Origin of the sequence: Allocatelliglobosispora scoriae (assembly GCF_014204945.1) — a bacterium.
GTDB classification, from domain to species: Bacteria; Actinomycetota; Actinomycetes; order Mycobacteriales; family Micromonosporaceae; genus Allocatelliglobosispora; species Allocatelliglobosispora scoriae.
Genome location: NZ_JACHMN010000003.1, coordinates 2123795 through 2180684 on the forward strand (window position 1 = coordinate 2123795; position 56890 = coordinate 2180684).

Sequence of the window (56890 nt, forward strand, 5' to 3'; positions counted from 1 at the left end):
GTGCGCCCTCAGCGAAGCTGCGCAACGCTGAACCACCGGTCCTACTGATGGGCCCGATTGAGGAGATAGGGTTTCGGTATGACACATCAGGTGTTCGCCTTCGAGCCGCCCGAACGGTTCGTCGCCGGCACCGTCGGCCCGCCGGGAGAGCGGGCGTTCTTCCTCCAGGCGCGCGGCGGCGGCAGGCTCGTCACGGTCGCCCTGGAGAAAGTGCAGGTCGCGCTCCTCGCCGAGAAGCTGGAGGAGCTGCTGACCGAGGCTCACCGGCGCTTCGACATGCCGATGCCCGGCACCGAGGTGAGCGACCCCGACAACGAGCCGCTGGACGCACCCGTGGACGAGGAGTTCCGGGTCGGCACGCTCGGGCTGGCATACGACGTCGACAGTGAAACCGTGATCATCGAGGCGATCGCCGTCAACGAGGCGGAGCCCGACACCGAGCCCGACGACAGCCTCGACGAAGAGGTCGACGAGGACCTCGACCGGCTCCGGGTCCGGCTCACCCCGGGCGAGGTGCGGGCCTTCATCGCCCGGGCCCGTCGCCTGCTCTCGGCCGGTCGCCCGCCGTGCCCGCTCTGCGGGCAGCCCCTGGACCCGGCCGGACACCTGTGTCCGCGTCACAACGGTTACCACCGCAGGTGAACCCGCTGCAGGCCACCGCCGCCATCGAGCTCCTGCGCCGGGGCGAGATGGAGATCGAGGGTCGCCTCGTCGACGCCTCCAACGCGACCCTGCGGGTCGAGCTCACCCTCGACGGCGAGACCGCCCGCGCGGTCTACAAGCCGATCCGGGGCGAGCGCCCGCTGTGGGACTTCCCGCCGGGGCCCGGCCCCGGCGGCAACCTCGCCGGTCGCGAGGTCGCGGCCTACGAGGTGAGCGCCGCCGCCGGTTGGGGGCTGGTGCCGCCGACGATCCTGCGCGACGGCCCGCTCGGCCCCGGCTCGGTGCAGCTGTGGCTCGACGACCTCGCCGAGGAGCAGCTCGTCGACTGGGTCCCGGCCGGATCGATGCCGTCGGACTGGTGCACCATCGCCGCGGCGCAGGACGAGGACGGCGCCTCCTACCTGCTGGCTCACGCCGACGATCCCCGCCTCGCCACGCTCGCCCTCTTCGACGCGCTGATCAACAATGCCGACCGCAAGGGCGCCCACGTGCTGCTCGCGGCCGACGGGCACCTCGCCGGGATCGACCACGGCGTCTGCTTCCACGCCGAGCCGAAGCTGCGGACGGTGCTGTGGGGGTTCGCGGGCCGACCCATCCCCGCCGAGCTCGCCGAGCGCCTCGACACGCTCGACCCGGGCTCGCTCGCCGAGCACCTCACCCCGGCCGAGCTGACCGCGCTGATCCGTCGGCGGGACCGGCTGCGCGAGATCGGCCGCTACCCGCAGCCGCCGAGCGATCGCCACATCATCCCGTGGCCACCGATCTGACGTTCGATCACGCCGCCGGATACTCTCGGAGGCATGGAAACGTGGTCCGGACATGACATCCCCCGCCTACCCGGTGCTGGCCAGCAGCTCTACCTCTACGACTCGGCGCGGCAGAGCACGCATCCGAGCGCGCCACGGGGACCGGCCGGGATGTACGTGTGCGGCATCACCCCTTACGATGCGACCCACCTCGGCCACGCCGCCACCATGATCACGTTTGACCTCATCAACCGGATGTGGCGCGACGCCGGGCAGGAGGTCCTCTACGTGCAGAACGTCACCGACATCGACGACCCGCTGCTGGAGCGCGCCGCTCGCGACAACGAGGACTGGATCGTGCTCGCGATGCGCGAGACCGCGCTGTTCCGCGAGGACATGGAGGCGCTGCGGATCATCCCGCCGGCCCACTACGTCGGCGCGGTGGAATCGATCCCGCAGATCGTCGAGAAGATCGCCGAGCTGCTCGAACGCGGCGCCGCCTACCGGCTGGAGGACGGCACCGGCGATGTCTACTTCGACATCGCGTCGGCGCCCGCCTTCGGCTACGAGTCCAACCTCTCCCGCGAGCAGATGCTGGTCTACTTCGCGGAGCGCGGCGGCGACCCGACCCGGGCCGGCAAGCGCGACCGCCTCGACCCGCTGCTCTGGCGCGGCATCCGACCCGACGAGCCGAGCTGGGACGGCGGTGCCCTCGGCCCCGGCCGCCCCGGCTGGCACATCGAGTGCTCCGTCATCGCCCAGCTCCTCATCGGCGACACGATCGACGTCCAGGGCGGCGGCAACGACCTGCTCTTCCCGCACCACGAGTGCTCCGCCGCGCACGCCGAGGTCCTCACCGGCCGCTCGCCGTTCGCCGCGCACTACGTCCACGCGGGCATGATCGGGCTGCACGGCGAGAAGATGAGCAAGTCCAAGGGCAACCTCGTCTTCGTCTCCCGGCTGCGCGCCGACCACACCGACCCCGGTGCGATGCGCCTGGGCCTGATGGGCGACCACTACCGCGCCGACCGCCAGTGGACCGACGAGGTGCTCAAGGCCGCGGAGCAGCGCCTGGCCAAGTGGCGCCTCGCCGCCGCGTGCGCCACCGGGCCGTCGGGCGCCGATCTCCTCGCGGGGGTACGCGCCGCGCTCGCCAACGACCTCGACACCCCCCGGGCGATCTCCCTCGTCGACACCTGGGCGGAGGACGCACTCGCGGGCAGCGGCACGGACCCGGCGTCCCCGGCCCTGATGGCGACCACGGTCGACGCACTGCTCGGCATCAAGCTCTAGCCGTCTGCGCAGCCCCACGATCGCCGCAACTCTTCAAGAGTTGCGGCGATCTCGGGTGCGGTCACGTTCGCGCCCCGTCACGCTCGCGCCCCGTCCCGCTTGCGCCCCGTCACGTTTTGCAGCAAAGCGTGGCCATGTCGCGCCACGAGGCCACGCTTTGCTGCAAAACGTGACGGGCGATAGGACCAACTCTTCAAGAGTTGCGGCGATCTTGGGGTCAGTCGTCGCCTGCGCGGCGGTGGCGCTTGATGTCGCTGCGGCGCTTCTTCGCCGAGATGCGGCGCTCGACCGAGCCGCGGGACGGCCGGGTGGGGCGGCGCGGTGCCGCCGGTGGTGCGATCGCGTCGGCGACCAGGGCGATCAGCCGCGCCTCGGCGGCCTCGCGGTTGCGCAGCTGGGCGCGGTGCTCGGAGGCCGCGATGGTGATCGTGCCGTCGACGAGGCGACCGGCCAGCCGCTCCATCGCCCGGGCGTGCAGGGCCGGGGTGAGCGCGGCGGACGCGGCGAGGTTCCAGGAGAGCTCGACCCGGGAGTCGGCGGTGTTGACCCCCTGGCCGCCCGGTCCGCCCGACCGGGAGAAGCGCAGGCTCAGCTCGGCCTCGGGGATCCCCACACCGGGCCGGATCGTCAGCGGTCCCGGCACGCCGCACCTGCGCTCGTCACGCGCTCAGGCTACGCCAGAGCGATCTTGCCCGCCCAGGTCGGTGGTTCGCCCAAGATCGCCGCAACTCTTCAAGAGTTGGTCCGATGAGAGGCGGCGCGGCACCGCCACCGGCTCACCGGGGGCGGGGCGACGGGCGGCGGGACGGAACGCGGGGAGCGGCCACCCGGGGCGCGGGTTGGCGCGGTGCGGGCGATTCGGCCATTGCACGGGCACGGCGGCGGTAGAGCAGCGTCGTCGCACCGGCGAGGAAGACGCAGAGTGCACCGACGACGACGAGACCGGCGCCGCCGGTGCCCTGGACGATCGCGGTCACGAAGACCGCCAGCGTCAGGGTCAGCAGTCCCAGGCAGATCACGGCGCCGACGGTGGTCGCGACAGTGGAGGGGCGAGGGCTCATCAGCCCATCTTCACCCGGAAAGGGGCGCATCGGGCGCAACCCAGCGTGTCGCGGACCCGACAGATCACTTTCGGCGGCCGAATGCGCCCAGCTCACGGGGTGTGGATCAGGTCGACGGACCGGGGTCGATGTCGATGAGCGGGTCCACGTCCGGGCGTGGCTCGGGGATCTTGTACTCCTCGGTGAGCGCCGTCATCGGCCCAGGCCAGGTGGCCTCCGCGACCTCGATCGGGCGGTGCTCGGCGTCGAACGCCACGTGCAGCAGGTGCAGCACCGGCGTGTCGGCGCGGATCTGCAGCACCTCCGCCTCGTCGCGGGTGGGCAGCCGGGCGGTCACCTGGTCGGTCGCCGAGACGTAGCGTCGGCCGGTCACCTCCTCCACCTCCTGGTAGAGCGGCCGGCCGAACGCCTCGAACCGCTCCACCGACGAACCGCGGATGTCGGCCGGGCGGAACCAGGACGCGCCGACCTCCACGGGCGACTCCTGCGTACGCACGATGTGCCGACGGCACAGCAGGGGAGTGCCGTCGACGACGCCGAACGCATCGGTGATCTCCGACGGCGCGGGTTCCGTGCTGACCGAGACGAGGTGCTGGCGGTAGCGGGCGGCGAGATCCGCGTGGTAGCCCCGGTGCGTGCCGTAGCGGCCCCGGGAGAGCCGGTTGAGGCGCCGCCGGGTGCCCCGGACATAGGTGCCCGAGCCCGGCTTCGTGATCAGCAGGCCCTCGAGCCGGAGCTGGTCCACGGTGCGCTGGATCGTCTGCTTGGCGACACCGAACATCGTCGCCATCGCCGGGATGCTGGGCAGCCGCTCGCCCGCCGCCCAGTCGCCGCGCCGGATCCTGGCTCGCAGGTTGGTCGCGATCTGGCGGTGGGGGGACTCCGCCGCGCCCGGGTTCACCCCGGTCGAGGTCTCCGCGTCACGTAGAGGCATGAACATGAGTATGCGTGCCCCGATGTCCGAAACCTAGCTTCCTAGGCCGACCTACGCGGTGTGTCGCGCCCGAGCCCTACCGCGCCACCCGCCCGACGTGTCCTTTTCCGCACCGGTCAGCGGCCGTCTCGTTTCGCGGCAAAGCATGGCCTCGCCCCGCGAAATGGCACGCTTCGCCGCAGACGCAACCAGGGCCCGCTGCCGAAGCAACGAGCCCTGTGTTGGAAATCCGACTAGAAGATGGAGGCGCTGCCGCCGCCACCCCGGCGGCGCAGGTACTTCTCGAACTCGCTGGCGATCTCGTCGCCGCTCAACGGCTGAATCCCCGAGTCGCCGGCCCGCTCCTCCAGCTCGCGGAGGTATTCGCCCAGCTCGGCGTCCTGCTCGCCGGCCGCGCGGACCTTCTCCTCCCACTCGGCCGACTCCTCGGCCAGGTCACCCACGGGTACGGCGAGGTCGAGGACCTCCTCCACCCGGTGCAGCAGGGCGAGCGTCGCCTTCGGGCAGGGCGGGTTGTTGGCGTAGTGCGGCACGTGCACCCAGAAGGAGAGTGAGTCGAAGTCGGCCCGCTGGGCGGCGTCGTGCAGCACCCCCACGATGCCCGTGGGCCCGTCGTAGCGGGTCGGGGTGAGCCGGAACCGCTCGATCACCTCGGAGCCGTTGGCGCTCCCGCTGATCGGCAGCGGCCTGCTGTAGGGGACGTCGGCGAGCAGGGCGCCCAGCAGCACGACCCGGCTCACCTCCAGGCTGTGGCAGAGCTCCAGGATGTCGGAGCAGAAGCCCCGCCAGCGCATATTCGGCTCGATGCCCCGGATGAGCACGACATCGCGCTCGGCGCCGGGCGGCGAGGCGACCAGAAAACGTGTCGTCGGCCACTCGATGCGGCGGGTGTCGCCGTCGACGAGGCTGATCATGGGTCGGGTCACCTGGAAGTCGTAGTAGTCCTCCGGGTCGATGGCGGCCACCTGCTTGGCATCCCAGACCTGCTCGAGGTGGTCGAGGGTCGAGGACGCGGCGTCAGCGGCGTCGTTCCAGCCCTCAAAGGCCGCGATCGCCACGGGGGAACGGAGAACGGGCAGTCCGTCGAACTCACTCACACCGACAGCCTACGTTGGTCCGCGTAAGACGCCCGGCGCTCGGCGACCGTGGCGCGTCGCCGCCGTCCGTTCCGACCCCGGTGGCCCGAACGGTTATCGGCACTCATCATCCGGGACGTGCCCCTACCGCAGTAAGCGAGCTCGGAGCTCAGTCAATTAGGCTGGGAGGGTGACGAACGCTTTTCTTGCCGCCCTGCGTGACCGCATTCTCATCGCCGACGGTGCCATGGGCACGATGCTTCAGGCCGCCGACCCCACGATGGACGACTTCGCGGGCTACGAGGGCTGCAACGAGGTCCTCAACGTCACCCGCCCCGACATCGTCAGTTCGGTCCACGACGCGTACTTCGCGGCGGGTTCGGACTGCGTCGAGACCAACACGTTCGGCGCCAATCTCGCCGCGCTCGGCGAGTACGAGATCGCCGACAAGATCTATGAATACTCCAAGGCGGGTGCGGCGATCGCCAAGGAGGTCGCGCACGGCTACTCGACCGCCGACCGGCGGCGGTTCGTGATCGGCTCGGTCGGCCCGGGAACGAAGCTGCCGACGCTGGGGCACATGCCGTACGCGAAGCTGCGCGACGCGTACCAGATCAACTCGGCGGGTCTGATCGACGGCGGTGCCGACGCGATCCTCGTCGAGACCTGCCAGGACCTGCTGCAGACCAAGGCCGCCGTCATCGGTGCCAAGCGGGCCATCGCGGCGAGCGGGCTGGAGATCGCCCTCGTCTGCCAGGTGACCGTCGAGACGACCGGCACGATGCTGCTGGGCAGTGAGATCGGTGCGGCGCTGACGGCACTGGAGCCGCTCGGCATCGACCTGCTCGGCATGAACTGCGCCACGGGACCGGCGGAGATGTCGGAGCACCTGCGCTACCTGTCCAAGCACGGCCGCGTACCCATCAGCGTCATGCCCAACGCCGGCCTGCCGCAGCTGACCGCGGACGGCGCCCACTATCCGCTGACCCCCGCGGAGCTGGCGGAGGCGCTGGACCGGTTCGTCAAGGAGTACGGCGCGCAGCTGATCGGCGGCTGCTGCGGCACCACCCCGGAGCACATCCGCCAGGTCGTCGAGAAGCTGCACGGCGCCACCCCGACGGTGCGGCAGCCGGAGCGCGAGCCCGGCATCGCGTCGCTCTACCACCACGTGCCGTTCCAGCAGGACGCCAGCGTGCTGATGGTGGGGGAGCGGACCAACGCCAACGGTTCCAAGGCGTTCCGGGAGGCGATGCTCGGCGGTGACTACAACGCGTGCATCGAGATCGCCCGCGACCAGGCCCGCGACGGCTCCCACCTGCTCGACCTCTGCATCGACTACGTCGGCCGCGACGGCGCCGACGACATGCGCGAACTCGCCGGGCGCTTCGCCACCGCCTCGACGCTGCCGATCATGCTGGACTCGACCGAGCCCAACGTCATCGAGGCCGGCCTGGAGATGCTCGGCGGCCGGTCGATCGTCAACTCGGTGAACTACGAGGACGGCGACGGCCCCACCTCGCGCTTCGCCCGGATGATGCCCCTGGTCAAGGAGCACGGCGCGGCCGTGGTCGCGCTCACCATCGACGAGGAGGGCCAGGCCCGCACCGCCGAGTGGAAGGTGCGGGTCGCGACCCGGCTCATCGAGGACCTGACCGGCAACTGGGGCATGCGGATCGAGGACATCCTCGTCGACTGCCTGACCTTCCCGATCGCCACCGGCCAGGAGGAGACCCGCCGCGACGGCATCGAGACGATCGAGGCGATCAAGGAGATCACCCGGCTGCACCCCGGCATCAACTTCACGCTGGGCGTCTCCAACATCTCCTTCGGCCTCAACCCGGCCGCACGGCAGGTGCTCAACTCGGTCTTCCTCAACGAGTGCGTCGAGGCCGGTCTGACCAGCGCCATCGTGCACGCGAGCAAGATCCTGCCGATGGCCCGGATCCCCGAGGAGCAGCGCACCGTCGCCCTCGACATGGTCTACGACCGCCGCGAATACGATGCGGACGGCCAGGTCACCTACGACCCGCTGACCCGCTTCCTCGACCTCTTCGAGGGCGTCGACGTCGCGTCGGCGCGGGCCTCCCGGGCCGAGGAGCTGATGCAGCTCCCGCTCGACGAGCGGCTGGCCCGGCGCATCGTCGACGGCGAGCGCAACGGCCTCGAGGCCGACCTCGACACCGCGCTCACCCAGCGCAGCGCCCTGTCGATCATCAACGACATCCTGCTGGAGGGCATGAAGACGGTCGGCGACCTCTTCGGCTCCGGCCAGATGCAGCTCCCGTTCGTGCTCCAGTCGGCCGAGGTGATGAAGACCGCGGTCGCCTACCTGGAGCCGCACATGGAGCGGGCCGAGGGCGAGGGCAAGGGCACGATCGTGCTCGCCACGGTCAAGGGCGACGTGCACGACATCGGCAAGAACCTCGTCGACATCATCCTGAGCAACAACGGCTACACGGTCGTCAACATCGGCATCAAGCAGCCGATCAACGCGATCCTCGACGCCGCCGAGGAGCACCGCGCCGACGCGATCGGCATGTCCGGCCTGCTGGTGAAGAGCACCGTCATCATGAAGGAGAATCTGGCCGAGATGCTGGCCCGCGGCCTGCACAGCCGGTTCCCGGTGATGCTCGGCGGCGCCGCGCTGACCCGCTCCTTCGTCGAGGACGACCTGCGCGACCTCTTCGAGGGCGGCGAGGTGCACTACGCCCGCGACGCCTTCGAGGGCCTCGCTCTGATGGACAAGGTGATGACCGCCAAGCGCGGCGGGGTCGCGGTCGTCGACGAGGAGCGCGAGGCGAAGCTCGCCGAGCGCCGGGCCCGTCGGGAGAAGCACCGCGCGCAGGTCACGGCCGATCTCCCCGATCTCTATGACGCGACGGTACGCAGTGATGTCGCCCTCGATGTCGAGGTCCCGACGCCGTCCTTCCTCGGCAGCCGGGTCGTCAAGGGCCTGGTCCTCAGCGACTACGCGTCGATGCTGGACGAGCGGGCTCTCTTCCTCGGCCAGTGGGGCCTCAAGGGGGCCAGGGCAGGCCAGGGCCCGTCCTATGAGGAGCTGGTGGAGACCGAGGGCCGTCCCCGGCTGCGTTACTGGCTCGACCGGCTCGCCTCCGAGCAGGTGCTGGAGTCGGCGGTGGTCTACGGGTTCTTCCAGGCGTACTCGGAGGGCAATGACCTGGTCGTGCTGCACGACGGCGGCCAGGAGACCCGGTTCACCTTCCCGCGGCAGCGGCAGGAGCGGCGGCTGTGCCTGGCCGACTTCTTCAAGCCGAAGGAGTCCGGCGAGCTCGACGTCGTGGGGATGCAGCTGGTGACGGTCGGGCACCCGGTCAGCGAATATGCCAACAAGCTCTTCGCGGCGAACGCCTACCGGGATTACCTGGAGGTGCACGGGCTCTCCGTGCAGTTGACCGAGGCGCTCGCGGAGTACTGGCACCAGCGCGTCCGCCGGGAGCTGGCGCTGGCCAACGGCCGGACCGTGGCGTCGGACGACCCGACGGACCTGGCGGGGATCCTGAAGAACGACTACCGCGGCTGCCGGTACGCGTTCGGCTACCCGGCCTGCCCGGAGCTGGAGGACCGCGCCAAGATCGTGTCGCTGCTGGACGCGGGGCGGATCGGCGTGGAGCTGTCCGAGGAGTTCCAGCTGCACCCGGAGCAGGCGACGGACGCGATCATCGTCCACCACCCGGAGGCGAACTACTTCAACGCGAAGTAGGAGTTGGACTCGTACCGAAAAGAACGCCGTCAAGAAATCTTGACGGCGTTCTCGGTCAGTGTTGCCCGTGTCGAATCGGCTAGGCGGCGCGCTGCTGCGGCTCCCACGGCTTCGGGATGGCCTCCAGGCGGGTGAGGTGCTCACGGTGCCGACGAGCGCTTACCTCGTCCCCGGCAGCCACGGCCTCGGACAGCCAGCCCTGGATCATCGCCACGAACTCCTCGTGATCGCGGCGCTCGATCTCGCGCAGTGCCGCGAAGTGCTCCTCAACGGTCATGCCGCCTGTCCTCCTCCCAGCCGCTCATCCAAGCGACCTAGCTCATACCGAGTATCCTCTAGCTGGCGGCGATAGAACGCCAGCCCCTCTTCATACTGGCTGATGAAACCGCGCGCCCGCTCAACTGCCGCAGTCAGCTTCATCCTCTGGAACTCGTCCTTGATGTGCTCATCGTCCACGATCTCACCTCTTCCACCAGCTACCTATAGTTGTCATGCAATGTATATCCACGATGGACGGCGCGGCAATCCGGAGGTGCGGTCTCGTGGCACCGCTGCCGACGGCAGGACCGCCCAGCGAAAATCGTGCAAGAACGCGTTGTGAGCCGGCCCGGGCAGCATCCCGGCGGCAACGCGATCACGCGAATCGTTCCACCCAGCGCTCGCTCTGCAGCGTGCTGTCGTGCTCCGGGCCGAATGCCATGCTCCGGTCGGTGGCGACCGCGCGCATCAATCGCAGTCCCTCCGCCCGATCGCCGGCCAGCCCGACGTTCACGGCGAGCAGGTGCCGGGAGTCCAATGTGTAGGCGTGCGCCGCCCCGAGCGCCCGGGTGGAGTCCGCCACGAGGTCCCGTAGCAGCGTGACCGCCTGGGCCCGGTCGCCGCTCTCCCCGACGTGGTGGGCATGGCCGTACCGCGCTTCCAGCGCGCTGCGGTGATCGGCGCCGAGCACGCGGCTGTAGTCGTCGGCGAGCTCCCGCAGCAGCCGGGCGGCCTCGGCGTGATCACCGCTCCCGCCGACGTTCTGGGCGAGGGCGTAGCGGGACCGGAGAGTGGCGTGGTGATCGGCCCCCAGGACCCGGGTCCGGTCGGCGATCACGCCGCGCAGCAGCCGGATCGCCTCGGCCCGGTCGCCGGTGGACCCGATGTCGGCGGCGAGGGCGTGGCGGGACGACAGGGTCCTGCTGTGGTCGGCGCCGAGGACCCGGGTCTGGTCGGCGACGACGCCTCGGAGCAGGCGCGCGGATTCGGCCGGGTCGCCGCCGTTGCGGATCTGCACCGCGAGCAGGGAGCGCGAGCTGAGCGTGAGGACATGGTCGGCGCCGAGGACCCGGGTCCGGTCGGCGACCACGTCCGCGAGGAGCTCGATCGCGCCGGCCCGGTCGCCGAGCCTGCCGATGGTGAAGGCGAGCTGGTGCCGCGCGAGCAGGGTGTCCGGGTGGTCGGCGCCCAGCGTCCGGGTCGAGTCGTCGACGAGCCGCCGGTAGAGTCCCGCCGCCTCGGCGTAGGCGCCTCGATCGAGGGACTTGTGTGCCTCCCGGTGCCGGGTCCTCAGCCGGTCGACCTCGGGGCTCTCCACCGGTGGTGCCTGGTGTGCGCGGAGCCGGTCGAGGAAGGCGGCCGAGGGCATCCGCCCGCCGGTCACCGCCTCGAACTGGACCGTGCTGAGCCGGAAGAAGACATCGCCGCTGAGCAGCAGCGGCAGGATCGGCCGCCGCATCAGGGCGGCCCGGTTGATCTCCAGGGCGATCCACTCCGACTCCTCGGCCTGCGGAGTCATGACGACGACGAAGGCGGCGCAGGTGTCGATCTGCTCGCGGATGACGCGCTCCCACCGGGCGCCGGTGATGATGTCGCGGTCGAACCAGGTCGGGATCCCGGCCGCGATCAGGTGGTCCGCCAGCTGGTGCACGTAGACCGAGTCGCTGGCGTGGCTGTAGCTGAGGAACACGTGGCCCGTCACGCCCGGCACGTTACCTGACGGCTGTCGATCCCCCCGGATGGCTGAGGGCCGCGGCGGCAGGCGACGCGGCGGCGGCCAGCATTGCCAGCCGCAGCAGGTCCCGGTCGCGTTTGTGGGCCACGCTGTCGTCCCGGTGGCGGCCGGGACGACGCAGCCGTTCCTGCAGCTCGGCGATGCTGTCGAGCAGCGACCGCTGCTGCTCCGGCGTGAGCGAGCCGTCCGACGCGAGGGCCGCCGCCGCGCAGGTGAGCACGGCGGCGCCGGTCCGGTCGGGCGTTTTCGGGTCGGGTACGAAGGGGCGGTGCCACGATCCGAGGGCGTGCAGTGCGGCCTGCTGCGGTGCGCCGTACCAGTGGTCGGGGGTGTGATCCGGGTTGCGGTCACCCGGGCGGGGACTGCGCCGGCCCTGGCGTTTCGCCTGCCGCCGCGTCTCGGCGTAGGCGCGCACGTCGGCCTGCCAGGCCCGCCTGCTCACGATCAGGATCTCCAGCGCGCGCAGCAGGGCGGCCTCATCGCGCTGGTAGGGCCCGGCGACGTCGGCGAGGAACGCCAGCGTCGCGTGGAATCCGATCGGCCGGTAGAGCTGTACGCAGCAGCGAAGAGCCGCGACCCGCCACGCGTGCGGGAGCGAGGGGTCACGCACCTTCCGGGCGAAGCAGCCGAAGCTCACCGGGGCAGGTTAACCGCTCTCATCGCAGCGCGGGGATCACCGTGTGCCCGTACACGTCGAGGGTGTGGTCCTTGTCGTCGTGCTGGAGGTAGACGGCGAACTGGTCGACGCCGATGTCGCGGAGCGCGGTCAGCTTCTCGACGTGGGCGGCGGCCGGCCCGAGGACGCAGAACCGGTCCACGATCTCGTCGGGGACGAACTCGGCGTGCGTGTTGCCCGCCCGTCCGTGCTCGGTGTAGTCGTAGCCCTGCCGGCCCTTGATGTAGTCGCTCAGCGCCTTCGGTACGGCACCGGACGAGTCGCCGTAGCGGGCGACGATGTCGGCGATGTGGTTGCCGACCATGCCGCCGAACCAGCGGGTCTGGTCGCGCTGGTGCTCGAGGTCGTCGCCGACGTAGGCGGGCGCGGCGACACAGAACTTCACCGACGCCGGGTCCCGCCCGGCTTCGGCTGCGGCGCGGCGAACCGCCGTGATCATCCACTCGGCGATGTCGAGGTCGGCGAGCTGCAGGATGAACCCGTCGGCCACCTCGCCGGTGAGCTTGAGCGCCTTGGGGCCGTAGGCGGCGACCCAGACATCGAGCCGGGAGTCGGCGACCCAGGGGAACCGCAGCGTGTTGCCCCGGTAGGTGATCTCGCGGCCGTTGGCGAGCTCGCGGATCACCTCGACCGACTCGCGCAGCTCGGCGAGCCCGACGGGGGGCAGGCCGAGCGTACGCAGAGCGGAGTCGCCGCGGCCGATGCCGCAGATGGTGCGGTTGCCGAACAGCTCGTTGAGGGTGGCGTAGGTGCTGGCGGTGACGGTGAGGTCCCGGGTACCGGGGTTGGTCACCATCGGGCCGACGATGACGCGTTCGGTGTGGGCGAGGATCTGGCTGTAGATGACGTACGGCTCCTGCCACAGCAGGTGCGAGTCGAACGACCAGACGTGGCTGAACCCGGCCGCCTCGGCCCGCTGGGCGTACTCGACGATCTGCTTGGCGGGCGGGTCGAGCTGGAAGACGACGCCGATGTCCATTCCAGATCCCCTTTCTCAGACCAGGTAGGTGGACAGGCCGCGGGGCAGGTAGCGGCCGTGGCCCTTGCGGCCGTGGTATTCGCCGCCGCTGACGACGACGGTGCCGCGGGAGATGACGGTGTCGACCTTCCCGGCGATCTCGTAGCCCTCGTAGGCGGAGTGGTCCATGTTCATGTGGTGGGTCTCGACGCTGATCCGGGTCCGCCCGGCGGGGTCGTAGAGCACGATGTCGGCGTCGGAGCCCGGCGCGATGACGCCCTTGCGGGGGTAGAGGCCGAACATCCGGGCCGGGGTGGTGGCGATCGTCTCGACCCAGCGCTCCAGCGACAGCTGCCCGTCGACGACACCCTGATAGAGCAGGTCGACGCGGTGCTCGACGCCGCCGATCCCGTTGGGGATCTTGGAGAAGTCGCCGAGGCCGAGCTCCTTCTGGTCCTTGAAGCAGAAGGGGCAGTGGTCGGTGGAGACGATCGCGAGGTCGTTGCTGCGCAGCCCGCGCCACAGGTCGCGCTGGTGCGGCTCGTGCCTGCTGCGCAGCGGAGTGGAGCAGACCCACTTGGCGCCCTCGAAGCCGGGCGCGCCGAGCTGGTCCTCCAGGGTCAGGTAGAGGTACTGCGGGCAGGTCTCGGCGAAGACGTTGCGCCCGGCGTCGCGAGCTTCCGCGACGGCCGCGAGCGCCTCCGACGCCGACAGGTGCACGATGTAGAGCGGGGTGTCCTGCGCGACCTTGGCGAGGGAGATGGCGCGCCGGGTCGCCTCGGCCTCCAGCTCCGCCGGGCGGGTGATGCCGTGGTAGATCGGGTCGGTCTCGCCGCGCGCGAGCGCCTGCTGGACGAGGACGTCGATGGCGATGCCGTTCTCGGCGTGCATCATGATCATCGAGCCGTTGTCGCGGGCCTTCTGCATCGCTCGCAGGATCTGGCCGTCGTCGCTGTAGAAGACGCCGGGATAGGCCATGAAGAGCTTGAAGCTGCTGATCCCCTCGGACTCGACGAGCGCGTCCATCGCCGTGAGCGACTCGTCGTCGACGCCACCGATGATCATGTGGAAGCCGTAGTCGACGTGGCACTCGCCGTCGGCCTTCGCGTGCCAGGCGGCGAGCCCCTCGTGCACGTTCTCCCCGGTGCGCTGCACGGCGAAGTCGATGATCGTGGTGGTGCCGCCGAACGCCGCCGCCTTCGTGCCGGTGTCGAAGGTGTCGGAGGCGAAGGTGCCGCCGAAGGGCAGCTCCATGTGCGTGTGCGCGTCGATGCCGCCGGGGATGACATACTTCCCGGTCGCGTCGATGACCTGCGCGTCGGCGATCTCGGGGGCGCGGCCGGGTGCGAAGAGCGCGGTGATCGTCTCGCCCTCGACGAGCACGTCGGCGGGGTAGGGTCCGGTGCTCGTGACAACGATTCCACCGGTGATGAGTATGGTCACGGTGCTCCCTCTGCGGTGGGCGGTCAGGCCTGGGTCAGCGGTCCGTAGGCGTCGGGCCGGCGGTCGCGGTAGAACGCCCAGCGGTCCCGCACCTCGGCGAGCAGGTCAAGATCAAGATCACGAACAACGAGCTCCGCCTGGTACGCGTCCGCGGGCTCGCCGACGAACTTGCCCTCCGGGTCGACGAAGTAGCTCGTGCCGTAGAAGTCGTCGTCGCCCAGGTCCTCGATGCCGACCCGGTTGATGGCGCCGATGAAATACTCGTTGGCGACCGCCGAGGCGGGCTGCTCCAGCTTCCACAGGTAGGACGAGAGCCCCCGGCTCGTCGCCGACGGGTTGAACACGATCTGCGCACCGGCGAGCCCCAGCGCCCGCCAGCCCTCCGGGAAGTGCCGGTCATAGCAGATGTAGACGCCGATCCGCCCCACCGCGGTGTCGAAGACCGGGTAGCCGAGGTTGCCCGGCCGGAAGTAGAACTTCTCCCAGAAGCCCTTCACCTGCGGGATGTGCGTCTTGCGGTATTTCCCCAGGTAGCTGCCGTCCGCGTCGACGACGGCAGCGGTGTTGTAGAGGACGCCGGGCTGCTCCTGCTCGTACATCGGGAGGATCATCACCATGCCGAGCTCCGCGGCGAGAGCCTGGAACCGCTCGGTGGTGGGCCCCGGAACCGACTCCGCGTAGGAGTAGAACTGCGGGTCCTGCACCTGGCAGAAGTAGGGGCCGTAGAACAGCTCCTGGAAGCAGATCACCTTCGCGCCCTGCGCGGCGGCCTGGCGTGCGTACTCCTCGTGGGCTTTGATCATGGACTCTTTGTCGCCGGTCCACGTGGTCTGGACCAGGGCGGCGCGGATGCTGTTCGTCACCGGTGCTCGCCTCCTCGTTTTTCCTGCTCAGCGGTTCGTTCCAGATAACCATCAGGAGCGGTCCGAAGGGCGCAGGGACAGGCTGATAACAGAACATTAATGAGGTGAGTCGAGTGAGACAACGATTCACGGAATCTGCAGTCATCAATGATCAACCCCCCGTGAGCACGAAGATCGCCGCAACTCTTGAAGAGTCGGTGCTTTAAAGCACCGACTCTTCAAGAGTTGCGGCGATCTCGGCTGTTGCGGGCGGGGCGGTCAGCGGTGGTGGTAGGCGAGCTCCCCGGCCCGGATCGGCGCGGCGACCGTGTTCTCCGCCGGGGCGAGCGGGCACGCCCACCGGTCGTCGTAGGCACAGCTCGGGTTGTATCCGTAATTGAAGTCCAGCCGCACCCGGTCGCCGTCGAGCACCGTCACGCCCCGGCCGAAGGTGCCCTTCGCGGTGTCGGTGAGGTAGCGACCGCCGCCGTAGGTCTCGTTGCCGCAGGTGCCGTCGCGGAACGGCAGGAAGAGCCCGCCGGCGTAGGCGTTGATCCACCACAGGGTCAGCGGGCCCCACGGCGTGGGCGCGATGGCGACCCGCCGGTAGCGCACCACCCCGTCCGGCCCGCCGGTGTCGATGCTGGTCTCGCCGTCGGCCGGAACCAGTGCGACCTCCACGATCGCGTCCGTGCTCGCCGGGAAGTAGGACGGCCCCCGCGAACCGGGCGGCACCGGCGACTGGGGGTGGGTGGCGAAGAGCTCGTCACGGGCCGTACGGAATCCGTCGAGATCGACGGGGGAGAGGTAGAGCCGGGCAACCTGCTCACGCCAGTCGGCGAGATCGAGTGCGTCCACCAGGCCACCGTAACCCGTCCCCCCTCCTGAATTTTAATGCTGGACACGCCGGCAAAAGTGCAACAAAAGTCAGGATCACGTTGCGTGAGAAGTCGATCCTGACTTTGGTTGCACTTTTGCCGGCGTGTCCAGCATTAAAGTTCAGGTTAGGGTCGGCGGGTGACTCAAGCGGTGGTACGGCGGGCCAGCGGATCCATGTTCGGGCTGGCGTACGGGGATGCGCTCGGCAAGCCGACGGAGTTCCTGCGCTACGAGGAGATCCTCGACCGTTACGGCGTCGGCGGGCCCCAGGAGCTCGACGGCGACCCGGCCCTCGTCACCGACGACACCCAGATGGGGCTCGCCGTCGCCGATGCGCTGCTCAGCGCGCTGGAAGAGCGACCGCTGACACCGCAGCGGCTCGAACCGCGGACCCGGGGCAGGTTCCTGCACTGGGCGGCGTCCGACGAGAACAACCGGGCACCCGGGATGACCTGCATGCGCGCCATCGGGCGGCTCGGCGACGGCCGACCGTGGGTGCTCGCCACCGAGCAGGGGTCCAAGGGGTGCGGCGCCAACATGCGGGTCACCCCGGTGGGGCTGGTACCGGGGCTCTCCGGCGCGGAACGGGCGGGCGCGGCACAGCTCCAGGCAGCCATGACGCACGGGCACCCGACGGCGCTGGCGGCGAGCGAGCTCACGGCGTACACGGTGCATCTGCTCGTGAACGGGCTGGCGCCCCGGGAGCTGCCGCGCGCGTTGCGCGAGCGCTGCCGCGAGCAGCGCGAGGTCTACCGGGGCGACTGGCTCGGCGACCTGTGGCAGCGGCCGGGGGAGACGAGCGAGGCGTCGTTCATCGCGCGCGGCTGGGACGAGTGCCTGGGCGTGCTGGACCGGCTCGACGCGGCGCTGGCGGCCCCCGACCGGACCGCCGACCCGTGCCTGGCGACCGGGGCGGGCTGGATCGCCGAGGAGGCGTTCGCGACCGCGCTGCACTGCTTCCTGCTCTTCGAGTCCGAGCCGGTGGCGATGCTGGGGCGGGCGGCGGCGACCTCGGGTGACTCGGACTCGATCGCGTGCCTGGCGGGCGCGTTCGCCGGAGCCGCCCACGGCATGGGCGCGTGGCCGGCCGAGTGGGCGGAGCGCATCGAGTACGCCGCCGAGCTCGACCGGATCGGCCGCGCCTGGGACTGAGCCGGTGTCGGTGGGTGGCGTTAGGCTGCGCGGGTGGCTGCAGATGACGACCTTGAGCTGGCCCGGGCACGCGGGAGGCGCTGGCTGCCCGCGCGCCGCCTGGCGTCGGTGACGGCCGCCTCCCGGTTCATCGAGAGCGTGGGGTTCGCCCTGCTCTTCCCCGCCGCGGGCGTCGTCGCGCCGTCGCTCTACGAGGCGGTCGCCGGTCCCGACGCGGTCGCCTGGTCCGGCGGCATGGGCGAGGCCGAGTCGACCTGCTGGACGTGGAAGGACGCGCTGCCGCTCGCCGGGGCGGCCTGGTCGGGCAAGTTCCTCTTCCGCCGGGCGTCGCTGCTCTCCCCGTCCGTGCTCAACCTGCTCTACCCGGGCGACGGCGACCTCGACGACCACCGCCGCTGCGACCTCGGCCGCGAGGCGCACCGGATCGCCGACGCGCTGCTCACCGGGCCGCTGCCGTCGTCGGTGCTGCGCGAGCTCGTCGGCGACCGCAACCGCTACGACCGGGCCATCACGGAGCTGCACCGCCAGCTGCTCGTCACCGCCGCCGGTGTGCACGAGCAGCGCAGCGGGTGGCCGGCCACCGTCATCGACCTCACGGCCCGCCGCTTCGAGGTCGGCGGTGGTGCCGACCGCGTCGAGGCCGCCGGCGTCTTCGTGGGTACGGTGCTGGCGGCTCGACCGGCACAGCTCGCCCGAGCCTTCGGCTGGGATGCCGGATCGGCGCGGGCGGCGCTGGACGCTCTCGTGGCGGCGGATCGAGCCCGCCTGACCGACGGCGTCTACCGGATCTAGGAGGTGCTCGCGACGCGCGGTGCCGGAGCGGGGATGACGAGCATGGCCGGGGTGCCGTCGCGGTTGAGCGTCGGCGGGATCGCCGGGAAGTCATAGCGGGTCGGCGGCTGCCCGGCGACGAGGGCCCAGGCCTCGCCACTGCGCCCGCCGTGCGCGGCACTGTCGACCGTCGCGGCGATGTCATCGGGAGTGAGCAGCGGAAACTGCTGGTCCTCCAGGAAATGCCGGGTCGTGCCGAGCATCGGTGTGTCGACAAAGGCCGGACAGATCGCGTTGATGGTGATGCCGTGTTGACTCAGCGGGATCGCCATCGCCCGCACATAGCCGAGCACCGCGCTCTTGGTGAGGGTGTAGACGGGGTTGCTCTGCTCGGGGGCGAGCGCCGCCAGCGAGCAGGCCACCACGATGGCGCCGCCACCGGCCATGAGCGCGGGTGTGGCTGCCTCGATGCCGAAGACCACGCTGTCGACGTTGACCGCGACGGTCCGGCGGTAGCCGACGGGGTCCAGCGGCGTGTGGGCGGGCTGACCGGAGTTGATGCCGACGGTGAGCGCGGCGAGGTCGAGCCGGCCGTGGCGTTCGACGGCGTGGGCGAAGAGCGCGCGGTTCTGCTCGAAGTCGCTGGCGTCGGAGGTGACCGCCGTGCCGCCGATCTCGTCGGCGAGTGCCCGCGCGGCGTCACCGTTGAGATCCGCCACGACGACGGTGTATCCCCGGCTGCTCAACCTGCGCGAGATGGCCGCGCCGATCGCACCGGCACCGCCCGTCACCACTGCCACACGATTCATTGATCATTCATACAGTCGGATCGGTGGATCCACAACGACCGCGAGATTACGGTCGGAGAACATCATCGATGAAGGCGGAGAGCCTCGCCGTCAGCTCCGTTCCCCGCTGCGCGATCGCCGCCGACGGGTCGGGCATGGCCCGGGTCGGCTGCAGCTCCGCCCGCAGATTGGCGGAGCAGGCGAGGTCGGCGCAGATGTAGGTGCCGACCGTGTTGCCGTTGCGCCCGGCGGCACCGGGGCGGCGGGCGGTGAACAGCGACACGTTGTCGGCGGTGACGACACACCGGCAGAGGAAGCACATCGCCGCCCGGCGCTGCGACATCTTCGACTCCGCGGCCTTGAGGAGCAGGCCGACCGGGGCGTCGCCGTCCCAGCCGACGACGTAGCCGCGCTGCGGGATCTTCGGGTCGCGCCAGCCCAGCATCTCCAGCTCGGCCCAGTCGAAGTCGCCGAAGCCCTTCGGCAGGGTCATCGCGTTCGCCTCGCCCCTGGTGCTGTTGGTGAGGCTGCGTCGCAGCTCCGGCTCGGTGAGGGGTCGCATGATCACGACGATACCCACCCCACCTGCTCGGCTCGACCGAATTACAGGTAGCGGACGGCGATCGACGCGAACACCTCCGAGTCGGTGCCCGGCCGCCGGAACAGGTTGCGCAGCCCCTGGATCGCGGTGTCGCGCGGGTCGAGCCCGGCCGACTCGATCGTCTCCGACCAGCGGTCGTCGTCGCCGCACGCGTCGAGCAGCTCCGCCAGGATCGTGCGCCGCGCCGCCACCTCCTCGCCCCGATGCGCGCCGAGCGCGTCGAGCAGCCACGGCCAGCGCACCATCAGCTCCACGAACCGGGCCATCTCGATGCTGTGCTTCTCGATCGCGCTGAGGCTGCTGCTGAGGTAGCCGGTGCGGTAGTCGAGGACCATGTAGAAGCGCCACAGGTTGATGAAGGCCTTGGTCTGGCGGGGGTTGCGGGCCGGCAGGGTGAGCACGGCGGTGCGCAGCGCCAGGCGTACCGGCGGGAGTTTTTCGAGTCTCTCGGCGAGCTGGACCCCGGCGGCGCCGTCGCCGCCGACGTCGAGATCGAGCTCCCCGTCGGCGAGCCGCGCGGCCTTGCGCTCGGCGCGCGTGGCCGGTTTCGGCGGGGTGGAGACCGGGCTGGGGCTGATCGGCGGCGCGGTCGTCGGCGGGTGGTGGCCGTTGGTGGAGTCGAGCAGCCGGTCGAGGTAGGTCGAGATCGCCTGGTCGCGGACGCGCGGCAGCCGGATCGGCAGGTCCAGGATCTTCTCCATGAACCGCCAGCCGGTGTGCTGCAGGTGGCCGAAGCTCGACGGGTCGTCGTTGGCGCGCCGACGGATCGAGTCATAGACCGTCTCCAGCTGCGCCGCGACGGTCGCCGGGTCGAGGGCGATGACGAAGTGGCACGGCCCGAAGGCCTTGTTGAGGAAGAGGTTGACCGCCTCGACGGTGTCGGCGACGATCGGCGGCCCGCAGCGGTCGAGGTCGTCGATGAGGATGACGACGGGCGAGCGCCGGGTGGCGAGGTCGAGCACCTCGCCCACGTCGTGCTGGAGCATGTAGAGGTAGCCGCGCTGGCCCGACTCCATCGGGTCGCGGGTCGCCTTCCACTCGCTGTCGCCGTGGTGCGCCGCGGAGACGCCGTGCGCGGTGGGCCGGTTGAGCACGCCGGGCGCCATCCAGCTGCGCACCTTGCTGAAGCTCGACATGGTGATGTTGGCGAGAAATCCCAGCACCGTCAGGATGATCACGGCGGAGGAACCGATCAGCGCGGTCAGGTCCAGCGTCCGGACGGCGGTGACCGCCATCGCCGAGACCGCGACGACCACGATGACCGTGGCGATGAGAGCCACGACCATTCCCAGGAGGGTACGCGGGATGTAGCTGGCCAGGATCCGTTTGCGCATCGATGCGGGGTCGGTGCGGCGCAGGTTGAGGTCGAACCAGAGCCGCTCGCGCTGCGGTGCCGGGAGCCGGTCGGTGATGCCGGTCAGGATCTCCCGGGTGAGGCCGGCCCAGACCTGCTCGGGTGTCTCGTACATCCAGGGGTTGAACCAGATCGTGATCGCCGACGGCGCCGTCAGATCGGTGCGGGGGCGCATCTCGTAGCCCAGGGACTGCTTGCCCGGCGGCTTCTGCACCTGCCGCCACGCCCACGCCCGGGTCAGCCGGGTGCGGACCGGTCCGCCCCAGAGCCGGCGCCGGATCCGGCCGGGGATGTCCTTGCCGATGGGGACGAGCTCGTGGGTGTGCTCGGCGAGGTCGCCCTGGCCCTGCGCGTGGTCGGGATCGGCGCCCGCCGTCGGGTCGAGCCGGTAGCGCAGCTGCCGCAGCACGCTGGACTTGCCCTGGCCCCACGGCGCGTGCACGCCGATCACGACGGGCGGCTTCGTGCTCGACGACATCAGCACGTCGTGGATCGTCTCGACGAGCTCGGCCCGCGACAGCGAGTCGATGTCGGTCGGCTGGTCCTGCAGCAGGATCGACGCGGGGTGGACCTCGGCACCGATGGAGCCGCCGGACCGCAGCAGGCTGCCGGTGGCGATCGGCCAGATCCGGACCAGGCCGTCGTCGTTGGCGGCGAAGACCGCCGGGACGTTGATGGTCCCGCCGCTGCTCAGCGGGGCGAATCCGACCTCGGCGATGCCCATCGAGCGCACGGTCGAGTTGCCGCAGCGGGCCGGTTTGCCCACGAGGGCGCCGTCGATCTGCCAGACCAGGATCTGGCCGTCGTCGCAGCCGCCGAAGATCAGCACGTCGTCGCCGATGCGGGCGGCGGCGAGCGCCGATACCTGCGTACTGGAGTGGGTGTAGCGGAAGCTCGACGTGATCGCGCCCGCGACCGGGTCGATGATGTCGATGACGCAGGTCTCGCCGTGCGGGCGGGCGGTGATGACGAGGTGGCGGTTGCCGTCGAAGACCTCGCAGGCGGCCGAGACCTGGATGGTGGAGACGGTGTGCAGCGTCGTCGAGGCGAGGGCGGAGATGACCCGGACACCCCGGTTGGAGGCGACCGTGAGCAGGGTGTCCTCGCCCGCCGGGGTCGCCACGATCGCGTTGACGGCGCCCGCGTCGGCGGCGAGGATCGTGGGTCCGCCGCTGGTGAGCGGGCACATCCGGACCGTGCCGTCGGCGCTGCCGCTGGCGGCGTACTGGGTGCCGCGCATCAGGAAGGTGGTGAGCGCCCACACCTCGCCCTGGTGGCCCAGCGGCAGCTCGCGGCGCAGGTCCCCGGTGAGCGGGTCCCAGTCGATCACCCGCCGGTCGGCGCCGCCGCTGATCAGGTGCGGGTCCAGGGCGTTGCCCGCCGAGGCGAGCGAGCGCACGGTGCTGATGTGTCCGTGCATGTCGATCACCGGCGCGGTCGAGCCGGCATCGGGGCCCAGGACGTGCACCATCTGGTCCACCCCGGCGCACGCGATGTAGGCGCCGTCCGGGGTGACGCCGGACGCGGCGACCCAGGCGGTGCCGTTGGCGCGGTAGAGGTCCCGGCCGGTCCGGTCGCTGATCGCGTCGGTCCGCAGCTGGGTCACCTCGACACCGCCGTGCATGTCGCCGGAGGCGATCACCATGCCGCCGTCGGCGGTGACGGCGGACGCCAGCGACCACGCCTCGCCGAGGTGCTGCACGAGCGGCCGCATCGGCTTCTCGGTCGAGCCGTCGAACCGCCACAGGGCCACGGCACCGTTGGCGGCCGCGGTGACGAGCATCGGCACTTCGCCGTCGTTGATGCTGCTCAGGCGGCGTACGGTGGCGCCGACGGTGAGGGTGCGGGCCAGCAGCAGTCCGTTGCCCTGGATCGGCCGCCACATCCGCACCGTGCCGTCGGCGGAGCCGCTCGCCACGGCGTAGTCCGAGCCGGGGCCGTCGATGGCGATGAGCGACCAGATCTGCCCGGTGTGCGCCCGGGTCTGCCGGGATGTCGGGCCGTCGCCGGGGTCGCCGAGGTCCCACACCGCGAGCGACTCGTCGCTGTATGCGCAGGCGAGCCACTGCGAGTCGAACGCCCGGTAGATGCAGAGCTTGTAGCCGCGGGCCGTGCCGAGACCCGCCGACTGGGGAAGCTGCGTGACCCGCCCGGCGGCGGTCCAGATCGCGACGCCGCCGTCGTGGATCGCCGCGACGTCGTTGGTCCCGTCGTCGTGCAGGACGATGCCCAGGTCGGAGACCTCGCCATTGCCGACGTCGACGGTGGTGACCGGTTCGCCCGTGTCCGGCTCGAAGATCCGGATCCGGCCGTCGGCGCAGCCGACCAGCAGGTGGTCGTTGTCCTCGTCGATGGGAAGAGCCTCGACAGAGGTCGCGTTGACGGGCAGGCTGATCACGTGCTGGACTTCGCGATTGCGGACCCGCCGCAGCTCCACGCCGTTGCTGCGGGCGACCGCGAGGAGCAGCTCACCACGGGTGCGGACGAGCTTCATGTGGGCGGCGGCCCCACCGAGCCTTGCTTCCTCCGGCATGCGCTCTCCCCGTGATCCATGGTGTGTGGCACAGCTGCGGTACGTTCTGGCGAAGCAATACGTGAATATCATGTCCTATTAGTGCGATGAGTGTCCGATTGGCGACGGTGAGGTTAAGGCGTATCCCTCATCGGGACGAGGTGTTGGGTAAGTGAAGGTCAAGACGACAACCGCACGACGGCGCCGCAAGGTGGACATTGTGGACGAAGCACCCTCGGTGGCGGAGCCGCCGCCGCTGTTCCGGCGCGTGCTCGCCAGGCTGGAGTTCCTGGACTGGCTCGCCATCGGCCTGCTGGTCGCGGGCGGGCTCGCCGTCGCCACGGGGGCGCTGCCCACCAGCGTCTCCTCGGTGACGCTGGAGCGGATCGCGCCGCTGCTCGCCTTCCTCGCCGCCGTCATCGTGCTCGCGGAGCTCACCGCGCAGGCCGAGGTCTTCGACGTCATCGCCAGCCGGATCACCATCTGGGCCGGCGGCAGCAACGTCGTGCTCTTCGGCCTGTGCCTGGGATTCGCCGCGCTCACCACGATCTTCCTCAACCTGGACACGACGGCGGTGCTGCTGACGCCGGTGATGCTGGCGACGGCCTATCGCGCCGGGGTGGACCGGCTGCCGCTGGCGATGACGACCGTGTGGCTCGCCAACACCGCGAGCCTGCTGCTGCCCGTCTCCAACCTGACCAACCTGCTCGCCGCCGACCGGATCGGCCTGCGCCCGCTGGAGTTCGCGGCCCGGATGGCGCTGCCGCAGGTCGCGGCGCTCGTCGTCGTCGCCGTCTGCCTGTGGGTCTTCTACTGGCGGCACAACGCCAAGCGCTACACGCCGCCCGCCCCGCACACGCCGAGCCACCGCAACCTCTTCATCGTGGCCTCGATCAGCTGCCTCGTCTTCATCGTCGGCATCCTGGTCGGCTGGGCGATCTGGGCCATCGCCGCCGTCTGCGCGGCCGTGCTCGTCGTCGCGTTCGCCGTCTGGGACCGCACACACCTGCGGTGGAGCCTGATCCCGTGGCGGCTGCTCGCCTTCGTGACCGGGCTCTTCCTCGTCGTCGACACGATCTTCGAGTGGGGCCTGTCGCACGTGATGACGGCGCTCATCGGCACCGATCCCGGCGCATCCGGGGTGTGGCGGGCCGCGACCACCGGCGGGGTGCTCTCCAACCTGCTCAACAACCTGCCGACCTATCTCACCGGCGAGCACGTCATCCCGGTTGCCAACGGCGATCAGCTCTTCGGGCTGCTCATCGGCACCAACGTCGGTCCGCTGATCACGCCGTGGGCGTCGCTGGCGACCCTGCTCTGGCTGGAGCGCTGCCGCTCCGCCGGTGTCGAGATCAAGTGGGGCCGCTTCCTGGCCACGGGCGCCATCACCGCCGTGGCTGTCCTGGTCGCGAGCATCGCCAGCCTGCTCTACCTCTAGCCACCGCTCAAGATCGTCGCAACTCTTCAAGAGTTGTGCTTAAGGCCTGGCGGCCTGAAGCAACAACTCTTGAAGAGTTGCGACGATCTTGAGTCAGAGGTCGAGGATGTCGTCGTCGGGGAGTTCGCGGCGGGCCTCGTCGCCGAGGTAGGTGGCGAGCACCGCGTGGTACTTCCCCGCCTCCGCGACCGCGTGCGCCAGGCCCTGTTCGATCGAGGCCGCGGCGACCGCGAGCACGTCGTCGGCGAGCAGCGGCAGCAGGATCGTCGGCCCGTCGGGCGTGGTGGCGAGCTCGATGAGCCGACCGCGGTCACCGCCCCGGCTCTGCCGCACGGCGGCGACGAGGCACAACGCCGGTACGCCGGTGACGTCACCGTCCTCCGCCACGGTGGCGATCAGCTCGCCCACGGCGACGGACCGCAGATCGGCGGCGGCGTAGGCGAGCAGCGCGGACGTGTCGAGGATCAGCCGGACGCTCACGCGGCTTCGGCGCGGGCCCGGCGGCGGGCCTCGAGGTCGAGCAGGCGCGTCTTGGCGGCGGCGACGCCCTGGTCGGTGACCGGGATGCCGTGGCGGCTGAGCATGTCGCGGGTGGTGTCGCGGCGGCGGCGGAGCTTGATCGCCTCGGCGATGTAGGCCGACGCGTTCTCCACGTGATCGAGGTGCTCGGCGACATCGTCGGGGAGACTGATGCTCAACTTCCTGGTCATACCGGGGAGTGTAGACCGGTCGCATAAGATCATCAAAGGGCCTTCCGTGAATTGCCTGCTCAGCCGACGTGTCGCTCATAAGGTGGCGGGATGAGCGCGAACACGGGGTTGCCGGGTCGACTGGGATCCGTCGTCATGGACGGTGAACTCCCACGCCGGGAGGAGATCGCCACGATCTTCGACGAGCTGGACTACCAGCTCGCCACGCAGGCGTACCTCTGGGCGCTGCCGCTCGTCTCCTACGCGCAGTGGAGCGCGGTGCACCGGGACACCTTCGGGGCGGGGCCGGGCGACCTGGTCCACTACTCCGGGTACGCCGACCGGCTGGGGATCATCACGGCGAACGCGACCACGCCGTACATCCTGAACTTCTTCGACCTCGCCGAGACCGGGCCGCTCGTGATCGAGCTGCCCGCCGGGCCGACCGCGGGCGGGGTCTCCGACTTCTGGCAGCGCGAGTTCGGCGTGCTCGGCGAGATGGGTCCCGACCGGGGCGAGGGCGGCAAGCACCTGATCGTGCCGCCGGGTGAGCAGCCGCCCGCCGACATCGCGGGCTACCACGTGCTCACCTCGACCGGGATGAACATCATGTTCGGCTTCCGGACGCTGGATCCCGATCCGGCCAGGTCGAAGGCGCTCGTCGACGGCGTGCGCATCTATCCCTACGCGCGGCGCGACGACCCGCCGCCGACCCGGATCGTCGCGCCGGACGGCAAGCGGTGGTCGGGCGGCCAGCCCCGGGGCATCGACTACTGGGCCAGGCTGCACGAGATCTACCAGTCGGAGATCGTCGACGAGCGGGACCGGTTCCACCTCGCGATGCTGCACCAGCTCGGCATCGAGAAGGGCAGGCCCTTCGCGCCCGACGAGCGGCTCACCTGCATCCTCACCGAGGCCTCGGCGGCGGGGGAGCTGATCGCCCAGGCCAACAGCTTCGCCAAGCGGTTCCCGGGTGCCCGATGGTGGCCGGACCGGAGCTGGGACCACGTGCTGCAGCTGGAGAACTCCGCCCAGCGCGCGGAGCACTACGACGAGCTGCTGGAGCGGGCGGCCTGGTTCTACGAGGCGGTGACCTTCTCGGCGGCGATGAACAGCCAGACGCCCGGGCTGGGCCAGGCCTACCTGGGCGCCTATACCGACGCCGCCGGGGCGTGGCTCGACGGCGGCAGGGACTACACCCTGCACGTCCCCGCCGATCCGCCGGCGAAGAACTTCTGGTCGATCACCGTCTATGACGCGGCGACCCGGTGCCTCATCGACAACCCGCAGGCGCGAGGCGATCGCGGCTCCCGGGACGCGGAGCTGCTGCGCAACGACGACGGCTCGGTCGATCTGCACTTCGGGCCGCAGGCCCCGGCGGGGCGGGAGGCCAACTGGGTGCAGACGCTGCCGGGGAAGCACTGGTTCAGCTATTTCCGCCTCTACGGTCCGCTGGAGCCCTACTTCGAGAAGAGCTGGAAGCTCGGCGACATCACCGCGGTATGAGACCTGGTTCACCGGCCAGATCGGTTGTGCACAATTCAATTGGATGCAACCATCGAGTGGTGGATGACGAACTGAAGCTGCGCCACCAGGTGTGCTTCGCGCTCTATGCGGCCTCCCGGGCGGTCACCGCCCGCTACCGGCCCATCCTCGACCGGCTCGGCCTGACCTACCCGCAGTATGCGGCGCTGCTCGTGCTCTGGGAGCACGGCGACACCAGCGTCAAGGAGCTCGGCTCCGCGCTCATGCTCGACTCCGGCACCCTGTCTCCGCTGCTCAAGCGGCTGGAGGCGGCGGGGTTCGTGACCCGCACCCGCAGCAGCGCCGACGAGCGCTCCGTCGTCGTCGGGCTCACCGACGCCGGGCGCGGCCTGAAGGCGCAGGCGGTCGGCGTACCGGGCGAATTGGCCCACGCGACCGGCCTCGCGCCGACCGACCTCGCCGCACTCCGCGACACCCTGGCCGCCCTCACCGCGGCCCTGACCGAAGGGAAAGACCTGTGAAGATCTTCTACACCGCCTCCGCCACCGCGACCGGCGACGGCCGCGACGGCAAGGTCCGCTCGTCCGACGGCAACATCGACCTGGCCCTCGCCGTCCCCACCGAGATGGGCGGCGCCGGTGGTGCGACCAACCCGGAGCAGCTCTTCGCCTCGGGCTACGCGGCCTGCTTCCACTCGGCGCTGCGCCGCGTCGCGCAGACGGCCAAGGCCGATGTGGAGGGTTCGCAGGTCACCGCCGAGGTCGGCATCGGTGCGTCCGGCGGCGGCGCCTTCGGCCTCGCCGTGACCCTGCGCGTCGCGCTGCCCGGCGTCGACGCCGACACCGCGGCCGCGCTGATGGCGCGGGCCCACGAGGTCTGCCCCTACTCCAACGCCACCCGCGGCAACATCGATGTCCACCTTCAGCTTGTCTGACCTGGGAGCGACCGTGACGAAGACCCGTGAGATCCACCTCGCCGCCCGCCCGAACGGCGCGCCGACCCCCGACGACTTCGCCCTCGTCGAGGTCGACCTGCCGCAGCTCGGCCCCGGCCAGGTGCTGCTGCGCAACCTGGTGATGTCGGTCGATCCCTATATGCGCGGCCGGATGAACGACGTGAAGTCCTACGTCCCGCCGTTCCAGCTCGACGCGGTCCTCGACGGCGGTGCGATCGGCGAGGTCGTCGAGTCGCACCACCCCTCGCTCGTCCCCGGCGACGTGGTCCTGCACGGCCTCGGCTGGCGCGACCACGCGATCACCGAAGCCGCCCGGGTCCGCAAGGTCGACCCGTCCCTGGGTGCCTCGTCCTACCTGGGCGCGCTCGGCATGCCGGGGCTCACCGCCTATGTCGGCCTGCTCGACATCGCCGCGATGAAGCCGGGCGACACCGTCTTCATCTCCGGCGCCGCGGGTGCCGTCGGCAGCCTCGCCGGACAGATCGCCAAGCAGCGCGGTGCCGCGCGCGTCATCGGCAGCGCCGGCTCCGCGGCGAAGGTGGAGCGGCTCACCGGCACGCTCGGCTTCGACGCCGCGTTCAACTACAAGGACGCGCCGGTACGCGACCAGCTGCGCACCGCCGCACCCGACGGCATCGACGTCTACTTCGACAATGTCGGGGGAGACCACCTGGAGGCGGCGATCTCCGCCCTCAACGTCAACGGCCGGGTGGCTCTCTGCGGCGCCGTCGCGCAGTACAACGCGACCGACGCGACCCCCGGTCCGCGCAACCTGGCGCTCGCCGTCGGCAAGCGGCTGACGCTGCGGGGCTTCATCGTCAGCGACCACAATGGACGGATGGGCGACTTCCTCGCCGAGATGGCGCCGTGGCTCGCCTCGGGTGCGGTGCGCTTCGACGAGACCGTCGTGGAGGGCCTGGAGAACGCGCCGTCGGCCCTGATCGGGCTGCTCAACGGTGAGAACACCGGCAAGATGATCGTCCGCCTCTGATCCTTCGCCGTTCACCGATCGGCCGCGACTCCGCTTCCCGGGGCCGCGGCCGATCGGCGTCGACGGCCACGGTCGTGATCTCGGCCACGGCGTCCACCGGAGGGTGGCGGTGGCCAGGCATGATCGGTCCGTGACGCTCGCCGCGGTGCTCTTCGACATGGACGGAACCCTGGTCAACTCCGAGCCGCTCTGGGAGGAGACCCTCCACGAGCTAGCCGCGGAGTACGGCGGGACGCTCAGCGACGCCGCCCGCTTCTCGATGGTCGGCACCGACATGGTGACCTCGATGACGATCCTGCACGCCGACCTCGGGCAGCCGTGGCGCGACATCGCCGCCAGCGGACTGCGCATCACCGAGCTCACCGAGCGCCTCTTCGCCCGCGGCCTGCCGTGGCGGCCCGGGGCACGGGAGCTGCTCGCCGAGTGCCGGGCCGCCGGGCTGCCGCTGGCGCTGGTCACCTCCACCGAGCGCCGCCTGGTCGAGGTGGCGCTGGAGACGCTCGGCCGGGACACCTTCGCGGTCGTGGTCTGCGGCGACGAGGTGGGCGGCCACACGAAGCCGCATCCGGCGCCCTACCTGCGCGCGGCGGAACTGCTCGGGGTCGACGTCACCCGCTGCGTGGCGATCGAGGACTCACCGGCGGGGGTGCGCAGCGCGGTGGCGGCGGGGGCGGCGGTTCTCGGCGTACCCGGCGATGTGGTCTTGGCTCCGGAGCTGGGCGCGACGCTCGCGCCCAGCTTGACCGGCGTCGATCTGGCGTTTCTACGCCGACTTCTGGCAGAGGATCTCGCCGTGCAGGATGGTGAACCAGCCGTCCTCGGCGGTCGACCACGCCCGCCAGCCCTCGGATAACCGCGCCAGGTCCGCCTCGCTCGCCTCGCCCGCGCTCAGGGCCTGACGGGCCATGTCGGAGTGCACGATGCGGTCCGCCCACATGCCGCCCCACCAGGTCCGGGTCTCGTCGTCGGCGTAACACCACGTCGACGCGGTCGCCTCGACCTCGGTGAAGCCCGCCGCCCGCGCCCAGGAGAGCAGCCGCCGCCCGGCGTCGGGCTCGCCGCCGTTGGACCGGGCGATGCGCTGGTAGAGCGCCATCCACTCGTCGAGCTCGGGCAGCTGCGGGAACCAGGCGAACGCGGCGTAGTCGCTGTCGCGGGCCGCGACGATCCCGCCGGGCTTGACGACGCGCCGCATCTCGCGCAGCGCCCGGACCGGGTCCGCGACGTGCTGGAGCACCTGATGGGCGTGGACGACGTCGAAGGTGTCGTCGGGGAAGTCGAGCGCGTGCACGTCGGCGACGGCGAAGTCGACCGTCTCGACACCGTGCTTCGCGGCCTCGGCGCGGGTGAGCGCGAGCGCCTCCTCGGTCACCTCGGCGGCGGTGACCCGGCCCGGCGCGACCAGCGCGGCGAGGTCCAGGGTGATCGTGCCCGGCCCGCAGCCGACATCCAGCAGCGACAGGCCCGGCTTCAGCGACGGCAGGAGGTAGGCGGCGGAGTTGGCCGCGGTCCGCCAGCGGTGGGACCTCAGGACCGACTCGTGGTGTCCATGCGTATAGCGCGTCATGAGCTGGAACGCTATCAGCGCTTCTCGTATCGTAGGAAAATTGTATCGAATAATGAGACACCGTTGGGCGCGAAAAAGGGGGGACCCGGATCCCCCCTTTGTGGAACGCGGTCAGCTGTGGCAGTTGCAGCCGCCGCCGCTGTCGTGCGAGTGGGCCTCGCCGACGAGGGTGAGGGTCTTCGGCGCGGTCGCCGGTGCCGGGTAGTCCGGCGCGGCCGGGTACTTGTCGTGGTGCAGGAACCGGCCGATCTCGGTGCCCTGCTCCTGGCGGCCCAGCGGCGTCAGGTCCAGCAGGTGGTAGGTGCCCAGCGGCATCTCCGGCCCGCGCCCATAGGTCGAGTAGGTGTGCAGCACCGCGTCGCCGTCGCGGGTGAAGACGCTGATGCCGTGCTGCTCGCCGGCCTCGTGGTAGAAGAAGCCCTTCGCCTGCAGCGTCGCGAGGTCCTGGTAGTTGTAGTTGACCGGGGTGACCGCGGGGTCCATCGTCACGCCGAAGTCGTAGTTGAACGACGTGCCGTAGGACGACAGCCACGGGAAGTCCCAGCCCATCCGGGCCTTGAACGCCTGGATCTTCGCGAACGGCGCGCGGGAGACCGCCACCAGCGAGGTGTCGCGCTGGTGCAGGTGGCCCAGCGGAGCCAGGTGGTCCACGAAGAACGAGCAGCTGGTGCAGCCCTCTTCCCAGGCCGGGTCGAACATGAAGTGGTAGATGATGAGCTGGCTGCGCCCCGCGAAGAGGTCGATCAGCCGGGTGTCGCCGTTCGGGCCGTCGAAGACATAGTCCGTCTCGACCTTCACCGCCGGCAGTTCGCGGCGAGCGGCGTTCAGCTCGTCGCGCAGGCGGGTGAGCTCCTTCTCCTTCTCCAGTAGGTCGAGCCGAGCGGCGAGCCACTCTTCCCGGGACACAACGGCGGTGTTCTCCATGTCGCACTCCTTCTTCAAACGGGCTGCGACATAGATGCTAATCGACTTATGGTCATTGGTCAGTATCTAATTTTAAACTCACCGCTGACCTGCTATTTCTTGCCCAACGCCTCGGCGAGGAGATCCAGGAACGCCGGACCTGGCCGCTCCGGCTCCAGGATCAGGTCATCGATGCCGAGCCCGTCGAAGGCGGCGATCGCGGCGGCGAGCGACTCCGGGTCGGTCTGGTCGGCGAGCATCCCGACGGTGACCCGCAGCGACGAGTGCTCCCGGCCCGCCGCGTCCAGGGCGGCACGCAGGTTGCCGAGGCGCTCGTGCAGCCGCTCGTCCGGCGCCCGGTGCCAGGCCGTGTTCCAGGCGTCGGCGTCGCGGGCCACGAGCCCGAGCATCCGGGGGCCCTGCCCGGCGATGAGCAGCGGGATCCGCCTGGTCGGCGCCGGCAGCAGGATCGCGCCGTCGACCTCGTGGAAGCGGCCCTTCACCGTCACCTCGTCGCCGCGCAGCAGCCCGGAGATGATCTCCAGCGCCTCGGCGAACCGGGTCCCGCGGTGATCGGTGGGGAAGCCGAAGTCGGTGTACTCCCGGTCGTACCACCCCGCGCCGATGCCGAGCGTGATCCGGCCGCCGCTGATCTCGTCGGCGGTCACCGCCATCTTCGCCAGCAGTCCCGGGCTGCGGAACGAGACGCAGGTGACGAGCTGCCCCAGCTCCACCCGGGTCGTCACGGCGGCGAGCGCGCTCTGCAGCGTCCAGGCCTCGTACATCGGCTCGGGCGGGTCGGCCTTGGCGTAGAGGTGGTCGAAGAGCCAGATCGAGTCGACCCCGACGCCCTCGGCGTGCTGGGCGAGGTCGCGGATCGCGGGCCACCCCGGCATCTCCCTGGCCGGGCCGGACTTGAAGATCGGGATCGTCACACCGATGCGCATGGGGTGCACGCTAGCGCCTCAGTCTGACACTCGCAGTCCGCGGGCCACCTCGGTCGCGGTGAGCTTGCCCGACACGTTCTCGGGATCACCGGCGGCGAGCTCGGAGCGGGCGATGGCGGCGTACACCTCGGCGAAGCCCTCGAAGAGCGACCCGGACAGGCCTGCGGCGGCCTGCGCCGACGCGATCTCGCGCATCTCCGCGACGTAGCGGTGCGCTTTCGTCGCGGCCCGCGCCACGTCGGGCGGCGTGCCGAACTCGCCGCCGAGATCGGCCATGACGGTATCGAGCACGCCGTAGTGCTCCGCCGACGCCATCGCCTGCGCGAGCAGCCCCATCAGTCCCTTGTAGACCGACGCGGTCGACATCTTCACCGCGCTCGCGGCTCCGGCGGGCCCGGCGACGACGATCGGGGTGACATCGCGCCAGCTCAGCGCCGCGACCTCGGTGGCGCGGGGGCCGGAGAGGTAGATCCGCGCACCCGGCTTGACCAGCGGCGGCGGCCCGGAGATCGAACCGTCCACCAGGTCCAGCCCGGCTTCGGCGAGGATGCCGACCAGGTCGGCGACGGTCGCGGGGGAGGTGGCGTTGAGGTCGGCGATGAGCGGCCGGGCGCCGGTGGCGGTCGCGGCCACCGCGATGCTCCGGGCCGCGTCGCGCGCCGCGCCCGGCGGCGTCACGACCAGCACGACCTCCGCGCGTTCGAGCACGTCGGCGAGGTGCGGCAGCACGGTGATCCCGGCTTCCCCGACCAATCCGGCGGTACGCCGGGAGCGCCCCGCCAGCGACGTCGCCACCTCATGCCCGCCCCGGCGCAGCACGGCGCCGAGACTGGACCCCATGTGCCCGGCCCCCACCAACCCGATCATGCCCGCCATCATAGGCCCGCCGCCCGTCGTCACGTTTTGCAGCAAAGCGTGCCCATTTCCCGCGGCGAGGCCACGCTTTGCTGCAAAGCGTGACGGGTCGTGGCGGTCAACGCTGCGGCGATCTTGCATGCCTGACCAGGTCCAAGATCGCCGCAACCCGTGAAGAGTCGCGGCGATCTTGGCTGCCCCCACCGGAACGCTAGTCGTGGGCGATGGCGCCCAGGACGTTGATGCGGGCGGCGCGGATCGACGGGACCACGCCCGCGATCACGCCGATCACTGCTGCCAGGCCGACATACACGCCCAGCTGGTCCCAGGGCAGGGCGAAGGTGCTGAACCCGTCGTCCTTGAAGGCCCGCACCGCCGCCGCGCCGAGTCCGATGCCGACACCCATGCCGAGCAGCGCGCCGAAGACCGAGATCAGCACCGCCTCGGCCGTGATCATGCCGGTACTCTGCAGCCGGCTCAGACCGACCGCCCGGAGCAGGCCCAGCTCCCGGGTCCGCTCCAGCACCGACAGGGCCAGGGTGTTCATGATGCCCAGCGCCGCGATGAGGATCGCCAGCGACAGCAGGATCTGCACCATGCTCAGCATCGTGCCGATGTCGCCGGTCTCCTGCTGGATCATGCCGGCCCGGTCGACCGCGGTCACCTCGGGCGAGTCGACGAGCAGCTGCTTGACGAGCGGCAGCGTCTGCGCCACGGTGGCACCGGGCAGCAGCGTCAGGTACGCCTCCCGCGGCTGAGCGGTGTCGAAGGAGCTGCGCGCCGCCGACGGCAGCAGGTAGCCGTTGACGTACTCGGTCGCGGTGTAGACCCCGGCCACGGTGTAGGTGACGGGCTCGCCGCGTGTGGTGACGACGGTGATGGGAGATCCGACGTGCACCCCGGCTGCCGTGGCGGTCCGGTCGTCGACGAACGCCTGCTTCTCGCCGAGCGCGTCGAGGCTGCCCTCGGTCACGGCCAGGTCGAAGACCGTCTTCAACGCGGCGACGTCGCTGATCGCGGCGAGGCCCTCCCGCTCCCCATCGACCTCGCCGCCGCCGTACCAGACGCCGAGGACCTGGCCGATGCCCGGCACCGTCTTCGCCTTCTCCAGGACCGCCGCGTCGAAGGTAGGTGGCAGCGGACCGTTCTGGTCGCCGCCGATGTAGAGCTGGGCGTGGACCGTGTCCTCGGTGGTCTTGGTGAAGCTCACCGTCGCCGACTCCAGCACGACCCCGACGCTGGTGACGAGCGCTACGCCGATCATGAGCGCCGCGGCGGTGATGCCGGTACGCCGGGGGTTGCGTCCCGCGTTGCGCCGGCCGAGCTTGCCCGGCAGCCAGGTGCCGGTGAGCCGCCCGAGCGCCGCCACGACCGGACGGCTGATCAGCGGCGTGAGCAGCGCGACGCCGAGGAAGGTGGCGAGCGCGCCGCCGAGCACCGCCCAGAGCGTGTCGTCGCCGAACTTCCCGGCGAACCCGATGCCGAGCACCGTTCCGCCGGCCGCCATGACCACGGCACCGGCGATCGAGATCTTGGTGAGCGGCCGGTCCGGGGTCGCCACCTCCTGCAGGGCCGCCATCGGCGGGATCCGCGACGCCCGCAGCGCCGGCATCACCGCCGCCGCCATGGTGACGACGAGCCCCACGGCGAAGGAGCTGATCACGGCGCTCAGCGGCAGGTTGACTCCGGCGAGCTCGAGCCCGTCGGCGCCGTACTCGCCGAAGAGGTAGGCCATGAGCCGACCGACGCCGAAGCCGGCGGCGAGCCCGAGCACCGATGCGATCAGGCCGATCGCGACGGCCTCGGTGAGCACGGACCCGATCATCTGGCGGCGGCTGGCGCCGACCGCCCGCATCAGCGCGAGCTCTTTGGTTCGCTGCGCGACGACGATCGAGAAGGTGTTGAGGATGAGGAACGTGCCGACGAACAGCGCCACCCCGGCGAAGCCGAGCAGCACGTTGTTGAAGATGTCGAGCACCGAGGCGAAAGCCGCAGCCGCCTCGGCGCCCAGCTCCTCGCCGGTCTTGACGGAGTATTTCGGGCCGAGCTTCGCCGCGATCGCGTCCCGCAGCGCCGCCGGAGTGGTCCCGTCGGCGGCGGTGACCGTGATCGAGGTATAGACGCCCTGCTCACCGAGCATCAGCTTCTGCGCGACGGGCTCGGTGAAGGAGACCGACTGGCTGCCGCCGAGGGTGTCGCGGCCACCGCTGTAGCCGTAGATCCCGACGAGCGTGAAGACCTGCTTCGGCTCGCGGGTCAGCACGCCGACCTGGTCACCGACCTTGATCCCGGCCTTCGCCGCGAGGTCGGCGTTGACCGCGATCTCGTTGTCGGCGGTCGGCCCGCGACCTTCCCGCAGCTTGACCAGCTCGTTCTCGCCGGTCCAGGACTCGCCGATGCGCGGCGGGCCGAAGGAGTTGACGACCTTGCCGTCGGAGCCGATGACGCGGGCGCCGTCGGCTCCGACCTCACCGACCGCCTTGGCGACGCCGGGGACCGACGTGACCTCGGCGAGGGTGCTCATCGGGATGGAGCGCTGGCCCACCATGCCGCCCTCCTCGTCGTCGGGACCGCCGGCGCTCTGACCGGCCGCGCCGACCTGGACGTCGACCGTGGAGTAGATGCCCCGGAAGAGGTCGTCGAAGGAGCGGCTGAGGGTGTCGGTGAGCACGAACGAACCGGAGACGAACATGACGCCGAGCACCACGGCGAGCGCGGAGAGGGTCAGGCGCAGCTTGCGGGCGAGCAGGCTCTTGAGGGTGGCGCGCAGCATCACTGCTCCCCGGAGATGCGCTTGATCGTGTCGAGCACGCCGGAGGCGGTCGGGCTGGTCAGCTCGTCGACGATCTGGCCGTCGGCGAGGAAGATGACCCGGTCGGCGTAGCTCGCCGCGTTGGGGTCGTGGGTGACCATGACGATCGTCTGGCCGAACTCGCGTACGGACTGCTGGAGGAACTTCAGCACCTCGGCGCCCGACTTGGAGTCGAGGTTGCCGGTCGGCTCGTCGGCGAAGATGACCTCGGGGCGGCTGACCAGTGCCCGGGCGCAGGCGACGCGCTGCTGCTGGCCGCCGGAGAGCTGCGACGGCCGGTGACCGAGCCGGTCGCGCAGGCCGACGGTGTCGATCACGGTGTCCCACCACTGCGGGTCGGGCTTGCGTCCGGCGATGGCGAGCGGGAGCAGGATGTTCTCCTCGGCCGTCAGCGTGGGCAGCAGGTTGAACTGCTGGAAGATGAAGCCGACCTGCTCGCGGCGGAGTTTGGTCAGGCCCTTGTCGCCGAGTCCGGTGAGCTTCGTTGCTCCGATGTGGACGTCGCCGCGGGTGACGCTGTCGAGCCCGGCGAGGCAGTGCATCAGGGTGGACTTGCCGGACCCCGATGCGCCCATGATCGCCGTGAAGCGACCGCGTTCCAGCTCGACGCTGACCCCGCGCAAGGCGATGACCTGGGCCTCGCCGGAGCCGTAGACCTTCCATACGTCGACGGCGCGGGCAGCTGCGGTGGCCCTGGTGGCGGCGGCCTGGGGTGCGAGTGACGGTGCAGTCGTCACGGGTGTCACCGGTCCTTCACGAAGTGGTGGTCCTGCCGAGCGGGAATCGTTCGGCAGGCCCTCACATCGTGCGATTCAGTGCACCCCAGAAGCATCGGGAAAGCACCCCGAGCTATCCACGAGGAGGCGCCTCAGGGTTGCCCCTGACTGCTAATGCGGCAGATCCACACCCTCCACCGCTACTCGTACGCGATGGCGTCCAGCACGTTGAGCCGCGATGCCCTGATCGCGGGCAGGATCGCCGCGATCACGCCGGTCACGATCGCCAGGATCAGGGTGATCAGCAGATAGCCCCACGGCACCGTCAGCTTGAGGAAGTCCGTGTCCAGGATCTTGATCAGGGCGAGCCCGATGAAGGCGCCCAGCACCACCCCGAGAAGCGCGCCGAAGACCGAGATGAGGACGGACTCGACCGTCACCATCCACGAGGTCTGCCCCCGGGACAGGCCGATCGCCCGGATGAGCCCGATCTCCCGGGTCCGCTCGTAGATCGACAGCAGCAGCGTGTTGATGACGCCGAGCACCGCCACCAGGATCGCGAGCCCCAGCAGCACCCAGATGATCGCCAGCAGCACGTTGAGGAAGGTGGTGATCTGGCTGAGCTGCTCCTCCTGGCTGGTCACCGTGAGCTCCGGGTTGTCGGCGAAGAGCTTCTCCAGCTGCGCCTTCACGTCGTCGACGCTCGCACCGTCGGCGACCTCGACATAGGCCTGCTGCGCCACCGGCGAGCTGAACCCGGCCGCGTCGTCGGGGTTGAGCAGCGGCGATCCCTGGACCACCGTGTTGGGCTGGAGGATCGCGACGACCTTCTCGGTCTGCGGCCCGCCGCGGGCGGTGATGATGTCGACCGTGCCGCCGACCGTGGCGTCGAGCCGCTTCGCGGTGTCGGAGTCGAGGATGATCTCGCCCTTGGTGAGCGGCCGGATCGTGCCCGACTGCGGCTTGAGGGTGAAGAGCTCCTGCATCGCGACGGGGTCGCCGGAGAGGATCTGGGCATCGGCGCCGCCGACCTTCGCCACGTCGGCGCGGACGGCTGCCGCCTGGCGTACCCCCGGGATTGCTCTGATCTGGGTTTGGAGGGCGGGATCGAAGCCGGCGGTGAAGCCGCCCGAGAAGCCGCCGGAGACGATGAGCTGGGCCTTGACGTCGCTGGTGAACGCCTCGGTGAGCCCGGCCTTCGCCGACCAGGCGAAGATGCCGGCCGCCGTCGCCAGGGTCACGCCGATCATGAGCGCGGCGGCGGTGATCGCCGTCCGCCGGGGATTGCGCCCGGTGTTGCGGGCGCCGAGCCGGCCGGCGACGCTGCCGCTGAAGACCGCGCCGAGCGCCCGCGTGATCGGCCGGGTGAGCAGCGGAGCGAGCATGACCGCGCCGATGAAGGCGAGCAGCGCGCCGCCGCCGACGCTGAGCCACAGCTGCCCGTCGATCGCCTTGGTCATCTTGAGGACGAGCAGGAGCACGCCGAGCGCGAAGAGCACCCCGCCGATGATGCTCATCGTGCGCAGCGACTTGTCCGGCGTCGACGCCTCGCGCATCGCCGCGATCGGCGGGACCTGCGCGGCGCGCAGTGCCGGGACCAGGGCGGCGACCACGGTGAAGAAGGTGCCCACGAGCAGCGTCACGATCACGACATAGGGCTTGATCACGACGCCGCTGACCGGCAGATCGGTGTTGGCGAAGCTCTGCAGGAGCTGCTTGAGCAGGTAGCCCAGGCCGATGCCGATGATCAGGCCGATCAGCGACGAGGCGAGCCCGAGCAGCAGCGATTCGGCGAGCACCGCCCGGTTGACCTGGCCCTTGGAGGCGCCGAAGGAGCGGTAGAGCGCCAGTTCCCGGGTCCGCTGCGCCACCAGCATCGAGAACGTGTTGAAGATGAGGAACGCGCCGGTGATCATGCCGATGACGGCGAAGACGGTCAGCGCGGTCTTGAGGATGTCGGTGAAGCCGCTCGTCGCGCTGGCCTGGTCCTTGGCGGCCTCGTCGCCGGTCTTCACGTCGTAGTCGGGTCCGGCGACGGCGACGACCCGCTGCTTGAGCTGGTCCGGGCTGACCCCGTCGGCGGCGGTGAGGTCCACGCTGGTGTAGACGTCGGGCTTGCCGAGCATCAGCTTCTGCGCCGTCGGCATCGTGAACGCCACCGAGGTCTCACCGGCGAGGCTGTCGCGGTCGCCCTCGTACCCGAAGATCCCGACGAGCGTGAACGACTGCCGGGGCTCCAGGGTGATCACGTCGACGGTGTCGCCGACGACGAAGCCGGTCGTCTTGGCGAGGTTCGCCGAGATGGCGATCTGCGACGGTGTGGTGGGCGCGGCACCTTGGCGGATCTGGGCCAGCCCGCCGTCGGTCCAGCCGATGCCGAACCGTGGCGCGCCGGTCGTCGGCACGACCTTGCCCTTCTTGTCGATCACCCGGGCGCCGTCGGAGTTGACCTGCGGGGTCGATGTCCGCACGCCGTCGACCTTGCCGACGGCGTCGGCGACCGACTGCGGCACGAAGGTGCTGATGACGTTGGTGCTGTCGGCGGCGGCGTTCTGCTTCGCGGTGACCTGCACGTCGATGTTCTGGTTGATCGTGGTGAACAGGTTGCTGAAGCCGGCCGCGATCGTGTCGCCGCCGACGAACGCCGCCGACATGAACATGGTGCCGAGCACGATCGCGAGCGAGGAGAGCAGCAGGCGCAGCTTGTGCGACAGGAGCCCGCGCAGCATCGCCCTAAACATCGGCGCCGCCGTTCTCGGCGGCGCGGTCGGCGGCCTCGGCCTGGATCCGGTCCATGTTGCGCATCTTGTCCAGCACCGCGTCGGGGGTCGGTCCGGTGAGCTCGTCGACGATCTGCCCATCGGCGAGGAAGACGACCCGGTCGGCGTAGCTCGCCGCAGCCGGATCGTGGGTGACCATCACGATCGTCTGGCCGAACTCGCGTACCGAGCGCTGCAGGAACTTCAGTACCTCGGTGCTGGAGCGGGAGTCCAGGTTGCCGGTCGGCTCGTCGGCGAAGATCACTTCCGGGCGGCTGACGAGGGCCCGGGCGCAGGCGACGCGCTGCTGCTGGCCGCCGGAGAGCTCGGTCGGGCGGTGCTGGAGGCGGTCGCGCAGGCCGACCGTGTCGAGCACGATGTCGTACCACTCCTTGTCCGGCTTGCGTCCCGCGATCGCGAGCGGCAGCAGGATGTTCTCGTCGGCGGTGAGGGTGGGCAGCAGGTTGAACTGCTGGAAGATGAACCCGATCTTCTCCCGGCGCAGCTTCGTCAGGCCCGCGTCGCCGAGCCCGGTCACGACGGTGTCGCCGATGGAGACCTGGCCGGCGCTGACGGTGTCGAGCCCGGCGAGGCAGTGCATCAGGGTCGATTTCCCCGACCCGGACGGTCCCATGATCGCCGTATAGCGCCCGCGTTGGAAATCCGCGCTCACCCCGCGCAACGCGTGGACCTGCGCTTCTCCGGTCCCGTAGACCTTCCAGACCTCGCTGGCCCGGGCCGCCACTTCCGGCATGGTCGTGCTCTGCGTCATAGAGCCGATCATGCCCCAGCGAGCTCCCAGACCAGGGCAAAAAAGACAATTCCTAGTTGGTACGCGACCGAGCCGCCTCTGCCGAACGCCTCAAGATCGCCGCAACTCTTGAAGAGTTGGTCCTAACGGGGTTCTTAGGACCAACTCTTCAAGAGTTGCGGCGATCTTGGGTCGCGGTGATCTCGAGTGTGGTGGCCCTGATTCGGCTAGTGGTCGCCGGAGATGCGCTTGATGGTGTCGAGGACCGTGTCGGCGGTGGGTTCGCGCAGCTCGTCGACGATCTGGCCGTCGGCGAGGAAGATCACCCGGTCGGCGTAGCTCGCCGCGTTGGGATCGTGGGTGACCATGACGATCGTCTGGCCGAAGTCGCGGACCGAATCGCGCAGGAACCCCAGCACCTCGGCGCCCGCCCTGGAGTCGAGGTTGCCGGTCGGCTCATCGGCGAAGATCACCTGCGGGCGGCTGACCAGTGCCCGGGCGCACGCCACCCGCTGCTGCTGGCCGCCGGAGAGCTGCGACGGCCGGTGACCCAGCCGGTCGCGGAGCCCGACGGTGTCGATCACGGTGTCCCACCACTGCGGGTCGGGCTTGCGTCCGGCGATGGCGAGCGGCAGCGCGATGTTCTCCTCGGCCGTCAGCGTGGGCAGCAGGTTGAACTGCTGGAAGATGAAGCCGACCTGGTGGCGGCGCAGGCGGGTCAGCCCGGCGTCGCCGAGCCCGGTGACCCGGGTGTCGCCGATGTGGACCTCGCCGCGCGTGACCGTGTCGAGCCCGGCGAGGCAGTGCATCAGCGTCGACTTGCCCGACCCCGACGGCCCCATGATGGCGGTGAACCGCGCCCGCTCCAGCTTGACGCTGACCCCGCGCAGGGCGATCACCTCGGCCTCGCCGGAGCCGAAGACCTTCCACACGTCGGTGGTCCGGGCGGCGATGACGGTCTCGGTCGACGTAGCGGTCACGGCGCCGACGATAGCTCAGTCCTATGGCTCCGTGCGGGCCGCCAGCTTCATCGTGCGGGCGTCCACAGCCGAGCCGTCGGCCTGCACCGGATAGGGCGGGGGAGTGCCGCCGAAGGCCGGGCAGAGGGCCTGATGGGCGCACCAGCCGCAGAGCTTGCTCGGCTTGGGCTGGAACTCCTGCGCCGCCTTCGCCGTCTCGATCGCCCGCCACAGCGCGATGAGGGTCTTCTCGAAGCGCTCCAGCTCCTCGGCGTCGGGGGTGTAGTCGCAGATCTCGGCATCCTTGAGGTAGAGCAACCGCAGCACCCGGGGCACCACACCCCGCGTGCGCCAGAGCACGAGGGCGTAGAACTTGAGCTGGAACAGCGCCCGCGCCTCGAAGGCCTCGCGGGGCGCACCACCGGTCTTGTAGTCGACCACCCGGAGGTCGCCACCCGGCGACACGTCGAGACGGTCGATGTAACCCCGGATCAGGAGCTGGTCGTCGAGGACCGCCTCGATCAGCGTCTCCCGCTCGGCGGGCTCCAGCCGACGCGGATCCTCCACAGTGAAGTATCCGCCGAGCAGGTCGCGAGTGGTCAGGATGAACGAGTCGTCGACCACGAGGCTGCCGAGCTCGGGCTGCTCCTCGACGAGCGCCTCCCAGGCGGGGGTCACCATCTCCTGCGCCGCCTCGGGTGTGCGCCGCTGCGCCGGGATGTCGAAGAGCCGCTCCAGCACCGCGTGGACCAGCGTGCCGCGCGCCTGCTCGGGCGTGGGCTGCTCGGGAATGCGGTCGATGCTGCGCAGCCGATAGAGCAATGGGCACGTTTTGAAATCGGCCGCACGCGAGGGCGACAGGGTCGGCAGGGGGCGCGGCTCACTCATGGCCACAGGGTAGATGAGTCGTACGACGAAACCCCGGAGCGCCGAGTGCGTAGCATGGCGGCGATGGAGACGGAACAGAAGGTTTCCCGCCCCGGCGTCGCGCTCGGACGGTTGTTTGGCTTCCCCCTGAGCCTGAGCCCCTCGTGGTTCATCATGGCGGCCCTGATCATGCTGAGCTGGGTGCCCGTCGTGCAGCGCCGCTTCGACGTCCCGGTCACCGCCGCGTTCGCCGTCGCGGCCGGCCTTGTCCTCTCCTTCTTCCTGTCCGTCCTGCTGCACGAGCTCGGCCACGCCTTCGTGGCCCGCCGCTACGGCGTCGGTGTGCGCGGCATCACCCTCGACTTCCTCGGCGGATACACCGAGATGGATCGGGAGGCGCCCCGGCCGGGCGTGGAGGTGGCCTACTCGCTGGCGGGTCCGGCCGTCTCCTTCATCCTGGGGCTCGGCCTCGGCGCCGCCTGGCTCGTCACCCCGAGCGGCAGCATCACCGGCCTCGTCGTCGGCCAGCTCGCCTTCAGCAACCTGCTCGTCGCCGTCTACAACTCGCTGCCGGGCCTGCCGCTCGACGGCGGCCGGGCGCTGCGGGCGATCGTCTGGGCGTCCAGCGGCAACCAGCACACCGGCACGATCGTGGCGGGCTGGGCCGGCCGGGTCGTCGCCATCGGCACGGTGCTCGCCGCGTTCTTCATGTACCAGGTGCTCGGTTGGTCGCTCACCTGGCTCCTCGTCGCCGGCCTCATCGCGCTCAGCCTGTGGCAGGGCGCGAGCGCCGCGATGGCGTACGCGAAGATCGCCTATCGCTATCCGCTGATCGACCCGGTACGCCTCGCCCGGCCGCTCTATGTCGTCCCGTCGGGCACCTCGCTCGCCGAGGCGTCCCGCCGGGCCGGGGTCGACGGCCGCTCCGCCGCCGCGCTCGGCGTCGCCGACAGCTCCGGCAAGCTCGTCGCGATCGTGCTCGCCGACGCCGCAGCGGCCGTTCCGGAGCAGCGCAGGCCCTGGGTGTCGGTGGAGACGGTCGCCAGATCGGTCGAGGGGATGCCGGTGATCGCCTCGGCGCTGCGGGGCGAAGAGGTGATCAACGCCGTCCGGGCGGACCCGGCCGAGGAGTTCCTCGTGACCACGGGGGAAGATGTGGTCGGCGTGCTGCGCCTCGCCGATCTCGTCCACCTGTTGGACCCACGCGCAAAGTGAGCAATTCAGTGACTGTTGAGACGACCTACCCTGCCCGCCGCGGTGCGTTCGCCCCCGGCGATCGGGTCCAGCTGACCGACCCCAAGGGGCGGATGCACACGATTGTCCTGGAACATGGCAAATCGTTCCACACGCACAAGGGAATCCTGGATCATGATTCTATGATCGGATTGCCCGACGGCAGCGTGGTGAACTCCAGCGGCGGCACGGCCTACCTGGCCCTGCGGCCCCTGCTCGCCGACTACGTGCTCTCGATGCCGCGCGGCGCCCAGGTCATCTACCCCAAGGACTCGGCGCAGATCGTCTCCATGGGCGACATCTTCCCCGGTGCGAAGGTGCTGGAGGCCGGTGTCGGCTCCGGCGCGCTCACCTGCTCGCTGCTGCGCGCGGTCGGCGAGCGCGGCGAGGTGCACTCGTTCGAGCTGCGCGAGGAGTTCGCAGCGGTCGCCCGCAAGAACGTCGCCGCCTTCTTCGGCAACGAGATGCCCAACTGGCACCTCACCATCGGCGACGTCGCCGACAACGGCACCGAGGGCTTCGACCGGATCATCCTGGACATGCTCTCGCCGCAGGACGCGCTCGACATGGTCGCCAAGTCGCTGCTGCCCGGCGGGGTCTTCATCGGCTACATCGCCACCACCACGCAGCTCTCCGACCTCGTCGAGGCGCTGCGCGAATACGGCGGCTTCACCGAACCGCTCGCCTGGGAGACGCTGGTGCGCGACTGGCACGCCGAGGGCCTCGCGGTCCGTCCCGACCACCGCATGATCGCGCACACGGCGTTCCTGGTGCGGGCACGCAAGCTCGCCCCGGGGGTCACCGCACCGCTGCGGCGTCGCAAACCCAGTAAGGGCATCGAGGCGTACCAGGCGAAGAAGGCCGTGGCTGCGGCCGGGGCCGCGGCGCTGGCGGCGGCCGAGCCGGTCGAGCTCGCGGAGATCTCGGAGTGAGCGGCGGCGCGGTCTTCCCGGACTGGTCGCCCTACCGCGACCTGGACGCGGCTGCCCGCGCCTACCTCCGCGACCCCGAGCTGGCGCTGGATTCACTCGACGGCGCCCTGCGCGGAGCGGAGGTGCTCGGGTTCACGCTGGAGCGCTTCGTCAACGAGTTCAACGGCGTCTGGCAGGAGGTCGTCGTCTGCGACGGGCAGCGTCTCATCCTGTGGCACGGTGAGGACACCGCGCCCGGTGACGGGCCCGTCGGATCGATGATCTCGTCGCTGCGCGTCGTGCCGCTCTCGGTCGTCACCGAGGTGGGTTGCCGCCGGCGCCTCACCCGCTCGGCCGCCGGCCAGCCGCGGGTCGACGCGGTCGACGTGTACGCACTGCTGAGCTCCCTCGACGAGGGCCAGGGCGACACCGGCGGATTCCGCCATGACGCCCTGCGCTTCGGCAAGACGCTCGAGGACGGCGGCGCGGGACAGATCGCCCGGCTCGAGGAGTTCGCTCTGCTGATCGCCTCGCTGACCGGTCGACCCCTGCTCTAGTCCCGGTCGAGGATTATCTCGATCGTGCTCAATTTATGCGGCGATCTCCGCGCGCAGCGCCTCGCGGTCGTCCTCGGCGAGCGGCGTGGCGTCGCCGTCGGCGCGTCGCAGGTGGATGCACTCGCCCGGGCAGTCCTTGATCGCGTCGAGCACGTCGAGGCGCAGATGCACCGGGACCGGCACCGTCGCGCCCGTCGCGAGCTGCAGTTCCCCGGCGTCGTTCTTGACGTAGGCGAGCCCGTCGACGTCGAATTCGAAGACCTCAGGAGCATACTGAGCGCACAAACCATCGCCTGTGCATAGATCTTGATCAACCCAGACGTGAAGCTCGTTGTCGCTCGCCATGCCCCGACCGTACCGCACTGCGAGATCACAATTGTTGACGGCCGTGTCGGAGGGGTTTCCTTAGGGCTAGGAGCGGCTAGTGTTAAGGCAACGCACAACCAGCTCAACCCCCGGGGAGGTGGGACGTGGCACGTAGCGACGACGCGGATGCGCGCGCCGCACGGTGGGAGAAAGAGTCCAACGATCTCTCCGCCCAGGTCGCGTTCCTTCAAGAGGAGCTCGCCCTACTGCGGCGGAAAGTGTCCGAGAGCCCGCGTCACGTGCGGCAGCTGGAGGAGCGGCTCGCCGCGACTCAGGCACAGCTGTCACGCCTGACGGAGAACAACGAACGACTGGTCGCGACGCTCAAGGAAGCCCGCGCCCAGATCGTGACGCTCAAGGAAGAGATCGACAGGCTCGCTCAACCGCCGAGCGGTTATGGCGTGTTCCTGAGCCGGCACGAAGACGGCACAGTCGACGTCTTCACTGGTGGCCGCAAACTCCGGGTGGCGGTTTCGCCGTCGCTCGATGTCGATGAGCTGCAGCGTGGGCAGGAAGTCCTGCTCAACGACGCGCTCAACATCGTCGACGCGTTCGGATTCGAGCGCACCGGCGAGGTTGTCATGCTCAGGGAGATCCTCGACGGGGGTGACCGCGCGCTGGTCATCTCGCACGCCGACGAGGAGCGCATCGTCTACCTGGCCGAGTCTCTGGCCGGTCAGCCGCTTCGCGCGGGTGACTCGCTGATGATCGAGCCTCGCTCGGCATACGCCTACGAGCGTATTCCGAAGAGCGAGGTCGAGGAGCTCGTCCTCGAAGAGGTGCCCGACGTCAACTACGAGGACATCGGTGGCCTCCAGCGGCAGATCGAGCAGATCCGCGACGCGGTGGAGCTGCCGTTCCTGCACGCCGACCTCTTCCGGGAGCACCAGCTGCGCCCGCCGAAGGGGATCCTGCTCTACGGTCCGCCCGGATGTGGGAAGACGCTCATCGCGAAAGCGGTCGCCAACTCCCTCGCCAAGAAGATCGCCGAGCTGCGCGGCCAGGAGAAGCACACCAGCTACTTCCTCAACATCAAGGGCCCCGAGCTGCTCAACAAGTTCGTCGGTGAGACCGAGCGGCACATCCGCCTGATCTTCCAGCGCGCTCGTGAGAAGGCCAGCGAGGGCACACCGGTCATCGTGTTCTTCGACGAGATGGACTCGATCTTCCGGACCCGTGGCTCCGGCGTCTCCTCGGACGTCGAGAACACCATCGTCCCGCAGCTCCTCAGCGAGATCGACGGTGTCGAGGGCCTGGAGAACGTCATCGTCATCGGCGCCTCCAACCGGGAAGACATGATCGACCCCGCGATCCTGCGGCCGGGCCGGCTCGACGTCAAGATCAAGATCGAGCGCCCGGACGCCGAGTCGGCGAAGGACATCTTCTCCAAGTACATCCTCACCGGGCTGCCGCTCGCCGCGGACGACCTGGCCGAGCACGGCGAATCCGCCGACGCGACGGTGCACGCCATGATCGACTCGGTGGTGCTCCGGATGTACTCGGAGACGGAGGAGAACCGGTTCCTGGAGGTCACCTATGCCAACGGTGACAAGGAGGTCCTCTACTTCAAGGACTTCAACTCCGGTGCCATGATCCAGAACATCGTCGACCGCGGCAAGAAGATGGCGATCAAGGAGTTCCTCTCCTCGGGTCGCAAGGGACTGCGCCTCCAGCACCTCCTCGACGCCTGCGTCGACGAGTTCCGGGAGAACGAGGACCTGCCCAACACGACCAACCCCGACGACTGGGCGCGGATCTCGGGCAAGAAGGGCGAGCGGATCGTCTACATCCGCACGCTGGTCTCCGGCGGCAAGGGTGCCGAGGCCGGCCGCTCCATCGAGACCACGACCAACACCGGTCAGTACCTATAGGCGCGACGTGACGAGGGCCGGCACCCGATGGGTGCCGGCCCTCGCCGTGTTCCGGGGCGCGCGTGGTGCGGTGCGCGCGGCGCGCGCGGCGCGCGCGGTGTGATCGCATTGTTTCTCGGAAACTGGCCCTACGCGGGCGGGGCGAGGGGCTTATTTCACGGAAAGTGCGCGATCTTGGAGCGCCAGCGGCGTTGGCGGGAGCGGTCAGCGGCGGCGGTTTGCGCCCGCCTGAGCGGGTGCGTCGGTCTCCGCCTCGGCGTCGGGCTCCGCGCCGCGCTGGGACGGCGGGCGGGCCTCGACGGTGTCCTCGCTGATGAAGTAGGCCGGCCGGGCCTGGAGCGCCTGGAAGATGCGCCCGACATACTCGCCCAGCAATCCCAGGCAGATGAGCTGCACGGCGCCGAAGAGCAGCACGGCGAGGAAGAGCGAGGTCCAGCCGGGTACGACGGTGCCGTTGGCCCAGGCGATCAGCGTGGTGGCCGTGAGGACCACCGTGGCGCCGACGCCGAACGCGCCCAGCCACAGGGCTGCCCGCAGCGGCGCGGCGGTAAAGTTGATCACGCTGTCGGCGGCGAGCCGGATCATCTTGGTGAGCGGGTATTTGGTGCTGCCCGCCGCCCGCTTCTCGCGGACGTAGCTCACCTCGCCGCTGGGGAAGCCGAGCCACGGCACGAGCAGCCGGTAGACCGGGGTGTGCTCGGGCAGCGAGCGCAGGGCCTCCACCATCGCGCGGCTGAGCAGCCGGAAGTCGCCGGCACCGTCGGGCATCTTCTTGCCGACGATCTTCCGCATGACCGTGTAGTAGAGCCCGGCGGTGTTGCGCTTGAAGACGGTGTCGGACTCGCGGTCGCCCCGCACGCCGTAGACGATGTCGAGCTGCCGCGACCGGGCCAGCTCCAGCATCTCCGGAATCACCTCCGGCGGGTCCTGCAGGTCCGCGTCGAGGCTGACCACGTAGTCGCCCCGGGACCGGTGCAGACCGGCCGTGAGGGCCGCCTGGTGCCCGCTGTTGCGCCGCAGCCGCACGAGCCGCAACTCCGGCCAGTTGCGCCGCAGGAGGTGCAGGATCGCCGCCGTGTCGTCGGCGCTGCCGTCGTCGACGGCGACCACCTCGTAGGTCTCGCCCAGACCGTCGAGGACCGGTCGCAACCGCTGCACGAGCAGGGGCAGGACCGCCTCCTCGTTGAACATGGGAATGACGACCGAGAGCGCGAGCTCCCCTCCAGCGGTCATCGTGACGTCCTTCCAGCTCAGCGACGCGGGCGGGCTGAATCCTACTAGTGCATCGATCGAGTCCGCGATGGCACGCCACGCCGTCCCACGTCGCCATGCATGCCTCGTCGGACGTGGGAGTGGCCGAGTAGCGCGTCATGGGGGCTAGGCTCGTCACATGAGTGTGCGCCGGATCATGGGGACCGAGGTCGAATACGGCATCAGTGTCCCCGGCCAACCCCAGGCCAACCCCATGGTTACCTCCTCCCAGATCGTCAACGCCTACGGGGCCCGCCCCGAGCTCGTCAAGGGAGGCCGGGCACGCTGGGACTACGAGGAGGAGTCGCCGCTGCGGGACGCGCGCGGCTTCACCTACACCGGCGCGGTCTTCGACCCGGCCGAGGCGCTGGCCGACGAGGACCTCGGTCTCGCCAACGTCATCCTGACCAACGGAGCCCGGCTCTACGTCGACCACGCCCACCCGGAGTACTCGTCCCCCGAGTGCACCAACCCGCTCGACATCGTCAAGTGGGACAAGGCGGGGGAGCGGGTGATGGCCGAGGGCGCCCGCCGCGCCGCGACCATCCCGGGCACCCAGCCGATCCAGCTCTACAAGAACAACACCGACAACAAGGGCGCCAGCTACGGCTCCCACGAGAATTTCCTGATGCGCCGGCAGACGCCGTTCGCCGAGATCGTCTCCTTCCTGACGCCGTTCTTCGTGACCCGGCAGATCGTCTGCGGCGCGGGCCGGGTCGGCATCGGCCAGGACGGCTCGCAGTCCGGTTTCCAGATCTCCCAGCGTGCGGACTTCTTCGAGGTCGAGGTGGGCCTGGAGACGACGCTCAAGCGCCCGATCATCAACACCCGGGACGAGCCGCACTCCGACGCCGACAAGTACCGCCGCCTGCACGTCATCATCGGCGACGCCAACCTCTCCGAGATCTCGACCTACCTCAAGGTGGGCACGACGGCGCTGATCCTGGCGATGATCGAGGACAAGGTGCTCACCGCCGACCTCGGCATCGCCGACCCGGTCGCCGAGCTGCGGGCGGTCAGCCACGACCCGACCCTGAGCCACCGGGTGCGGATGCGCGATGGACGCCGCCTCACGGCGCTGGACGTGCAGTGGGCCTATCTGGAGCGTGCTCGCTCCTACATGGACAGCAAGGGTATGGACCCCGAGACGGCGGACGTGCTCGACCGCTGGGAGAGCGTGCTGGACCGGCTCAGCCGCGATCCGATGCTCTGCGCCGACGAGCTCGACTGGGTGGCGAAGCTGCGGCTGCTCGAGGGCTATCGCGAGCGGGAGAACCTGGGCTGGTCGTCGCACAAGCTCCAGCTCGTCGACCTGCAGTACTCCGACGTGCGCCCGGAGAAGGGCCTCTACCACCGGCTCGTCGCCCGCGGCTCGATGAAGACCCTCATCCCGTCCGACGACGTGCAGCGGGCGATGGTGGAGCCGCCGGAGGACACCCGGGCCTACTTCCGCGGCCGTTGCCTCGCCCAGTACGCGTCCGAAGTGGTCGCCGCCAGCTGGGACTCCGTCATATTCGACGTGGGCAGGGAGTCGCTGGTGCGCGTACCCATGATGGAGCCGGAGCGGGGCACCAAGCGCGTGGTGGGTGCGCTCTTCGACCGATGCGCGAGTGCGAAGGACCTGTTGGAGGCTCTATCCAAGGGCTGACCGGCCGTGTCCGCTCTTAGCTGATCGCGTTTGTCGGTCCGGCGCGGTAGGTTTTAGGCACCCGCCGGACCGGCGAAACGGCGGGTGCGACGCCCACACGCAGTGTGGGTCGACGCGATCCGGCGGTGTGCCGCCGGATGCCACGAGGGACAAACGCGGGAGGCAGCCATGGCCAGTCAGGACACCGGTGGACAGGGACAGTCGGGCAAGCGGCGCGAGTCCGAGACCGACGAGCCTGTCGCGCCTGAGGTCAACCCCGAGGTGGCCGAGCGGGTCGAGAAGATCGGCGAGGACGTCGACGACCTGCTCGACGAGATCGACTCGGTGCTCGAGGAGAACGCGGAAGAGTTCGTGCGTGGATACGTTCAAAAGGGCGGACAGTAAGACTTTGTCCGATTCAACATACTTGAAGGAGGCCTCGTGACCTCGGGCTTTGAATCACCCGGACGTCTGCCAGCGGTCTACACCACTCCGGGGATGAGCTCGTTCACGGAATTCCTCGGCAAGGCCGCGCCGGAGCTGCTGCCCGGCCGCAGGCACCTGCCGGCCGGACACAGTGCGGACATCGCGCCGCACGCGACCACCATCGTGGCGATCGCCTGCTCCGACGGCGTGGTGATGGCCGGTGACCGCCGGGCGACCATGGGCAACCTCATCGCCAGCCGCGACATCGAGAAGGTCCACCCGTCCGACGCCTACTCGCTGATCGGCATCGCCGGCACCGCGGGCATCGGCATCGAGATGATCCGGCTCTTCCAGGTGGAGCTCGAGCACTACGAGAAGATCGAGGGCGCGATGCTCTCGCTCGACGGCAAGGCCAACCGGCTCGCCACGATGATCCGGGGCAACCTGGGCATGGCGCTGCAGGGCCTCGTCGCGGTGCCGCTCTTCGCGGGCTTCGACCTCGACGCCACCGACCCGGCCAAGGTCGGCCGGGTGTGGAGCTTCGACGTCGCGGGCGGCATCTACGAGGAGACCGGCTACGACTCGATCGGGTCCGGCTCGCTGTTCGCCAAGTCCGCGCTGAAGAAGCGCTACCGTCCGGGGATCAGCACCGGCGACGCGATCAAGCTCGCGGTCGACGCGCTCTACGACGCGGCCGACGACGACACGGCGACCGGTGGCCCCGACGTCATCCGGCGCATCTTCCCGGTCGTGATGACCGCGACCGCCGAGGGCACCCACCGCCTCAGCGACGCGGAGACCGGCGCGATCGCCGACGCCATCATCGCCGAGCGGCACTCCCAGCCCGGCGGCTGACCGCGACCGGGCCGCTCGCGGGCGGCCCGGCGGCACCAGCCCAGACCCGAGTAGTTCAGCCAGTCCGGAAGGAGCAGGTCAGACCGTGGCCATGCAGTTCTACGCCTCACCCGAGCAGATCATGCGCGACCGCTCGGAGTACGCCCGCAAGGGCATCGCCCGAGGCCGCAGCGTTGTCGTGCTGACCTACGCCGGGGGAGTGCTCTTCGTCGCGGAGAACCTCTCCAGCACCCTGCACAAGGTCAGCGAGATCTACGACCGCATCGGATTCGCCGCCGTCGGGCGCTACAACGAGTTCGAGAACCTTCGCTCGGCCGGTGTGCGCATGGCCGACCTGCGGGGCTACTCCTACGACCGCCGCGACGTCACCGGGCGGGCGCTCGCCAGCGCCTACGCGCAGACCCTCGGCACGCTCTTCTCCGAGCAGGGCAAGCCCCTGGAGGTGGAGATCTGCGTGGCGGAGGTCGGCCTGACCCCGGCGACCGACCAGCTCTACCGGCTCACCTATGACGGCTCCGTGCAGGACGAGCCGGGCTTCCTCGCGATGGGCGGCCAGGCCGAGGCGATCGGCGCCGTGCTCAAGGCTCAGCACAGCGAGTCGCACACGCTCGGTGACGCGCTCAAGCTCGCGCTGGAGGCGCTCTCGGGCGTCGGCGGCGAGGGCGGCGGCAAGCGGGTCATCGCGCCCAACCAGCTCGAGGTCGCGGTGCTCGACCGGTCCCGTCCGGGCCGCACGTTCCGGCGGATCACCGGTGCGCCGCTCACCGCGCTGCTGACCCCGGCGGCGATCGAGGCGGCCAAGCCGGAGGCGAAGCCCGACGCCAAGCCGGACGCCAAACCGGCGAAGCCGGCCGCTGAGGCGAAGCCCGACGCGAAGCCCGCGGCCGACCCGAAGCCGACCGACGAAGCGAAGTAACAGCGATACACACGAAGGGCCGTGCGCGAGGCGCACGGCCCTTCGTCATGTCCCGGTCCACCCGGCGGGAGTGCCGTGCCGGGCTTCCCGCGCGGTCACCGCTCGCACCGGCGCGGAGCACCCTGGTGCGCCGGTCAGGCCACTCCGCGAGTCAGCGCCTCGGTGAGCTGCGCGTGCCAGCCGGGCTGGGCCTTCACTCCAGCGGTGTTCCAGCGCTGGTGGCCCAGCACGCTGTAGGACGGCCGCCGCGCCGGGCGGACGAACGCGGCGGAGGTGGTCGACCGGATCCGCTCCGGGTCCAGCCCGGTGGCGGCGAAGGCGGCTCGGGCCAGCCCGGCCCAGGTCGTCTCCCCGCCCGAGGTGCCGTGGTAGATCCCGGCGGTGGCGAGCCCGGCCTCGGCGGCGTGGACCAGCTCGACGAGCTGCTCGGCGAGCGCGACGGTCCAGGTCGGCTGGCCGAACTGGTCGTCGACGACGTCGAGGGTCTCCCGCTGGGTCGCCAGGCGCAGCATCGTGCTGACGAAGTTGCGTCCGTGCTCGCCGTAGAGCCAGGCGGTCCGCACGACGTAGCCGTTCTCGGGCAGGATCGACAGCACCGCCTGCTCACCGACGAGCTTGCCCCGCCCGTACGCGTTGACCGGCGCGGTCGCCGCGTCCTCCGGCCACGGCACCGCGGGCGTGCCCGGCGCGATCTCGCCGGGCAGCACGTAGTCGGTGGAGAGCTGGATCAGCCGGGCTCCGGTCGCCGCGCAGGCCCGGGCGAGGTGGCCCACGGCGACACCGTTGATCTCGGTGGCAGCCTCCTCGGCGGTCTCCGCCCCGTCGACATCCGTCCAGGCCGCGGCATTGATGACGACATCGTGCCCGGCGACCATGTCGTGAACGGCGGCCGGGTCGCGGATGTCCAGGACGGTCCGGTCGGCGGCGGTCAGGGTGATCGTGGGGTCGGCGGCGAGTGCGCGGACCAGGTCGACGCCGAGCATGCCGCCCGCGCCGGTGACGAGGGCCCTCATCGCGTCACATCATTCAAGACAAGTCTCACGAATTCGGAGCTTACCGGGGGCCTGAGCGGTGCGGTCCGCGCCGGTTGTTGCCGAGTCGTGACGTCGATATATAGCCCGATGGGCGTTTTTGCTGCTCGGTCCGGTGCCTCCTCGATCAACCGTCGAGCGAGGCCCCCCGGTCGCCGGGTAGGCTCGCGCGGTGCGTGGCATCCTCCTCGCCGGTGGAACCGGCTCCCGCCTCTGGCCGATCACTCGTGCCGTATCGAAGCAGCTCATGCCAGTCTTCGACAAGCCGATGATCTATTACCCCCTCTCTACGCTGATCATGGCCGGCATCCGCGAGGTGCTCGTGATCACGACCCCCGAGGACCAGCCGCAGTTCCGGCGGCTGCTCGGCGACGGGTCGCAGTGGGGCCTGGAGCTGAGCTATCTGGCCCAGGAGCGCCCGGACGGCATCGCCCAGGCCTTCGTGCTCGGTGAGGAGTTCATCGGCGACGAGCCGGTGGCGCTGATCCTCGGCGACAACATCTTCCACGGCGTCGGCCTCGGCCGGCAGCTGGCGGCGGCGGAGCAGGTCTCCGGCGGGCGGATCTTCGCCTACCCGGTCGCCAACCCGCAGGAGTACGGCGTGGTCGAGTTCTCGCCGTCCGGCCGGGTCATCTCCATCGAGGAGAAGCCGACCCACCCGAAGTCCCGCTACGCGGTGCCGGGGCTGTACTTCTACGACAACAAGGTCGTCGAGATCACCCGGGGGCTGAAGCCGAGCGCCCGGGGCGAGCTGGAGATCACCTCGGTCAACGAGGCCTACCGGCGCGCCGGGGAGCTCTCGGTGACCGTGCTCGACCGGGGTACGGCGTGGCTGGACACGGGCACCTTCACCTCCCTGATGCAGGCCGCCGAGTTCGTGCGGGTGATCGAGGAGCGTCAGGGGATGAAGATCGGCTGCGTCGAGGAGGTGGCCTGGCGTGCCGGGTTCATCGACGACGCCGCGCTGCTGGCCCTCGCGGAGCCGCTCACCAAGAGCGGGTACGGTGACTACCTGCTGCGCCTCGTCGCCGACGAGCGCGGCAACTAGCGCCGGAACGCCGAAGCGAGGATGACGTGAAGCTGCGACCCCTGTCGATCGAAGGCGCCTGGGAGATCACCCCGGCCCAGCACTGCGATCCCCGTGGCGTGTTCCTGGAGTGGTACAGGTTCGACGCGCTGGCGGAGGTGGTCGGGCACCCGCTCAACCTCGCCCAGGCCAACATCTCGGTCTCCTCGGCCGGCACGATCCGCGGCATCCACTTCGCCGACGTGCCGCCGGGGCAGGCGAAATACGTCACCTGCGTGGCCGGCGCCCTCGTCGACATCATCGTCGACATCCGGGTGGGCTCGCCGACCTTCGGCGCGTGGGAGGCGATCCGCCTGGACGATGTGGACCGACGCGCCGTATATGTCCCGGAAGGTCTGGGTCACGGATTCTGCGCTCTTACGGATAATGCGACACTCACCTATCTCTGCTCGGCCACCTACAACCCCACCGGCGAGCACACGATCCACCCGCTAGATCCTGAATTGGGCATCAAATGGCCGGTCGAGGCGGGTCTGGAGCCGGTCCTGTCGGCTCGCGACGCCGCCGCGCCGAGCCTCGCCGAGGCGCGCGAACGGGGACTTCTTCCGTCCTATCCGGACTGCGTTGATTACACCGCGTCGCTTCGTACGTGACCTTGCGTCCCGACTCGCGTAGGCTCTAAGGATGGACCGGCGGATCTTCGGGATCGAAACGGAGTACGGCGTCACCTGCACCTATAAGGGGCAGCGGCGTCTCTCTCCGGATGAGGTCGCACGTTACCTGTTCCGGCGGGTCGTGTCCTGGGGGCGTTCGAGCAACGTGTTTCTGCGTAATGGCGCTCGCCTCTACCTGGACGTCGGCTCGCACCCTGAGTACGCCACGCCCGAGTGTGACTCCCTGACCGATCTCGTCGCCCACGACCGTGCGGGCGAGCGGATCCTCGAGGGTCTCCTGGTGGACGCGGAGAAACGCCTGCATGACGAGGGCATCGCGGGCGAGATCTACCTGTTCAAGAACAACACCGACTCGGCCGGCAACTCCTACGGCTGCCACGAGAACTACCTGGTCTCCCGGCACGGGGAGTTCGGCCGTCTCGCCGACGTGCTGATCCCGTTCCTCGTGACCCGGCAGCTCATCTGCGGTGCCGGCAAGGTGCTGCAGACCCCGCGCGGCGCGGTCTACTGCCTCTCGCAGCGGGCCGAGCACATCTGGGAGGGCGTCTCCTCGGCGACGACCCGCAGCCGGCCGATCATCAACACCCGTGACGAGCCGCACGCCGACGCCGAGCGCTACCGGCGCCTGCACGTCATCGTCGGCGACTCCAACATGAACGAGGCGACCACCCTGCTCAAGGTGGGCACGGCCGATCTCGTCCTGCGGATGATCGAGGCCGGGGTCGCGATGACCGACCTGTCGCTGGAGAACCCGATCCGGGCGATCCGGGAGGTGTCGCACGACATCACCGGCCGCCGCAAGGTTCGCCTCGCCAGCGGCAAGGAGGCGACCGCGCTCGAGATCCAGCAGGAGTATTTCGAGAAGGCGAGCGAGTTCGTGGCGCGCCGCGGCACCGACGCGACGACCAAGCGGGTCGTCGAGCTCTGGGGCCGGGTGCTCGCCGCGGTCGAGTCGGACAACCTCGACTCGGTCGCCCGTGAGATCGACTGGGTCACGAAGCTCAAGCTCATCGAGCGCTACCAGGCCCGGCACGACCTGCCGCTGGCGTCGCCCCGGGTGGCCCAGCTCGACCTCGCCTACCACGACCTGCGGCGCGGCCGCGGCCTCTACCAGCTCATGGAGCGGCGCGGTCAGGTCGATCGGGTCGTCCAGGACCTGCGCATCTATGAGGCGAAGGAGACTCCGCCGCAGACGACGCGGGCCCGCCTGCGTGGCGAGTTCATCAAGCACGCGCAGGAGAAGCGGCGCGACTTCACCGTCGACTGGGTGCACCTCAAGCTCAACGACCAGGCGCAGCGCACCGTGCTCTGCAAGGACCCGTTCCGGGCCCACGACGAGCGGGTGGATCGCCTGATCGCGAGCATGTAAGCTGTCCCGCACCATGGCTACCACTGATGATCAGCTCGATCCCAAGCCTGACCGGCACGATCAGGACGAGATCCTCACCGAGGGTTTCCGCGAGGCTCGCAAGCCGCGTTGGGAGCGTCGACGGGCCAAGATCCGCGAGGAGCTCGACCGCAACGCCCGGGGGGACTACAAGGTCCCGACGTGGGTGATGGTCGCGATTCTCGTCGTGATCGTGGTCGCCTGGGCCTCCCTGATCATCTGGGCCTAGCGCGTCCGCCTACGTCGTGATCGCCGCCGCCGCGTGCCTGCCGGCCGCGGCGGCGGCGACGAAGTAGGCGGTGTCCTCGGCGAGCCCTCGGCCCATCGTCGACAGGCGGACGGGCGAGGCGGCGAGCGCCTCCATCAGGCCGGTGCTGTCGACGGTCACCAGCCGGTGCCGCCCGGCGAGCGGCGCGAGCGCGGTGGCCACCGTCTCGGCCAGGTCCGGTGCGAGCCCGCTGGGCACGACGAGGTCCGCCGGGCAGAGCGCCACTCGTCCGTACGCGGTGATGCTGTGATGCGACACCCCGCGGTGCCGATCGCGCGGGTCGGCGTCCGAGATGCGTACCGATCCGATCGCTCTGCCGCCGAGCACCCCGAC

55 protein-coding genes (1 of these 55 only partly in view) are annotated in these 56890 nt (G+C 70.1%); 24 read left to right on the forward strand and 31 right to left on the reverse strand.

Annotated features, from left to right (window positions below):
- Positions 1-78 precede the first annotated feature (78 nt).
- From F4553_RS35720 to mshC, 3 genes are read left to right on the forward strand one after another with little or no spacing between them, the layout of a single operon-like run.
- On the forward strand, positions 79-642 hold the full coding sequence (locus F4553_RS35720) for an Rv2134c family protein (RefSeq protein ID WP_184845405.1): 564 nt from the start codon (positions 79-81) through the stop codon (positions 640-642).
- The gene (locus tag F4553_RS35725; protein WP_312875518.1) at positions 639-1430 is read left to right on the forward strand and encodes an Rv2133c family protein; all 792 of its coding nucleotides are present in this window, start codon (positions 639-641) and stop codon (positions 1428-1430) included. The genes F4553_RS35720 and F4553_RS35725 overlap by 4 nt, the downstream gene beginning before the upstream one ends.
- Before the next feature lie 33 nt (positions 1431-1463).
- Positions 1464-2702 carry a cysteine--1-D-myo-inosityl 2-amino-2-deoxy-alpha-D-glucopyranoside ligase gene (mshC, locus tag F4553_RS35730; protein WP_184845407.1) on the forward strand — a complete coding sequence of 413 codons (1239 nt, stop codon included), beginning with the start codon at positions 1464-1466 and terminating at the stop codon, positions 2700-2702.
- A 217-nt stretch (positions 2703-2919) separates the two neighbouring features.
- Here the strand turns inward: mshC and arfB are convergent, their stop codons facing one another.
- From arfB to F4553_RS35750, 4 genes are all read right to left on the reverse strand, one after another.
- Positions 2920-3345: an alternative ribosome rescue aminoacyl-tRNA hydrolase ArfB gene (arfB, locus tag F4553_RS35735; protein WP_184845409.1), complete on the reverse strand. Its 426-nt coding sequence runs from the start codon at positions 3343-3345 to the stop codon at positions 2920-2922.
- Between the two features lie 133 nt (positions 3346-3478).
- Positions 3479-3763, reverse strand: coding sequence for a hypothetical protein (locus F4553_RS35740; RefSeq protein WP_184845411.1), 285 nt, complete (start codon positions 3761-3763; stop codon positions 3479-3481).
- 106 nt (positions 3764-3869) lie between these two features.
- Positions 3870-4697 (reverse strand): GntR family transcriptional regulator, encoded by an 828-nt coding sequence (locus F4553_RS35745; protein WP_184845413.1) that lies wholly within the window; start codon positions 4695-4697, stop codon positions 3870-3872.
- A 233-nt stretch (positions 4698-4930) separates the two neighbouring features.
- Positions 4931-5794, reverse strand: coding sequence for a PAC2 family protein (locus tag F4553_RS35750; RefSeq protein WP_184845415.1), 864 nt, complete (start codon positions 5792-5794; stop codon positions 4931-4933).
- Positions 5795-5963: 169 nt separating this feature from the next.
- Here F4553_RS35750 and metH point away from each other — a divergent pair, with 169 nt between their 5' ends.
- Complete coding sequence (gene metH, locus F4553_RS35755) at positions 5964-9494, forward strand: methionine synthase (protein ID WP_184845418.1); 3531 nt, start codon at positions 5964-5966, stop codon at positions 9492-9494.
- Between the two features lie 79 nt (positions 9495-9573).
- Here metH and F4553_RS35760 read toward each other — a convergent pair whose 3' ends face one another.
- From F4553_RS35760 to F4553_RS35795, 8 genes are all read right to left on the reverse strand, one after another.
- The gene (locus F4553_RS35760; RefSeq protein WP_184845420.1) at positions 9574-9771 is read right to left on the reverse strand and encodes a hypothetical protein; all 198 of its coding nucleotides are present in this window, start codon (positions 9769-9771) and stop codon (positions 9574-9576) included.
- Positions 9768-9950 carry a hypothetical protein gene (locus F4553_RS35765; protein ID WP_184845422.1) on the reverse strand — a complete coding sequence of 61 codons (183 nt, stop codon included), beginning with the start codon at positions 9948-9950 and terminating at the stop codon, positions 9768-9770. Before F4553_RS35765 ends, F4553_RS35760 begins: the two co-directional genes overlap by 4 nt.
- A gap of 178 nt (positions 9951-10128) precedes the next feature.
- A complete protein-coding gene (locus F4553_RS35770) occupies positions 10129-11454 on the reverse strand; it encodes a tetratricopeptide repeat protein (RefSeq protein ID WP_184845424.1) in 1326 nt (441 codons plus the stop codon).
- A gap of 10 nt (positions 11455-11464) precedes the next feature.
- Positions 11465-12124, reverse strand: coding sequence for a hypothetical protein (locus F4553_RS35775; RefSeq protein WP_184845426.1), 660 nt, complete (start codon positions 12122-12124; stop codon positions 11465-11467).
- Positions 12125-12143: 19 nt separating this feature from the next.
- Positions 12144-13142: a TIGR03842 family LLM class F420-dependent oxidoreductase gene (locus tag F4553_RS35780; RefSeq protein ID WP_184845428.1), complete on the reverse strand. Its 999-nt coding sequence runs from the start codon at positions 13140-13142 to the stop codon at positions 12144-12146.
- 15 nt (positions 13143-13157) lie between these two features.
- A complete protein-coding gene (hydA, locus tag F4553_RS35785) occupies positions 13158-14564 on the reverse strand; it encodes a dihydropyrimidinase (RefSeq protein WP_184845430.1) in 1407 nt (468 codons plus the stop codon).
- A 23-nt stretch (positions 14565-14587) separates the two neighbouring features.
- The gene (locus F4553_RS35790; protein ID WP_184845432.1) at positions 14588-15427 is read right to left on the reverse strand and encodes a nitrilase-related carbon-nitrogen hydrolase; all 840 of its coding nucleotides are present in this window, start codon (positions 15425-15427) and stop codon (positions 14588-14590) included.
- 258 nt (positions 15428-15685) lie between these two features.
- On the reverse strand, positions 15686-16264 hold the full coding sequence (locus F4553_RS35795) for a DUF1684 domain-containing protein (protein ID WP_184845434.1): 579 nt from the start codon (positions 16262-16264) through the stop codon (positions 15686-15688).
- Between the two features lie 159 nt (positions 16265-16423).
- Here F4553_RS35795 and F4553_RS35800 point away from each other — a divergent pair, with 159 nt between their 5' ends.
- Together F4553_RS35800 and F4553_RS35805 are read left to right on the forward strand one after the other, a co-directional pair.
- A complete protein-coding gene (locus F4553_RS35800; protein ID WP_512698877.1) occupies positions 16424-17437 on the forward strand; it encodes an ADP-ribosylglycohydrolase family protein in 1014 nt (337 codons plus the stop codon).
- A 33-nt stretch (positions 17438-17470) separates the two neighbouring features.
- Positions 17471-18229: an AlkZ-related protein gene (locus F4553_RS35805; RefSeq protein WP_184845436.1), complete on the forward strand. Its 759-nt coding sequence runs from the start codon at positions 17471-17473 to the stop codon at positions 18227-18229.
- Here the strand turns inward: F4553_RS35805 and F4553_RS35810 are convergent.
- From F4553_RS35810 to F4553_RS35820, 3 genes are read right to left on the reverse strand one after another with little or no spacing between them, the layout of a single operon-like run.
- The gene (locus F4553_RS35810; protein WP_184845438.1) at positions 18226-19017 is read right to left on the reverse strand and encodes an SDR family NAD(P)-dependent oxidoreductase; all 792 of its coding nucleotides are present in this window, start codon (positions 19015-19017) and stop codon (positions 18226-18228) included. The two genes, F4553_RS35805 and F4553_RS35810, sit on opposite strands and share 4 nt — an antisense overlap.
- Positions 19018-19063: 46 nt before the next feature.
- On the reverse strand, positions 19064-19558 hold the full coding sequence (locus tag F4553_RS35815) for an FBP domain-containing protein (protein WP_184845440.1): 495 nt from the start codon (positions 19556-19558) through the stop codon (positions 19064-19066).
- 41 nt (positions 19559-19599) lie between these two features.
- Positions 19600-23484: a P-loop NTPase fold protein gene (locus F4553_RS35820; RefSeq protein WP_184845442.1), complete on the reverse strand. Its 3885-nt coding sequence runs from the start codon at positions 23482-23484 to the stop codon at positions 19600-19602.
- A gap of 199 nt (positions 23485-23683) precedes the next feature.
- On the opposite strand from F4553_RS35820, the gene F4553_RS35825 reads away from it, so the two are divergent.
- Positions 23684-24901 carry an SLC13 family permease gene (locus tag F4553_RS35825; RefSeq protein ID WP_312875519.1) on the forward strand — a complete coding sequence of 406 codons (1218 nt, stop codon included), beginning with the start codon at positions 23684-23686 and terminating at the stop codon, positions 24899-24901.
- Positions 24902-24994: 93 nt separating this feature from the next.
- On the opposite strand, the gene F4553_RS35830 is transcribed toward F4553_RS35825, so the two are convergent.
- Both F4553_RS35830 and F4553_RS35835 read right to left on the reverse strand, forming a co-directional pair.
- Positions 24995-25381, reverse strand: a complete 387-nt coding sequence (locus F4553_RS35830; protein WP_184845444.1) for a hypothetical protein — start codon at positions 25379-25381, stop codon at positions 24995-24997.
- Positions 25378-25611 carry a hypothetical protein gene (locus F4553_RS35835; RefSeq protein WP_184845445.1) on the reverse strand — a complete coding sequence of 78 codons (234 nt, stop codon included), beginning with the start codon at positions 25609-25611 and terminating at the stop codon, positions 25378-25380. The genes F4553_RS35830 and F4553_RS35835 overlap by 4 nt, the downstream gene beginning before the upstream one ends.
- A 90-nt stretch (positions 25612-25701) precedes the next feature.
- On the opposite strand from F4553_RS35835, the gene F4553_RS35840 reads away from it, so the two are divergent.
- The 5 genes from F4553_RS35840 to F4553_RS35860 all read left to right on the forward strand — a co-directional run bounded on the left by F4553_RS35840 (position 25702) and on the right by F4553_RS35860 (position 29874).
- Entirely contained in the window at positions 25702-27096 is a 1395-nt protein-coding gene (locus F4553_RS35840) for a DUF1254 domain-containing protein (protein WP_184845447.1), read from the forward strand.
- Between the two features lie 59 nt (positions 27097-27155).
- Positions 27156-27596 carry a MarR family winged helix-turn-helix transcriptional regulator gene (locus tag F4553_RS35845; protein ID WP_184845449.1) on the forward strand — a complete coding sequence of 147 codons (441 nt, stop codon included), beginning with the start codon at positions 27156-27158 and terminating at the stop codon, positions 27594-27596.
- Positions 27593-28009, forward strand: coding sequence for an organic hydroperoxide resistance protein (locus F4553_RS35850; RefSeq protein ID WP_184845451.1), 417 nt, complete (start codon positions 27593-27595; stop codon positions 28007-28009). Before F4553_RS35845 ends, F4553_RS35850 begins: the two co-directional genes overlap by 4 nt.
- Complete coding sequence (locus tag F4553_RS35855) at positions 27987-29021, forward strand: NADP-dependent oxidoreductase (RefSeq protein ID WP_184845453.1); 1035 nt, start codon at positions 27987-27989, stop codon at positions 29019-29021. Before F4553_RS35850 ends, F4553_RS35855 begins: the two co-directional genes overlap by 23 nt.
- Positions 29022-29166: 145 nt before the next feature.
- Positions 29167-29874, forward strand: a complete 708-nt coding sequence (locus tag F4553_RS35860; RefSeq protein WP_184847355.1) for an HAD family hydrolase — start codon at positions 29167-29169, stop codon at positions 29872-29874.
- Here F4553_RS35860 and F4553_RS35865 read toward each other — a convergent pair.
- From F4553_RS35865 to F4553_RS35910, 10 genes are all read right to left on the reverse strand, one after another.
- The gene (locus F4553_RS35865; RefSeq protein ID WP_184845455.1) at positions 29785-30588 is read right to left on the reverse strand and encodes a methyltransferase domain-containing protein; all 804 of its coding nucleotides are present in this window, start codon (positions 30586-30588) and stop codon (positions 29785-29787) included. The two genes, F4553_RS35860 and F4553_RS35865, sit on opposite strands and share 90 nt — an antisense overlap.
- Before the next feature lie 111 nt (positions 30589-30699).
- Positions 30700-31512, reverse strand: coding sequence for a DUF899 domain-containing protein (locus tag F4553_RS35870; protein WP_184845457.1), 813 nt, complete (start codon positions 31510-31512; stop codon positions 30700-30702).
- A gap of 92 nt (positions 31513-31604) precedes the next feature.
- A complete protein-coding gene (locus F4553_RS35875) occupies positions 31605-32438 on the reverse strand; it encodes an LLM class flavin-dependent oxidoreductase (RefSeq protein ID WP_184845459.1) in 834 nt (277 codons plus the stop codon).
- 18 nt (positions 32439-32456) lie between these two features.
- Positions 32457-33305, reverse strand: a complete 849-nt coding sequence (locus F4553_RS35880; protein WP_246467570.1) for an NAD(P)-dependent oxidoreductase — start codon at positions 33303-33305, stop codon at positions 32457-32459.
- 199 nt (positions 33306-33504) lie between these two features.
- Entirely contained in the window at positions 33505-36066 is a 2562-nt protein-coding gene (locus tag F4553_RS35885) for an ABC transporter permease (RefSeq protein ID WP_184845461.1), read from the reverse strand.
- On the reverse strand, positions 36066-36842 hold the full coding sequence (locus F4553_RS35890) for an ABC transporter ATP-binding protein (protein ID WP_184845463.1): 777 nt from the start codon (positions 36840-36842) through the stop codon (positions 36066-36068). The genes F4553_RS35885 and F4553_RS35890 overlap by 1 nt, the downstream gene beginning before the upstream one ends.
- 179 nt (positions 36843-37021) lie before the next feature.
- Positions 37022-39550, reverse strand: a complete 2529-nt coding sequence (locus F4553_RS35895) for an ABC transporter permease (protein ID WP_184845465.1) — start codon at positions 39548-39550, stop codon at positions 37022-37024.
- Between the two features lie 4 nt (positions 39551-39554).
- Complete coding sequence (locus tag F4553_RS35900; protein WP_184845467.1) at positions 39555-40352, reverse strand: ABC transporter ATP-binding protein; 798 nt, start codon at positions 40350-40352, stop codon at positions 39555-39557.
- A 206-nt stretch (positions 40353-40558) separates the two neighbouring features.
- Positions 40559-41311 carry an ABC transporter ATP-binding protein gene (locus F4553_RS35905; RefSeq protein ID WP_184845469.1) on the reverse strand — a complete coding sequence of 251 codons (753 nt, stop codon included), beginning with the start codon at positions 41309-41311 and terminating at the stop codon, positions 40559-40561.
- A gap of 21 nt (positions 41312-41332) precedes the next feature.
- Positions 41333-42178, reverse strand: coding sequence for a RecB family exonuclease (locus tag F4553_RS35910; protein ID WP_184845471.1), 846 nt, complete (start codon positions 42176-42178; stop codon positions 41333-41335).
- A 63-nt stretch (positions 42179-42241) separates the two neighbouring features.
- Between F4553_RS35910 and F4553_RS35915 the strand changes: the two genes are divergently transcribed.
- From F4553_RS35915 to F4553_RS35925, 3 genes are read left to right on the forward strand one after another with little or no spacing between them, the layout of a single operon-like run.
- Positions 42242-43372 carry a site-2 protease family protein gene (locus F4553_RS35915; RefSeq protein WP_246467571.1) on the forward strand — a complete coding sequence of 377 codons (1131 nt, stop codon included), beginning with the start codon at positions 42242-42244 and terminating at the stop codon, positions 43370-43372.
- Positions 43369-44322: a tRNA (adenine-N1)-methyltransferase gene (locus tag F4553_RS35920; RefSeq protein WP_184845473.1), complete on the forward strand. Its 954-nt coding sequence runs from the start codon at positions 43369-43371 to the stop codon at positions 44320-44322. The genes F4553_RS35915 and F4553_RS35920 overlap by 4 nt, the downstream gene beginning before the upstream one ends.
- A complete protein-coding gene (locus F4553_RS35925) occupies positions 44319-44858 on the forward strand; it encodes a hypothetical protein (RefSeq protein WP_184845475.1) in 540 nt (179 codons plus the stop codon). Before F4553_RS35920 ends, F4553_RS35925 begins: the two co-directional genes overlap by 4 nt.
- Positions 44859-44891: 33 nt before the next feature.
- On the opposite strand, the gene F4553_RS35930 is transcribed toward F4553_RS35925, so the two are convergent.
- Positions 44892-45203 carry a ferredoxin gene (locus F4553_RS35930; RefSeq protein ID WP_184845477.1) on the reverse strand — a complete coding sequence of 104 codons (312 nt, stop codon included), beginning with the start codon at positions 45201-45203 and terminating at the stop codon, positions 44892-44894.
- A 125-nt stretch (positions 45204-45328) separates the two neighbouring features.
- Between F4553_RS35930 and arc the strand changes: the two genes are divergently transcribed.
- Positions 45329-47095 (forward strand): proteasome ATPase, encoded by a 1767-nt coding sequence (arc, locus tag F4553_RS35935; protein WP_184845479.1) that lies wholly within the window; start codon positions 45329-45331, stop codon positions 47093-47095.
- A gap of 204 nt (positions 47096-47299) precedes the next feature.
- Here arc and F4553_RS35940 read toward each other — a convergent pair whose 3' ends face one another.
- Complete coding sequence (locus F4553_RS35940; protein WP_184845481.1) at positions 47300-48328, reverse strand: glycosyltransferase family 2 protein; 1029 nt, start codon at positions 48326-48328, stop codon at positions 47300-47302.
- 157 nt (positions 48329-48485) lie between these two features.
- Here F4553_RS35940 and dop point away from each other — a divergent pair, with 157 nt between their 5' ends.
- The 4 genes from dop (at position 48486) to prcA (ending at position 52170) form a co-directional block, all read left to right on the forward strand.
- Positions 48486-49994, forward strand: a complete 1509-nt coding sequence (gene dop, locus F4553_RS35945) for a depupylase/deamidase Dop (RefSeq protein WP_376776335.1) — start codon at positions 48486-48488, stop codon at positions 49992-49994.
- Positions 49995-50162: 168 nt separating this feature from the next.
- Complete coding sequence (locus tag F4553_RS35950) at positions 50163-50378, forward strand: ubiquitin-like protein Pup (RefSeq protein ID WP_184845483.1); 216 nt, start codon at positions 50163-50165, stop codon at positions 50376-50378.
- 36 nt (positions 50379-50414) lie between these two features.
- Entirely contained in the window at positions 50415-51254 is an 840-nt protein-coding gene (gene prcB / locus F4553_RS35955) for a proteasome subunit beta (RefSeq protein ID WP_184845485.1), read from the forward strand.
- A gap of 85 nt (positions 51255-51339) precedes the next feature.
- The gene (gene prcA, locus F4553_RS35960; protein ID WP_184845487.1) at positions 51340-52170 is read left to right on the forward strand and encodes a proteasome subunit alpha; all 831 of its coding nucleotides are present in this window, start codon (positions 51340-51342) and stop codon (positions 52168-52170) included.
- Positions 52171-52304: 134 nt separating this feature from the next.
- Here the strand turns inward: prcA and rfbD are convergent, their stop codons facing one another.
- The gene (rfbD, locus tag F4553_RS35965; RefSeq protein WP_184845489.1) at positions 52305-53183 is read right to left on the reverse strand and encodes a dTDP-4-dehydrorhamnose reductase; all 879 of its coding nucleotides are present in this window, start codon (positions 53181-53183) and stop codon (positions 52305-52307) included.
- A gap of 190 nt (positions 53184-53373) precedes the next feature.
- On the opposite strand from rfbD, the gene rfbA reads away from it, so the two are divergent.
- The 4 genes from rfbA to F4553_RS35985 are packed head-to-tail and all read left to right on the forward strand — an operon-like array spanning position 53374 to position 56518.
- Positions 53374-54249, forward strand: a complete 876-nt coding sequence (gene rfbA / locus F4553_RS35970; protein WP_184845491.1) for a glucose-1-phosphate thymidylyltransferase RfbA — start codon at positions 53374-53376, stop codon at positions 54247-54249.
- A 26-nt stretch (positions 54250-54275) separates the two neighbouring features.
- Positions 54276-54881 (forward strand): dTDP-4-dehydrorhamnose 3,5-epimerase family protein, encoded by a 606-nt coding sequence (locus F4553_RS35975; RefSeq protein ID WP_184845493.1) that lies wholly within the window; start codon positions 54276-54278, stop codon positions 54879-54881.
- 31 nt (positions 54882-54912) lie between these two features.
- Positions 54913-56271 carry a Pup--protein ligase gene (gene pafA, locus F4553_RS35980; protein WP_184845495.1) on the forward strand — a complete coding sequence of 453 codons (1359 nt, stop codon included), beginning with the start codon at positions 54913-54915 and terminating at the stop codon, positions 56269-56271.
- A gap of 13 nt (positions 56272-56284) precedes the next feature.
- Complete coding sequence (locus F4553_RS35985) at positions 56285-56518, forward strand: hypothetical protein (protein ID WP_184847538.1); 234 nt, start codon at positions 56285-56287, stop codon at positions 56516-56518.
- A 9-nt stretch (positions 56519-56527) separates the two neighbouring features.
- Here the strand turns inward: F4553_RS35985 and F4553_RS35990 are convergent, their stop codons facing one another.
- Positions 56528-56890, reverse strand: partial view of a DUF3866 family protein gene (locus tag F4553_RS35990; protein WP_184845497.1) — the final stretch only. Its footprint extends 723 nt past the window's final position; 363 of the gene's 1086 nt are visible here — the last part of the coding sequence; the start codon falls outside the window, past its right edge — the gene reads right to left on this strand; the stop codon is at positions 56528-56530.

Bases quoted from the DNA above. Each gene is read 5' to 3' on its own strand.
- F4553_RS35720 (WP_184845405.1), top strand. From the start codon at position 79: ATGACACATCAGGTGTTCGCCTTCGAGCCGCCCGAACGGTTCGTCGCC.
- mshC (WP_184845407.1), top strand. From the start codon at position 1,464: ATGGAAACGTGGTCCGGACATGACATCCCCCGCCTACCCGGTGCTGGC.
- F4553_RS35740 (WP_184845411.1), bottom strand. From the start codon at position 3,763: ATGAGCCCTCGCCCCTCCACTGTCGCGACCACCGTCGGCGCCGTGATC.
- F4553_RS35745 (WP_184845413.1), bottom strand. From the start codon at position 4,697: ATGCCTCTACGTGACGCGGAGACCTCGACCGGGGTGAACCCGGGCGCG.
- F4553_RS35760 (WP_184845420.1), bottom strand. From the start codon at position 9,771: ATGACCGTTGAGGAGCACTTCGCGGCACTGCGCGAGATCGAGCGCCGC.
- F4553_RS35780 (WP_184845428.1), bottom strand. From the start codon at position 13,142: ATGGACATCGGCGTCGTCTTCCAGCTCGACCCGCCCGCCAAGCAGATC.
- F4553_RS35810 (WP_184845438.1), bottom strand. From the start codon at position 19,017: ATGAATCGTGTGGCAGTGGTGACGGGCGGTGCCGGTGCGATCGGCGCG.
- F4553_RS35815 (WP_184845440.1), bottom strand. From the start codon at position 19,558: ATGCGACCCCTCACCGAGCCGGAGCTGCGACGCAGCCTCACCAACAGC.
- F4553_RS35820 (WP_184845442.1), bottom strand. From the start codon at position 23,484: ATGCCGGAGGAAGCAAGGCTCGGTGGGGCCGCCGCCCACATGAAGCTC.
- F4553_RS35835 (WP_184845445.1), bottom strand. From the start codon at position 25,611: ATGACCAGGAAGTTGAGCATCAGTCTCCCCGACGATGTCGCCGAGCAC.
- F4553_RS35840 (WP_184845447.1), top strand. From the start codon at position 25,702: ATGAGCGCGAACACGGGGTTGCCGGGTCGACTGGGATCCGTCGTCATG.
- F4553_RS35855 (WP_184845453.1), top strand. From the start codon at position 27,987: ATGTCCACCTTCAGCTTGTCTGACCTGGGAGCGACCGTGACGAAGACC.
- F4553_RS35865 (WP_184845455.1), bottom strand. From the start codon at position 30,588: ATGACGCGCTATACGCATGGACACCACGAGTCGGTCCTGAGGTCCCAC.
- F4553_RS35870 (WP_184845457.1), bottom strand. From the start codon at position 31,512: ATGGAGAACACCGCCGTTGTGTCCCGGGAAGAGTGGCTCGCCGCTCGG.
- F4553_RS35875 (WP_184845459.1), bottom strand. From the start codon at position 32,438: ATGCGCATCGGTGTGACGATCCCGATCTTCAAGTCCGGCCCGGCCAGG.
- F4553_RS35880 (WP_246467570.1), bottom strand. From the start codon at position 33,305: ATGATCGGGTTGGTGGGGGCCGGGCACATGGGGTCCAGTCTCGGCGCC.
- F4553_RS35885 (WP_184845461.1), bottom strand. From the start codon at position 36,066: ATGCTGCGCGCCACCCTCAAGAGCCTGCTCGCCCGCAAGCTGCGCCTG.
- F4553_RS35895 (WP_184845465.1), bottom strand. From the start codon at position 39,550: ATGCTGCGCGGGCTCCTGTCGCACAAGCTGCGCCTGCTGCTCTCCTCG.
- F4553_RS35900 (WP_184845467.1), bottom strand. From the start codon at position 40,352: ATGACGCAGAGCACGACCATGCCGGAAGTGGCGGCCCGGGCCAGCGAG.
- F4553_RS35910 (WP_184845471.1), bottom strand. From the start codon at position 42,178: ATGAGTGAGCCGCGCCCCCTGCCGACCCTGTCGCCCTCGCGTGCGGCC.
- F4553_RS35915 (WP_246467571.1), top strand. From the start codon at position 42,242: ATGGAGACGGAACAGAAGGTTTCCCGCCCCGGCGTCGCGCTCGGACGG.
- F4553_RS35930 (WP_184845477.1), bottom strand. From the start codon at position 45,203: ATGGCGAGCGACAACGAGCTTCACGTCTGGGTTGATCAAGATCTATGC.
- F4553_RS35940 (WP_184845481.1), bottom strand. From the start codon at position 48,328: ATGACCGCTGGAGGGGAGCTCGCGCTCTCGGTCGTCATTCCCATGTTC.
- dop (WP_376776335.1), top strand. From the start codon at position 48,486: ATGAGTGTGCGCCGGATCATGGGGACCGAGGTCGAATACGGCATCAGT.
- F4553_RS35950 (WP_184845483.1), top strand. From the start codon at position 50,163: ATGGCCAGTCAGGACACCGGTGGACAGGGACAGTCGGGCAAGCGGCGC.
- rfbD (WP_184845489.1), bottom strand. From the start codon at position 53,183: ATGAGGGCCCTCGTCACCGGCGCGGGCGGCATGCTCGGCGTCGACCTG.
- pafA (WP_184845495.1), top strand. From the start codon at position 54,913: ATGGACCGGCGGATCTTCGGGATCGAAACGGAGTACGGCGTCACCTGC.
- F4553_RS35985 (WP_184847538.1), top strand. From the start codon at position 56,285: ATGGCTACCACTGATGATCAGCTCGATCCCAAGCCTGACCGGCACGAT.